At 67.7% G+C, this 49,842-nt stretch carries 39 protein-coding genes and 2 pseudogenes (1 of these 41 only partly in view); 20 read left to right on the forward strand and 21 right to left on the reverse strand.

All coding sequences use genetic code 11. From position 1 onward, the window contains the following. Positions 1–1,192, forward strand: partial view of a transglutaminase family protein gene (locus tag AC5Y7D_RS07270; protein ID WP_499922621.1) — the end only. It extends 2,126 nt beyond the left edge of the window; the window shows 1,192 of its 3,318 coding nt (coding positions 2,127–3,318); its start codon lies beyond the left edge, outside the window; it ends in the stop codon at positions 1,190–1,192. A 26-nt stretch (positions 1,193–1,218) separates the two neighbouring features. After that, positions 1,219–3,897 (forward strand): circularly permuted type 2 ATP-grasp protein, encoded by a 2,679-nt coding sequence (locus tag AC5Y7D_RS07275; RefSeq protein WP_499922622.1) that lies wholly within the window; start codon positions 1,219–1,221, stop codon positions 3,895–3,897. A gap of 25 nt (positions 3,898–3,922) precedes the next feature. On the opposite strand, the gene AC5Y7D_RS07280 is transcribed toward AC5Y7D_RS07275, so the two are convergent. After that, positions 3,923–4,966 carry a zinc-binding metallopeptidase family protein gene (locus AC5Y7D_RS07280; RefSeq protein ID WP_499922623.1) on the reverse strand — a complete coding sequence of 348 codons (1,044 nt, stop codon included), beginning with the start codon at positions 4,964–4,966 and terminating at the stop codon, positions 3,923–3,925. Beyond that, a complete protein-coding gene (locus tag AC5Y7D_RS07285) occupies positions 4,959–5,891 on the reverse strand; it encodes a transglutaminase family protein (RefSeq protein WP_499922719.1) in 933 nt (310 codons plus the stop codon). The genes AC5Y7D_RS07280 and AC5Y7D_RS07285 overlap by 8 nt, the downstream gene beginning before the upstream one ends. A 147-nt stretch (positions 5,892–6,038) precedes the next feature. Between AC5Y7D_RS07285 and AC5Y7D_RS07290 the strand changes: the two genes are divergently transcribed. Beyond that, positions 6,039–7,286 carry an esterase/lipase family protein gene (locus tag AC5Y7D_RS07290; RefSeq protein ID WP_499922624.1) on the forward strand — a complete coding sequence of 416 codons (1,248 nt, stop codon included), beginning with the start codon at positions 6,039–6,041 and terminating at the stop codon, positions 7,284–7,286. A gap of 55 nt (positions 7,287–7,341) precedes the next feature. Next, positions 7,342–7,731, forward strand: a complete 390-nt coding sequence (locus tag AC5Y7D_RS07295) for an MmcQ/YjbR family DNA-binding protein (protein ID WP_499922625.1) — start codon at positions 7,342–7,344, stop codon at positions 7,729–7,731. Between the two features lie 3 nt (positions 7,732–7,734). Here AC5Y7D_RS07295 and AC5Y7D_RS07300 read toward each other — a convergent pair whose 3' ends face one another. The 4 genes from AC5Y7D_RS07300 to aspS all read right to left on the reverse strand — a co-directional run bounded on the left by AC5Y7D_RS07300 (position 7,735) and on the right by aspS (position 12,255). Beyond that, positions 7,735–8,787, reverse strand: coding sequence for an FUSC family protein (locus AC5Y7D_RS07300; protein WP_499922626.1), 1,053 nt, complete (start codon positions 8,785–8,787; stop codon positions 7,735–7,737). 100 nt (positions 8,788–8,887) lie between these two features. Continuing rightward, positions 8,888–9,907 (reverse strand): FUSC family protein, encoded by a 1,020-nt coding sequence (locus tag AC5Y7D_RS07305; RefSeq protein WP_499922627.1) that lies wholly within the window; start codon positions 9,905–9,907, stop codon positions 8,888–8,890. A 71-nt stretch (positions 9,908–9,978) separates the two neighbouring features. Beyond that, complete coding sequence (locus tag AC5Y7D_RS07310) at positions 9,979–10,413, reverse strand: nitroreductase family deazaflavin-dependent oxidoreductase (protein ID WP_499922628.1); 435 nt, start codon at positions 10,411–10,413, stop codon at positions 9,979–9,981. 27 nt (positions 10,414–10,440) lie between these two features. Further along, positions 10,441–12,255 carry an aspartate--tRNA ligase gene (gene aspS / locus AC5Y7D_RS07315; RefSeq protein WP_499922722.1) on the reverse strand — a complete coding sequence of 605 codons (1,815 nt, stop codon included), beginning with the start codon at positions 12,253–12,255 and terminating at the stop codon, positions 10,441–10,443. A 47-nt stretch (positions 12,256–12,302) separates the two neighbouring features. Here aspS and AC5Y7D_RS07320 point away from each other — a divergent pair, with 47 nt between their 5' ends. The 3 genes from AC5Y7D_RS07320 to ypfJ all read left to right on the forward strand — a co-directional run bounded on the left by AC5Y7D_RS07320 (position 12,303) and on the right by ypfJ (position 14,865). Further along, positions 12,303–13,199, forward strand: coding sequence for an oxidoreductase (locus AC5Y7D_RS07320; protein WP_499922724.1), 897 nt, complete (start codon positions 12,303–12,305; stop codon positions 13,197–13,199). 237 nt (positions 13,200–13,436) lie between these two features. Continuing rightward, complete coding sequence (locus AC5Y7D_RS07325) at positions 13,437–13,940, forward strand: SRPBCC family protein (protein ID WP_499922629.1); 504 nt, start codon at positions 13,437–13,439, stop codon at positions 13,938–13,940. A 43-nt stretch (positions 13,941–13,983) separates the two neighbouring features. Next, entirely contained in the window at positions 13,984–14,865 is an 882-nt protein-coding gene (gene ypfJ / locus AC5Y7D_RS07330) for a KPN_02809 family neutral zinc metallopeptidase (RefSeq protein ID WP_499922630.1), read from the forward strand. Between the two features lie 44 nt (positions 14,866–14,909). Here ypfJ and AC5Y7D_RS07335 read toward each other — a convergent pair whose 3' ends face one another. Both AC5Y7D_RS07335 and AC5Y7D_RS07340 read right to left on the reverse strand, forming a co-directional pair. After that, positions 14,910–15,788: a dihydrodipicolinate synthase family protein gene (locus AC5Y7D_RS07335; RefSeq protein WP_499922631.1), complete on the reverse strand. Its 879-nt coding sequence runs from the start codon at positions 15,786–15,788 to the stop codon at positions 14,910–14,912. An 11-nt stretch (positions 15,789–15,799) separates the two neighbouring features. Next, positions 15,800–16,597, reverse strand: coding sequence for an aldolase (locus AC5Y7D_RS07340; RefSeq protein ID WP_499922632.1), 798 nt, complete (start codon positions 16,595–16,597; stop codon positions 15,800–15,802). Between the two features lie 77 nt (positions 16,598–16,674). On the opposite strand from AC5Y7D_RS07340, the gene AC5Y7D_RS07345 reads away from it, so the two are divergent. Together AC5Y7D_RS07345 and AC5Y7D_RS07350 are read left to right on the forward strand one after the other, a co-directional pair. Next, positions 16,675–17,187 carry a helix-turn-helix domain-containing protein gene (locus AC5Y7D_RS07345; RefSeq protein ID WP_499922633.1) on the forward strand — a complete coding sequence of 171 codons (513 nt, stop codon included), beginning with the start codon at positions 16,675–16,677 and terminating at the stop codon, positions 17,185–17,187. A gap of 176 nt (positions 17,188–17,363) precedes the next feature. After that, positions 17,364–17,549: a hypothetical protein gene (locus AC5Y7D_RS07350; protein WP_499922634.1), complete on the forward strand. Its 186-nt coding sequence runs from the start codon at positions 17,364–17,366 to the stop codon at positions 17,547–17,549. Positions 17,550–17,969: 420 nt separating this feature from the next. Here the strand turns inward: AC5Y7D_RS07350 and AC5Y7D_RS07355 are convergent, their stop codons facing one another. Next, on the reverse strand, positions 17,970–18,413 hold the full coding sequence (locus AC5Y7D_RS07355; protein WP_499922635.1) for an Rv2576c family protein: 444 nt from the start codon (positions 18,411–18,413) through the stop codon (positions 17,970–17,972). Positions 18,414–18,475: 62 nt separating this feature from the next. Here AC5Y7D_RS07355 and AC5Y7D_RS07360 point away from each other — a divergent pair, with 62 nt between their 5' ends. After that, positions 18,476–19,321, forward strand: coding sequence for a patatin-like phospholipase family protein (locus AC5Y7D_RS07360; protein ID WP_499922636.1), 846 nt, complete (start codon positions 18,476–18,478; stop codon positions 19,319–19,321). A 56-nt stretch (positions 19,322–19,377) separates the two neighbouring features. Then, the gene (locus AC5Y7D_RS07365; protein ID WP_499922638.1) at positions 19,378–20,952 is read left to right on the forward strand and encodes a purple acid phosphatase family protein; all 1,575 of its coding nucleotides are present in this window, start codon (positions 19,378–19,380) and stop codon (positions 20,950–20,952) included. Here AC5Y7D_RS07365 and AC5Y7D_RS07370 read toward each other — a convergent pair. The 3 genes from AC5Y7D_RS07370 to AC5Y7D_RS07380 form a co-directional block, all read right to left on the reverse strand. Further along, complete coding sequence (locus AC5Y7D_RS07370; protein WP_499922639.1) at positions 20,949–21,974, reverse strand: Rv2578c family radical SAM protein; 1,026 nt, start codon at positions 21,972–21,974, stop codon at positions 20,949–20,951. The genes AC5Y7D_RS07365 and AC5Y7D_RS07370 overlap by 4 nt on opposite strands. A 134-nt stretch (positions 21,975–22,108) precedes the next feature. Continuing rightward, positions 22,109–23,368: a histidine--tRNA ligase gene (gene hisS, locus AC5Y7D_RS07375; protein ID WP_499922641.1), complete on the reverse strand. Its 1,260-nt coding sequence runs from the start codon at positions 23,366–23,368 to the stop codon at positions 22,109–22,111. Beyond that, the gene (locus tag AC5Y7D_RS07380; protein WP_499922643.1) at positions 23,365–24,039 is read right to left on the reverse strand and encodes an MBL fold metallo-hydrolase; all 675 of its coding nucleotides are present in this window, start codon (positions 24,037–24,039) and stop codon (positions 23,365–23,367) included. Before AC5Y7D_RS07380 ends, hisS begins: the two co-directional genes overlap by 4 nt. Positions 24,040–24,082: 43 nt before the next feature. Here AC5Y7D_RS07380 and AC5Y7D_RS07385 point away from each other — a divergent pair, with 43 nt between their 5' ends. The 3 genes and pseudogenes from AC5Y7D_RS07385 (at position 24,083) to AC5Y7D_RS07395 (ending at position 29,759) form a co-directional block, all read left to right on the forward strand. Continuing rightward, positions 24,083–24,985 carry a peptidylprolyl isomerase gene (locus AC5Y7D_RS07385; RefSeq protein WP_499922646.1) on the forward strand — a complete coding sequence of 301 codons (903 nt, stop codon included), beginning with the start codon at positions 24,083–24,085 and terminating at the stop codon, positions 24,983–24,985. Positions 24,986–25,024: 39 nt separating this feature from the next. Then, positions 25,025–26,077 (forward strand): annotated as a pseudogene (locus AC5Y7D_RS07390) (serine/threonine-protein kinase); the annotation flags it as partial. A 334-nt stretch (positions 26,078–26,411) separates the two neighbouring features. Next, the gene (locus AC5Y7D_RS07395) at positions 26,412–29,759 is read left to right on the forward strand and encodes a PE family protein (RefSeq protein ID WP_499922648.1); all 3,348 of its coding nucleotides are present in this window, start codon (positions 26,412–26,414) and stop codon (positions 29,757–29,759) included. Between the two features lie 12 nt (positions 29,760–29,771). On the opposite strand, the gene AC5Y7D_RS07400 is transcribed toward AC5Y7D_RS07395, so the two are convergent. The 8 genes from AC5Y7D_RS07400 to yajC all read right to left on the reverse strand — a co-directional run bounded on the left by AC5Y7D_RS07400 (position 29,772) and on the right by yajC (position 41,069). Next, the gene (locus AC5Y7D_RS07400; protein ID WP_499922651.1) at positions 29,772–32,132 is read right to left on the reverse strand and encodes a RelA/SpoT family protein; all 2,361 of its coding nucleotides are present in this window, start codon (positions 32,130–32,132) and stop codon (positions 29,772–29,774) included. 81 nt (positions 32,133–32,213) lie between these two features. Then, positions 32,214–32,681 carry a hypothetical protein gene (locus AC5Y7D_RS07405; RefSeq protein ID WP_499922653.1) on the reverse strand — a complete coding sequence of 156 codons (468 nt, stop codon included), beginning with the start codon at positions 32,679–32,681 and terminating at the stop codon, positions 32,214–32,216. After that, entirely contained in the window at positions 32,681–34,930 is a 2,250-nt protein-coding gene (locus tag AC5Y7D_RS07410; RefSeq protein WP_499922654.1) for a SpoIIE family protein phosphatase, read from the reverse strand. The genes AC5Y7D_RS07405 and AC5Y7D_RS07410 overlap by 1 nt, the downstream gene beginning before the upstream one ends. A 317-nt stretch (positions 34,931–35,247) precedes the next feature. Beyond that, entirely contained in the window at positions 35,248–35,805 is a 558-nt protein-coding gene (locus AC5Y7D_RS07415; protein ID WP_499922656.1) for an adenine phosphoribosyltransferase, read from the reverse strand. Beyond that, on the reverse strand, positions 35,787–37,409 hold the full coding sequence (locus AC5Y7D_RS07420) for an ABC transporter substrate-binding protein (RefSeq protein WP_499922726.1): 1,623 nt from the start codon (positions 37,407–37,409) through the stop codon (positions 35,787–35,789). Before AC5Y7D_RS07420 ends, AC5Y7D_RS07415 begins: the two co-directional genes overlap by 19 nt. A 35-nt stretch (positions 37,410–37,444) precedes the next feature. Beyond that, entirely contained in the window at positions 37,445–38,719 is a 1,275-nt protein-coding gene (gene secF / locus AC5Y7D_RS07425; protein ID WP_499922658.1) for a protein translocase subunit SecF, read from the reverse strand. A gap of 3 nt (positions 38,720–38,722) precedes the next feature. Then, positions 38,723–40,591: a protein translocase subunit SecD gene (secD, locus tag AC5Y7D_RS07430; RefSeq protein ID WP_499922660.1), complete on the reverse strand. Its 1,869-nt coding sequence runs from the start codon at positions 40,589–40,591 to the stop codon at positions 38,723–38,725. A gap of 118 nt (positions 40,592–40,709) precedes the next feature. Continuing rightward, a complete protein-coding gene (yajC, locus tag AC5Y7D_RS07435; protein WP_499922661.1) occupies positions 40,710–41,069 on the reverse strand; it encodes a preprotein translocase subunit YajC in 360 nt (119 codons plus the stop codon). Between the two features lie 204 nt (positions 41,070–41,273). On the opposite strand from yajC, the gene gabT reads away from it, so the two are divergent. Next, on the forward strand, positions 41,274–42,614 hold the full coding sequence (gabT, locus tag AC5Y7D_RS07440) for a 4-aminobutyrate--2-oxoglutarate transaminase (RefSeq protein WP_499922663.1): 1,341 nt from the start codon (positions 41,274–41,276) through the stop codon (positions 42,612–42,614). A 68-nt stretch (positions 42,615–42,682) separates the two neighbouring features. On the opposite strand, the gene AC5Y7D_RS07445 is transcribed toward gabT, so the two are convergent. Beyond that, complete coding sequence (locus AC5Y7D_RS07445) at positions 42,683–43,516, reverse strand: alpha/beta fold hydrolase (protein WP_499922664.1); 834 nt, start codon at positions 43,514–43,516, stop codon at positions 42,683–42,685. A 59-nt stretch (positions 43,517–43,575) separates the two neighbouring features. Here AC5Y7D_RS07445 and AC5Y7D_RS07450 point away from each other — a divergent pair, with 59 nt between their 5' ends. The 5 genes and pseudogenes from AC5Y7D_RS07450 to AC5Y7D_RS07470 all read left to right on the forward strand — a co-directional run. Next, complete coding sequence (locus AC5Y7D_RS07450; RefSeq protein ID WP_499922666.1) at positions 43,576–44,040, forward strand: MarR family winged helix-turn-helix transcriptional regulator; 465 nt, start codon at positions 43,576–43,578, stop codon at positions 44,038–44,040. A 138-nt stretch (positions 44,041–44,178) separates the two neighbouring features. Then, positions 44,179–47,691, forward strand: coding sequence for a carboxylic acid reductase (car, locus tag AC5Y7D_RS07455; protein ID WP_499922668.1), 3,513 nt, complete (start codon positions 44,179–44,181; stop codon positions 47,689–47,691). 159 nt (positions 47,692–47,850) lie between these two features. Beyond that, a pseudogene (locus tag AC5Y7D_RS07460) lies at positions 47,851–48,033 on the forward strand (ANTAR domain-containing protein); the annotation flags it as partial. A 192-nt stretch (positions 48,034–48,225) separates the two neighbouring features. Then, positions 48,226–48,921: a GAF and ANTAR domain-containing protein gene (locus AC5Y7D_RS07465; protein ID WP_499922728.1), complete on the forward strand. Its 696-nt coding sequence runs from the start codon at positions 48,226–48,228 to the stop codon at positions 48,919–48,921. A 391-nt stretch (positions 48,922–49,312) separates the two neighbouring features. Further along, positions 49,313–49,842 (forward strand): PE family protein (locus tag AC5Y7D_RS07470; protein ID WP_499922669.1); only part of this gene is annotated, 530 nt, incomplete at its 3' end.

Here is a 49,842-nt window from a genome sequence, read left to right on the forward strand (position 1 = left end):
CATCACCCTGGGCGGTGTCACCCCCTCCGATTCGCCACTGCTGCGGCGCCCCGACCTGCTGGTGTCGCTGCTGACCTACTGGCAGCGACATCCGTCGCTGTCCTACCTGTTCGCCGGGCGGTTCATCGGCACCACCTCGCAGGCACCCCGGGTGGACGAGGGCCGCGCCGAGGCGCTCTACGAATTGGAGATCGCCTTCGCCGAGATCGCTCGGCTCGGTGCCGGCGGGGGCGCCAAGCCATGGATCACCGACCGCGCGCTGCGCCATCTGCTGACCGACATCACCGGAAACACCCACCGCGCCGAATTCTGCATCGACAAGCTCTACAGCCCCGAAGGCCCCCGCGGCCGGCTGGGCCTACTGGAGTTGCGCGGCTTCGAGATGCCGCCGCACCTGCGGATGGCGATGGTGCAGTCGTTGCTGGTGCGCTCGCTCGTGGCCTGGTTCTGGGAGCAGCCGCTGCGTGCCCCGCTGATTCGGCACGGCGCCAATCTGCACGGCCGATACCTGTTGCCGCACTTCCTGATCCACGATATCGCCGACGTCGCGGCCGACCTGCGCACCCAGGGCATCGCGTTCGACACCAGCTGGCTGGACCCGTTCACCGAATTCCGCTTCCCACGCATCGGCACCGCGATCTTCGACGGCGTGGAGATCGAATTGCGCGGCGCCATCGAACCGTGGAACACCCTGGGCGAGGAGTCGACCGCCACCGGCACCGCGCGCTACGTCGATTCGTCGGTCGAACGCGTCCAGGTGCGCATCATCGGCGCGGACCGCCACCGATATGCCGTGACCTGCAACGGCTACCCGGTCCCGCTGTTGGCCACCGACAACCCCGACATCCATGTCGGCGGTGTGCGGTTCAAGGCCTGGCAGCCCCCCAGTGCGCTGCACCCGACCATCTCCACCGATGTTCCGCTGCAGTTCGAGCTCATCGACCTGACGGCCGGCACCTCGCGCGGCGGCTGTACCTACCACGTCGCCCATCCGGGCGGGCGGGCCTATGACGAGCCACCCGTCAACGCCGTGGAAGCCGAATCGCGCCGGGCCCGCCGCTTCGAAGCAACCGGTTTCACCCCCGGCAAATTCGACCTGGCCGGCCTGCGGGAACGGCAGGCCCGATTCTTCACCGACATCGGCGCGCCGGGCATCCTCGACCTGCGGCGCGTGCGTACCGTGCAGCAGTAATGGCGCCTCGCAGAATTGGCACAGCGATGACAGCCGACGTGAGTGGTTCGGCGGCGCCGTCGACCCCGGCAGACATCGATCGCCTGCTGGCCGGATACCGAGCCGCACGCGCTCAAGAAGCCCTCTTCGACCTGCGCCAATCCGGTTCCGGGGGACCCGTCGGGGGTTACGACGAGTTCGTCGACGCCGACGGAGACGTGCGCTCCACCTGGAGAGAGCTGGCCGACACGATCTCCGAGGGAGGCAGGGCCGGACTGGACCGGATGCGCTCGGTGGTCCGCAGCCTGATCGACCACGACGGCATCACCTACACCGGCGTGGACCCGACCCGCGAGCCGCCCGCCGCCGGCCACGGGCCGGAGCCGGTGCCGTGGAACCTGGACACGCTGCCGCTGGTGGTTTCCGCGGCCGACTGGGAGGTGCTGGAATCCGGGCTGGTGCAGCGCTCGCGCCTGCTCGATGCGGTACTCGCCGACCTGTACGGGCCGCGCAGCCTGCTCACCGAGGGGCTGCTGCCCGCCCAGTTGGTCTTCGGCCATCCCGGTTACGTGCGGCCCGCCAACGGAATCAAGGTGCCCGGCCATCACCAGCTGTTCATGCACGGCTGCGACCTGAGCCGGTTGCCGGGCGGCGGGTTCCAGGTCAACGCCGACTGGACGCAGGCGCCCTCGGGCGCCGGGTACGCGCTGGCCGACCGGCGGGTGCTGGCGCACGCGATCCCCGACCTGTACGAACGGATCGCCCCCCGGCCGACCACGCCGTTCGTGCAGGCGTTGCGGCTCGCCCTGATCAGCGCAGCGCCCGACGTGGCCCAGGACCCGGTGGTGGTGGTGCTCAGCCCCGGCATCTACTCCGAGACCGCATTCGACCAGGCGTATCTGGCCACGCTGCTGGGTTTTCCGTTGGTGGAGAGTGCTGACCTGGTGGTACGCGACGGCAAACTGTGGATGCGTTCGCTGGGCACGCTCAAGCGTGTCGACGTGGTGCTGCGCCGGGTCGACGCGCTGTTCGCCGATCCGCTGGATCTGCGCGCCGACTCCCGGCTCGGCGTGGTCGGGCTGGTCGAGGCGCTGCACCGCGGGACGGTGAGCGTGGTCAACACCCTGGGCAGCGGCATTCTGGAAAGCCCCGGGCTGCTGCGGTTCCTGCCCGAGATGGCCGAGCGGCTGCTGGGCGAAGACCCCTTGCTGCCCACCGCACCGGTGTACTGGGGCGGCATCCCCGGCGAACTCTCCCATCTGTTGGCCAACCTGTCGTCACTGCTGATCAAACCCACCGACGGCGGGGAAACCCTGGTCGGGCCGACGCTTTCGTCCGCGCAGCTGACCGAGCTGGCGGCGCGCATCGAGGCGGTGCCGTGGCGGTGGGCGGGCCAGGAGCTGCCGACGTTCTCGTGGGCGCCCACCGACCACGCCGGCGTGTTGTCCTCGGCCGGTGCCGGAATGCGGCTGTTCACCGTGGCACAGCGCAGCGGCTATGCACCCATGATCGGCGGCCTGGGCTATGTGGTGGCACCCGAACCGGATGCCTATACGCTGAAAATGGCTGCGGCCAAGGACATTTGGGTGCGCCCGACGGAACGGGCGACCGCCGAGAAGGTGGTCTCGCTGCCGTCGGCGCCGCAACCCGTCAAGAGCGGAGCCGGTACCTGGGCCGTCAGTTCACCCCGGGTGCTGTCCGACCTGTTCTGGATGGGGCGCTACGGCGAGCGGGCGGAGAACATGGCCCGGTTGCTGATCGTGGCCCGCGAGCGTTATCACGTGTACCGCCATCATCAGGACACCGAAGAAAGCGAGTGCGTGCCGGTCCTGATGGCCGCGCTGGGCCAGATCACCGGGACCGACACCGGGGCCACCGAAGGGGGTGACTCGGACAAGGCCGAAATGATCGCCGTGGCGCCCTCGATGCTGTGGTCGATGACGGTGGACCTGGACCGGCCGGGATCGCTGATCCAGTCGGTGGAGGGTCTGGCCTTGTGCGCCCGGGCGGTGCGCGACCAGTTGTCCAACGACACCTGGATGGTGCTGGCCAACGTGGAACGCGCCGTGGCACTGCGTTCTGACCCGCCGCAGTCGCTGGCCGAGGCCGACGCCCTGCTGGCCTCGGCCCAGTCACAGGCCCTGGCCGGCATGCTGACGCTGTCCGGGGTGGCCGGCGAGTCGATGGTGCACGACGTCGGCTGGACGATGATGGACATCGGTAAGCGCATCGAACGGGGTCTGTGGCTGACCGCGTTGCTGGCCGACACCCTGACCGCGGTGCGCGGCACCGTTGCCGAACAGTCCGTCGTGGAGGCGATGCTGGAGGCCTGCGAGTCCTCGGTGATCTACCGGCGGCGCACCCTGGGCAAGGTCAGCATCGCCGCGGTGACCGACCTGATGCTCTTCGATGCGCAGAACCCGCGATCGCTGCTCTTCCAGCTCGAGCGGCTGCGCACCAACCTCAAAGAACTGCCCGGATCGTCGGGGTCCTCGCGCCCGGAACGGTTGATCGACGAGATCAGCACCCGCCTGCGCCGCTCGGATCCGGCCGAGCTGGAAGAGATCACCGACGGGAGCCGCGAGGAGCTGGCGGAGCTGCTGGGCGCGGTGCATGCCGCCCTGCGGGACCTGTCCGACGCGATCACCGCGACACAGCTGGCCCTGCCCGGCGGCATGCAGCCGCTGTGGGGCGGACCCGACGAACGCCGCACGATGCCGGCGTAGGTCGGGGTCTGCGGGGTGACGCGACTCAGCCGGCCGCCTGCAGCTGTGCCGTCACCTCTTCGATCACGGTGTGCACGAACTGCATCTTGTCCAGCACCGCCGGCGGCAGCACGAACGGATACAGGTCGTCATGTCCCATAGACCGGTTCACCATGTTCAGTGACCACGACAGCGGCAGCCACATCTCGATGATGGTCGGAAATGCGCTGGGGCCCAACGGCGGTCGGTCGAAGGTGGCGGCAGCCGGAGCCAGGCCGCAGGACGCCGAGGTGTCCAGGGTGTCCCGGATGTGCAGGTAGTGGGCGAACGTTTCGGCCCAGTCCTCGGCCGGATGCATGGTCGCGTAGGACGAGACGAACGTCTCCTGCCAGCCCTGCGGCGCACCCTCGCTGTAGTGACGATCCAGGGCGGCTTGGTAGTCCGCGTCGGGATCGCCGAACAACTCGTTGAATCGCTGCAGATACTCGGGCGACCTGATCAGCCGATAGAAGTAGTAGTGCCCTACCTCGTGGCGGAAGTGCCCGAGCAGAGTGCGGTACGGCTCTTCCATCTCCACTCGGAGCTGCTCGCGGTGCACATCGTCACCCTCGGCCAAATCCAGTGTGATGACGCCGTTTTCGTGCCCGGTGATCACCTGCTCGTGCGCGCTGGAAAGCAGCCGGAACGCCAGTCCGTAGTCCGGATCCTGGTCGCGTCCGATGATCGGCAGCTTCAGCTCGTTGAGCTCGGCCACCAGTCGCCGCTTGGCCGCCTCGGCGCGGGCGAACTCCGCCAACCCGACGGTGTCGTTGTCGTTGGGCCGTTCGATCGTCAACGCACACGACGCACACAGTCCGCCCGGATGACCGACCGGGACTATCCAGTTGCATTCGGCGACATACAGGTTCGCGCACAGCTGGTATTCGTTGCCGGCTACGGCGCCGGCGTGGTCGCTGTTCTCGTCGCGCTTGGCGATCACCAGCAGCGCCATCTGATCCAGCGAGAACCCCAGCGCGCTGCCGCACGACAGGCACTCGGAGTTCTCGAACGCCAGACGCTGGCCGCAGTTGGGGCAGTGGAAGTCACGCATGCAGAGCATCCCCTTCGAATGGGACGACATCGACGCCGACGTCGATCACACTGCGCTTGGAGTTGGTGTAGATGATGCCGCGCAACGGGGGCACGTCCGCGTAGTCGCGGCCGCGGCCGACCACGATGTAGCGCTGGTCGACCAGTTGATCGTTGGTGGGATCGAGTCCCAGCCATTCGAACTGCCCTGGCTGCTGCGGCGTCCACACCGACGCCCAGGCGTGGGTGGCGTCAATGCCTATCATTCGGTCCTTTCCGGGGGGCGGGTCGGTAGCCAGGTACCCGGACACGTAGCAGGCCGCCAACCCATTGGCGCGCAGGCAGGCGATCGCCAACCGCGCGAAGTCCTGGCATACCCCCTCCCGGGCCGTCAGAACCTCATTGACGCGGGTGGAAACGGTTGTGGACCCCGAACGGTAGGTGAAGTCGCGGAAGATTCGCGATGCCAGGTCTCGCAGCACCTCGACCAGTGGCCGGCCGGGCTCGAAGCTGGGCGCCGCGTACTCCCGCACATCGTCGGTGATCTCCGGCGGTGTCAGGTCGAGCGCGAAGTCGGTGACCAATGCTCCCTGCGCGCCGCTGGGCCGCGCGTTCTCCCACGGTTGCAGCGCCGGCCCGGTGCTGTGGAGCCCGGTCGCCCGGGGCGCGACGTCGACGATCGAGTCGCTGGTGATGGTCAAAGCGCGGTGCGGTTCGGTGACGTGGAAATACGAACTGATGTTGCCGTAGGTGTCGCGGCTGGTGGAGCTGTCGGCCGGCGCCGGGTCGACGATCAGTTCGTGCGCCACGCAGCGCTGTCGCATGGAGTCCCGCGGGGTGAGGAATCCTCGCCCGTACGAACTGGTCACCACGTCGGAATAGCGATATTGGGTGCGATGCGTGACCCGGTAGCGTTTCGCGGCAGGTGGGGCCGACCAGCCGTTCAACTCCTCAGACGGCAACGACGATCCTCCCCTGTCGGCGGGTGGCGGCAAGCCTAACTCACATCACATCGTGACAAGGTTGTACTCCCTGCCCAAACGGGAACCCCGCCTGCCAGCTGCCGTTCTTGCAATCGGAAAAGGGGTTGGCTCGTGCAGGGACACGAAATCAGGTCGCTGGCCGATCTGGCGGGCGAAGGCACCCGGGTGCTGACGACACTGGTCCGCGATATGCACCGCGGCATCGCCAGTCGCGTCTTCACGTCGATCGGCCCGGCGGCCGCCCCCGTGCGGGTGATCCACGACACCACCGCGTCCACCGTCTACAGCCTGGTGGACAACGCGGTCCGGGGGTCCCTGTACGGGGCGGGCGCGCTGGCCGCGCACGCATGGGGCACCGAGGACGACGAGACCGTTGCGGCGCGTCCGCGGGTCGCCGCGGCCCTCGCAGCGCTCAACGGCATTTACGGCGATGAGCTGACCAACCGGGAGAACGGTTTCGCGCTGCGCATGCAGATCCGGCGCAAGGGTCAGCCCGTCGCACTCACCGCGGACGCTATCGCGGAGGCTTTCCCGCAGGCCACCGGGCGGATCGCGGTGTTCGTCCACGGCTGGTGCATGACCGAACGGTCGTGGTGGCGCCCACCGCGCACCGGCCACACGATGCGCCCGTACGGCAAACGACTGCGCAAGGACCTCGGTTTCACCCCGGTCTACCTGCGCTACAACAGCGGCCTGCACATCTCCGAGAACGGCCAGGAACTGGCCGGACTGCTGCACCGACTGCACGCGCTGTGGCCGACGCCGCTGCACGACGTCGTCCTGGTCGGCCATTCCATGGGCGGGCTGGTATCGCGCAGCGCCTGCCATTACGGACGTGAGCTGTCGCATGACTGGACCGGCGCCGTCCGGCATGTGGTGTGCCTGGGCTCCCCACACCTGGGCGCTGACCTGGAAAAGGGTGTCAACATGGCAGCCTGGGCGCTGGCAAAACTGCCTGAAACCCGAGGCCTGGCAACGTTTCTCAACACCCGCAGTGCAGGTGTGAAGGACCTGCGGTTCGGCGCTCTGGTGCACGAGGACTGGCGCGACTGCGACCCCGACGAGTTCCTGCGCGACCGATGCCGGGAGGTCCCCTTTCTGCCCCAGGCGATCTACCACTTCGTCTCCACCACCGCCGCGCCGCGCGCGGTCGGCCTGCTCATGGGCGACCACCTGGTGCGCCCGCACAGCGCGGCAGGACACGGCCGTTCCCGGAAGGTTCCGTTCGACGCCGCCCACGGGCTCACCTTGACCGGCCTCAATCACTTCGACCTGCTCAACCATCCGTCGATCTACGAAAAACTGGTGGCCTGGCTCAACCAGTCCCATGTGCCGGCGCAATCGACATCCGTCGGTTGAGCGCGGCACCTGCGCGACGTAGCAGAACGAGGGCTCCGGAGCGCACAATCGACAGGTGGCCACCTGGGATGACGTGGCCCGCATCGTCGGTGAACTGCCACTGACCACCGAGCAGTCACCGCGCGACTGGCGGGTCGGCAAGAAGTTGATGGCGTGGGAGCGGCCGCTGCGCAAATCCGACATCGAGGCGCTGACCCGCAACGGGGTGGCGCCGCCGGCCGGCGACATCCTGGGTGTCCGGGTGCCCGACGAGGGCGTGAAGCTGGCGCTGATCGCCGACGAGCCGGAGGTGTATTTCACCACGCCGCACTTCGACGGCTACCCCGCGGTGCTGGTCAGACTGGCCGAGATCAGCGTCGGCGACCTTACGGAGCTGATCACCGAGGCGTGGCTGACGCAGGCGCCGAAGCAGTTGGTCAAGGAGTTCCTCGCCAGGTCCCGGTGAGTGTCAGCGGCCGGGACAGTCGATGACCGCCTGCAGGTCCACAATGCAGGTCCGGACGATCTCGGCGAGCACCACCTCGCTTCGGTCCCGGGCGCCCGATTCCAGGGCCGCAACGTGATTACGCGCCACGTCCAGATGCGCGACCGCGGCCGCCACATCCGAGTCGGCGGCGGACATCGCTTGCGCCAGTTCACCGACCGCGGCGTGTAACGGCTCGGCCAGCCAGTCCTCGACGGGCAGCGTGATGGCCCTGGCAAGCTGCAACACGGTACTGGCCAGCAGACCCAGTCGGGCGGCATGGTGGTCGACGTCGGCCAGCGTCTGTCGCATCGCGACCCGCAGCGGCGCCCTGCGCACGATCAGCCGCGCCGTGCTGCGAGCCTCGATGAGCGCGCCCAGTTGGTTGTGCAACCGGTCAACGCAGGCCAACGGCCAGTCCGCATCGGCGTGCCGGGGATCGTCGATCACCAGCGCAATTTGGACGAGGGTGTCGTGCAATGCCGTCAATACGCCGGCGCGGGCACCGACCAGCACCGTCACCGGATTGGCCGGAAAAAGCAGAATGCTGAACACGATGGCCAGTCCGCCACCGATCAGGGCATCGAAGAGCCGCTCGGCCACCAATCCCCCGCTGTGCGCGAAGACCAGCACCAGAATCGCCGAGACGCCCGTCTGGTTGACGAACATCAGACCCTGGCCGATGAAACCTCGTCCAACCAGCACCGCAGAACCCAGCGCGAGGAATACCGCGACGCCGAAGGCCAGCCAGTCGTTGCCCAGCATGGCCTCCACACCGCCGCCGATCACGATGCCCAGCGCGACGCCGATGATCATCTGCGCGGCCCGCCGGGCACGCAACACGTTGGTCGCCGACATGCACACCACCGCGGCGATCGGCGCGAAGAACGGCTGCGGGTGGTGCAACACGTCATGGGTGAGGTACCACGCGACGCCGGCCGCGACCGACGTCTGAATGATCGGCCACAACGCGACGCGCATTCGCTGGGCGGCCTCATGACCGCCGGCTACCGCCCTGTTGCGCAGCGAAGTGCTCATGACGCCCATCTAATCTGACTTCGAAGTCCGGCTCCGGGTAGCCGGTGGACGGCTCAACTACCGGCCCGCTGTTCGAGTTTGCCGGCTACTGCGAGGTCGATCACCTGCAGTACGTCGTCGACGCAGGTCGCCACCGCCTCCGCCAGCACCGCATCGGCCTGGTCGCGCGCGCCGAGGCCATCACCGCAGCGCTGCGCCGGGCAGCTGACGCATGCGCGGCGGCGGCCGCGGGATCGGTGTCGGCCGCGGCTGTCGCCGCGGCAAGCTCGTCGATCGCCGAGTGCAGGCCGGCGGGAAGCCGCTCATCGTCGGCGGCTGCGACCACGCGGGCCAGATGCAGCGCCGACCCGGCGAGCACGGCCACCCGAACCGTCTGCAATTCGGCAGTGTGCGCCCGCTCGCGCACCTTCCACCGCCGCGGCGCCAGCAGGGTCTGACGGGCGGAAATGCGCGCCTGGATGAGCATCCCCTGCAACTGGTTCACCCGATCGAAGTCCGCCAACTGCCACCCCGGCGAGGCCGTGCCGTCGATCACGGCGGCCGTATGCCCGAAGACGTCGCGCACGGCGGACAGCAGGTCGGTGCGGGCGTTGCGCAGCACCTTCAACGGGTTGCCCGGAAAGAGCAGGGCGGCGAAGACGATGGCCAGGCCACCGCCGATCAGGGTGTCTTCCAGGCGCTCGATGACGTCACCGGTGCGAGATACCGCGATGACCAGCGTCGCAGAGACGGTGATCTGGTTGAAGAACATCAGGCCCGCAGCGATGTAGCCGTGCCCGATCAGCACCGCACCGCTGAGCGAGATCAGCACCGCTACGGCGATCGCGATCGGGCCGGTGCCCAGCACCGTCTGCACCGCCGCGCCCAGGCCGATGCCGAACGTGACCCCGACGATCATCTGGACGGCGCGCTGGGTGCGCAGTACGTCGCTGGCCGACAGGCACACCGCCGCGGCGATGGGCGCGAAGAACGGCTGACGATGGCCGACCACCTCGTGCGCCACGAACCACGCGAGCCCGGCGGCTATTGCGGTCTGCGTGATCGGCCACAACACCGAACGCAGCCGCCGCAGCGCGGCGCCGCCGCTTCCGGTGATCTTGGCAAGCAGCACAGCACTCATGACGCTTGCTTACCGCACCACGGCCGCGCGGTGTTATGCAGCCACCTTCCCCGCGCGTCCGCCGGCCCGATTCAGGCGCGCCGCAGCTCGAACAGCGGAATCACTCGGCTGGTCTTGGCCTGGTATTCGGCGAATCCGGGCGCTGCAGCGGCGATCTCGGCGAAGACCTCGTCCCGCTCGGCGCGGTCCAACTCGTGCGCGGTGACGTCGTAAGCGTCGGTACCGATCTCGATGCGTGCGGCCGGATTCGCCCTCAAATTGTGCACCCACGCCGGACTGACGGGCGCACCCGCGAACGAGCCGATGATGATCAGCTTGCCGTCGATGCGGAAATAGGCCAGGGGCGAAATGCGGGGCTGGCCGGATTTGGCGCCGGTGGTGGTGAGCAACAGCAGATCGGCATTGGCGAACTGACCGCCGACCTTGCCACCGTTGGTCCGGAATTCCTCGACGATGCCGTCGTTGAAGGCCTTGATCATCTCGACGTCCGGCATGCCGTCAGTCATGGCGGCGCTCCTCATCGGTACGCGGAATCATGCTCCCTGAACCGTCTTGGGTTTGGCGTCTATTCCCGACTCCTTGCGCTGCTGGGCCGTGATGGGCGCCGGCGCATCGGTGAGCGGGTCGACGCCACCGCCGGTCTTGGGGAAGGCGATCACCTCGCGGATCGAGTCGACGCGGGACAGCAGCGCGTTGATCCGGTCCCAGCCGAAGGCGATCCCACCGTGCGGCGGCGCTCCAAAGGTGAACGCTTCCAATAAGAATCCGAACTTCCGCTCGGCCTCGGCCTGGTCCAACCCCATCACGGCGAACACCCGTTCCTGGATGTCGCGCCGATGGATACGAATCGAGCCGCCGCCGATCTCGTTGCCGTTGCACACGATGTCGTAGGCATCGGCCAGCACGGCGCCGGGGTCGGCTTCGATGCTGTCCACGTGCTCCGGTTTGGGCGAGGTGAAGGCGTGGTGCACCGCCGTCCACGCGCCCGCGCCAACAGCCACGTCACCCGAGGCGGTGGCGTCCTCGGCCGGCTCGAACAACGGCGGGTCGACGATCCAGACGAACGCCCACGCGTCTGGGTCGATCAGCCCAAGCCGGTGCGCAATCTCCGTGCGCGCGGCGCCCAGCAGCGCCCGGGACCCCTTGACCGGGCCCGCCGAGAAGAAGATGCAGTCCCCCCGCTCAGCGCCGACATGGGCGGCCAGGCCGTCGCGTTCGACCTCGGACAGGTTCTTGGCCACCGGGCCACCCAGTGTTCCGTCCTCGCCGACCAGCACGTAGGCCAGCCCCCGATGGCCGCGCTGCTTGGCCCACTCCTGCCAGCCGTCTAGTGTGCGGCGCGGTTGCGAGGCACCGCCCGGCATCACCACAGCACCGACATAGGGTGCCTGGAACACGCGAAATGTGGTGTCTTTGAAGAACTCTGCACATTCGACCAATTCCAGCCCAAACCGCAGATCGGGTTTGTCGGACCCGAACCGGCGCATCGCGTCGGCATAGGTCATCCGCGGGATGGGCGTCGGAATCTGGTAACCGATCAATGCCCACAGGGCGGTCAGGATCTCCTCGGAGACCGCGATGACGTCCTCGACGTCAACGAAACTGAGCTCCATGTCCAGCTGGGTGAACTCGGGCTGGCGGTCGGCGCGGAAATCCTCGTCGCGGTAGCAGCGCGCGATCTGGTAGTACCGCTCCATTCCGGCCACCATCAACAGCTGCTTGAACAGCTGCGGGCTCTGCGGCAGCGCGTAGAACGTTCCCGGATGCAGCCGCGCCGGCACCAGGAAGTCGCGCGCGCCTTCCGGCGTGGAACGGGTGATCGTCGGCGTCTCGATCTCGACGAAGTCGTGCCGCGCCAGCACTTCACGGGCCGCGGCATTGACCTTGGAGCGCAACCGAATCGCCGCGGCCGGGCCGTCACGGCGCAAGTCCAGGTAGCGGTACTTGAGGCGCAACTCCTCGCCCGCGGGCTCGTCGAGCTGGAACGGCAGCGGCGCCGACTCGCCGAGCACGGTCAGCGAGCCGGCGTTGACCTCGATCTCACCGGTGGCGATGTCGGGGTTCGCGTTGCCTTCCGGGCGGATCTCGACGACACCGGTGACCGCGATGCAGAACTCCGAGCGCAAGCGGTGCGCGTGGCCGAGCGCCTGTCCCTCGCCAAGGGCGTCACGGAACACCACCTGGGTCACCCCGGAAGCGTCGCGCAGATCGATGAAGATGACGCCGCCGTGGTCACGACGGCGCGCCACCCACCCCGCCAGGGTCACCTGCTGCCCGGCATCGCCTTCCCGTAGCGAACCCGCGGCGTGGCTGCGCAGCACAAATACTCCTTTACGACGGGTGAGAATGACTGCTCAGTCTAAGTGGGCCGGTTCGGACGCGATACGTTGGCTGCATCTCGAACAACATCGCAGTAGTGGGCCCAGGCGCCGTCGGCACGACTGTCGCCGCGCTGCTCTACGCGGCCGGCCACCGGGTGTTGCTCTGCGGCCACCGGCCCCGCCCGGATTCTCAAGGCGTCGAGCTGCGCCCCGACGACGCCGAGCCCATCACGGTGCCAGGCCCGGTGCACACCGACCCCGAGACGGTCAGCGGCCCGGTGGACGTGTTGATCCTCGCGGTCAAAGCCACCCAGAACGGCGCGGCGCGGGCCTGGCTGGCCCGGTTGTGCGACGAGAACACCGTCGTCGCGGTTCTGCAGAACGGTGTGGAGCAGGTCGAACAGGTTGCGCCCCACTGTCGGTCCCCACATGTCATACCCGGCAGCGTGTGGTTCTCGGCGGAGACCCAGCCGGGCGGGTGGGTGCGGTTACGGGGGGAAGCCGCGCTGGTGGTGCCCACCGGGACCGCGGCCGAATCGCTCGCCGAACTGTTGCGCGGCGCGGGATGCCGGGTGGACTGCGACCCCGACTTCGTCACCGTGAACTGGCGCAAACTGCTGATCAACGCGCTGGCCGGGTTCATGGCGCTGTCCGGACGGCGGTCCGGCATGTTCCGGCGGGACGACGTGGCCGAGTTGGGCCGCCGCTATGTGGCGGAGTGCCTGACAGTGGCGCGGGCCGAGGGTGCCCGACTCGGTGACGAGGTGGTCGAGCACCTGGTCGACTCGTTCCGAGCGGTTCCGGAAGACATGGGCACCTCGATCCTGGCCGACCGGGAAGCGCACCGCGCAATGGAATGGGACCTGCGCAACGGGGTGGTCATCCGCAAAGCCCGTGCGCACGGGCTGGCCACCCCGATCAGCGACGTGCTGGTGCCCCTGCTCGCGGCGGCCAGCGACGGCCCCGGCTGAGATGGGATTCGCCGGACTCCTCACTCGCGCCATCGGCGCTCGCCGTCGTCCGGCTCAGGTTCAATTCGCCGGACTCCTCACTCGCGCCATCGGCGCTCGCCGTCGTCCGGCTCAGGTTCAATTCGCCGGACTCCTCACTCGCGCCGTCGGCGCTCGCCGTCGTCCGGCTCAGGTTCAATTCGCCGGACTCCTCACTCGCGCCGTCGGCGCTCGCCGTCGTCCGGCTATGTTTTCCCCATGCATCCCTGCCAGCGCGTCGACCTCGGGTTCATCGAGACTGCGCCCTACCGCTTTCGCAACAGTGTCGATCTCGCAATCACCCCCGAGCAACTGTTCGAGGTGCTGGCCGACGCCGAATCCTGGCCCCGCTGGGCCAAGGTGATCACCAAGGTCACCTGGACAAGTCCGGAGCCACGCGGAATCGGCACCACGCGGGTGGTCCACATGCGTGGCGGCATCGTCGGCGACGAAGAGTTCATCGCCTGGGAGCCGCTGCGCCACATGGCGTTTCGATTCAATGAATGCTCCACCAGAGCGGTCGCGGCGTTCGCCGAGGACTACCGGGTCGAGGTCATTCCGGGCGGCTGTCGACTCACCTGGACCATGGCTCAGCAGCCGGCCCGCGGTGCCGGTCTGGGGATGGCAGTGTTCGGCCCGCTGCTTAACCTGGCGTTGCGCCGGTTCCTGCGCAACCTGCGCACTTATACCGACACCCGATTTGCCGCCACACAGCAGCGATAGGCTGGGTCGGCGCGGGTGAAACTCTAACTCCGGGGAGCGTTCGATGACCTTCAACGAGGGTATGCAGATCGACACCAGTTCCGCGTCGTCCTCGGGCGGCGGCGGGATGGGCCGGATGGCCATCGGTGGCGGCATCGGCGGGTTGCTGCTCGTGGTGGTGGCCATGCTGCTCGGCGTGGATCCCGGTGGCGTGATCAGCCAGCAACCGCTGGACTCCAGTCAGGACGTGGCACCCGGTTTCGACCTCAGCCGGTGCAAGACCGGGGCCGATGCCAACAAGTATGTGCAGTGCCGTGTGGTCGCCACCAGCAACTCGCTGGACGCCGTGTGGAAGCAACTGATGCCGAAATACACCCGTCCACGCCTGCGACTGTTCAGCGGCCAGGTAAGCACCGGATGCGGGCCGGCCAGCAGCGATGTCGGGCCGTTCTACTGCCCGGTGGACAAGACGGCCTACTTCGACACCGACTTCTTCCAGGTGCTGGTGACCCAATTCGGTTCCAGCGGTGGACCTTTCGCGGAAGAGTACGTGGTAGCCCACGAGTACGGGCACCACGTACAGAACCTGCTCGGGGTGCTCGGGCGCGCCCAGTCGGGGGCGCAGGGCGCCACCGGCAGTGGAGTGCGCACCGAGTTGCAGGCCGACTGTTACGCCGGGGTGTGGGCGCACTACGCGTCCACCGTGAAACAGAACAGCACCGGCGCGCCGTTCCTGCAGCCGCTGACCGACAAGGACATTCAAGATGCGTTGTCGGCGGCGGCGTCGGTGGGCGATGACCGGATCCAGGAGCAGGTGAACGGACGCGTCAATCCGGAATCGTGGACCCACGGCTCGTCCACGCAGCGGCAGAAATGGTTCACGGTCGGATACTCGACCGGCGAACCCAACAAGTGCGACACGTTCAAAACCAACGATCTGGGGTGAAGCTCCACAACGCTGACCGACAGCGCCCGCTACGGCAGCACAGCTCAGGATGCGGACAGCAGGCCCTGCAACTCGGCCCGGCCCTTTTCGTCGAGAGCCAGCAGCGGTGCCCGCGGGTCGCCGACCGGGAAACCCAGTAGCTCCAGACCGGCCTTCACCGTGGTGGGCAGCCCGCCGGCAACGATGAACTGCAAGAGCGGCTTGAGATCGTCGTAGCAGACCTGCGCCGTGTCCATATCCCCCGCGCGCACCGCGTCGTACAGGTCGATACACGGCCGGGCGCGCAGATTCGGTGCGGCCGTGCACCATCCGGATGCCCCGGCCGTCAATGCCTCAAGCACCAAGGGATTGCTGCCGTTGTAGAAGGGCAGTCGGCCGTCGCTGAGTTCGGCGATGCGTTGCATCCGGGTCAGGTCACCGGTGGACTCTTTCACCATCGTCAGGTTGTCGATGCCGTCGAACATGGTGACCAGCAGTTCGGGGGTCATGTCCACACCGCTGGTGGCCGGATTGTTGTAAGCCATGATCGGAATCCCGATCGATTCGCCGATGCTGCGGTAGTGCTGCGCGATCTCGCGGTCGGTGAGCTTCCAGTACGAGACGGGCAGGATCATCACCGCGTCGGCGCCGGCCTGTTGCGCATACTGAGCGCGCCGAATGGTGTTGGCCGTGGTCAGATCGGACACTCCCACCACCACCGGCACCCGGCCGTTCACGGCGGCGATCGTGGTGTCGACGACGGCGCGCACCTCGGCCTCGGTCAGGTAAGCCAGTTCGCCGGTGCTGCCCAGCGGGGCTATCGCGTGCACGCCGGCGGACACCAGGCGGTCGACGAGCGCAGCCAGCCGGTCGGTATCGACACCGGCCGCATCCGCGGTGAACGGGGTGATCGGGTAGGCGATGATGCCGTGGATTTCGGGCACGATTCCTCGAATCAGTCGGCGGGCAATGTGCTCAGTGCGTCAGGGTGACGGGCCAGCGCGCGGCGGGCATAGTAGGCGAAGTTCGCTCGGCTGCGCGAGGGCGTCAGCGTCCAGTCATGAGCCTCGCGGGCCAGTTCGGGGGGCAATTCTTTGACGGTGCCTGCCGCCATGGCCGCAAGTTGCAGCTTCGCGGCACGCTCGATCAGCACCGCCAGTGAGCACGCCTCCTCAACACTGGCGCCGGCCACCACCTGACCGTGGTGCGCTAGCAGCGCCGCCTTCTTGTCACCCAGCGCGGCGGTGATGATCTCCCCTTCCTCGTTTCCAACCGGGACCCCCGGCCAGTCGGCCAGGAAGGCGCAGTCGTTGTAGAGCGGGGTGGTGTCCATATGGGAGACGACCAGCGGCACTTCCAGCATCGACAATGCCGCCACGTGGAAGGGGTGGGTGTGCACAATGCACTGCACGTCCGGCCGCGCGCGGTAGATCCAGCTGTGAAAACGATTGGCCGGGTTGGCCATGCCGGATCCTTCGAGGACGTTCAGATCCTCGTCGACCAGCAGCAGATTGTCCTCGGCGATCTCGTCGAAGCCCAGGCCAAGACGCTGGGTGTAATAGGTTTCCGGCTGCTCGGCGCGAGCAGTGATCTGGCCGGCCAGGCCGGAGTCGTGACCGGCGTCGAAGAGCACGCGGCAGGTCAGCGCGATTTTCTGCCGAACGGTCAACTGTGCGTCGACGTTCTCGGCGTCCAGGCGTTCCTGGGCGCGACGCATCAACTCGCCCTTCGAGTGGGTGAAAGTGTTAGACATCAGCCACTCCCCTCGTCGCGAATGTATGACACAATAGTAGCACTATTGGAAACTTTGTGTCATGAAGAGAGCCGCTGATGACCGCCTTGTTGCGTACTGTGCGCAGGCAGCGGGGCCTCACCCTCGAGCAACTGGCCGACCGAACCGGCCTGACCAAGAGCTACCTGTCCAAGGTTGAGCGCGGCCACAGCACGCCGTCCATCGCGGTGGCCCTCAAGGTGGCGCGGGCACTTGATGTCGATGTCGGCCGGCTTTTCTCCGATGGTGCCGCTGAGCGGCAGATCACCGTCGACCGAGCCGACGCGACGGACGGCCGCTACCGTGCGCTGGCCACGACGCTGCTGGGCAAATCCATGTCACCCTTCGTGGTTCGGCCCACCGCATCGGCCGCGGACGATCCGCACCCGGAACACACCGGGCAGGAATTCCTGTTCGTGCACGCCGGCACCGTCGAATTGACCTACGGCGAGCAGATCATCACATTGTCGTGCGGTGACAGCGCCTACTTCGACTCCTCCGTCGCTCACCGCCTCAGGGCCGTGGGCACCGAGCCGGTTGAGGTCGTCGTTATCACCGGCGCCGGCCATTGACCGGGTGTCCCCAGTTCAGCCGACGTCAACTATCCCCGGCTCGAGCTACGGCACGGCCCGCTGGCCACCACCTCGAGCCGGCCGGTAAGGCTGTCATCCAGTGGCGTCCACCGGGGTGGTTTGCCCATCGACCGGCCGGTTCCTACCAACGCCAGGACGGCCAAACGCTGCAGACGATGACCATCCTGCACAACGACGGGGACGTCGTTCTCGGCGAGTTCACCCTCGATTACGGCGACCAGAGCCTGACGCAGTCTTTTGCAGCGCACCGGGTCGGTGTCGACGCGCTGCGATCACTGCTCGGCGAAATGGAGTCTGCCGAATGGCTCGTGGCCGGTACATCAGCCCGACCCCGAAACTGATCAGATTCGCTCCGGACGGCGCCAAACGCTGTTAGCGTCGGCCCATTAGCGGCAAGGAACGGAGGGACATGTCTCACGAAATTCTGTTCAGCGAAGAGATCGACCCGCGTTCGTCGCGCTGGTTCACCGTCGACGAGATCACGGACTGATCCTTCGCTCCAACCGGGGGACGTCGGCGTACCCCGCTCAGGGGACACCGATTCTGTCCGTTTGTAGGCTATTGCCGCCGTTGCCCGCCCTGCACCATTGGAACTCCGAATACCAATTTGAGCGGAAGGTGGCATCCAATGGCGTACGAGGTTTTGTTCTCCGAAGAAGACACGCCGAACTCGTTTGTCGGCTACTTCGCCGGCGAGATGGCCGACTAGAGGCCGCCGGCGCCGGCGGGACCGCATTCCCCCGCCGGCGCTGATTGCCCTACTACCAGGGCCGCGTCGAACAGGTGACGCCGGTGGTAGCGCTTCGCGTATCGACTACCTGCCCGTCCACCGCAATCTCGCAGCGCAACTCCGGCGTACTTCCCGACCCGCAGTCCGGCCAGTGACAACCGCCGCTGGCGCTGACGAAGGCCCATTGGTTGGGATTCGCGAGACTGACGGTGTACACCAACGGCTGATCGGCGGCAAAAGTGGCCGGCACCGTTGTCAAGAACTGCGACGAGTTGGCGTCGAAAGCCCCTTGACTGGGCGGATCGGTGTTCATGTAGCGGACGTTGCCGGTCAGGTTGCCGGTCGCGGTGATGGTGTAGGTCACCTGATGGCCGGTCGGATCCGCGTGCGAGACGGCGTTCGGAACCACCGCTGCGAAGGCCGCGCCGAGGATTCCCGCGGCCGCCGCACTTGCCATTGTGTGCACGTTCGTCATATCGGAAACGCTACCGGATGCGTTACCTGCCGATTTCGCGCAAACGTCCTTACCATCTACCTGTGCCCACAGCGTTCGTGTTGTCCGGTGGTGCCAGCCTGGGCGCGATCCATGTGGGCATGCTTCGCGCGCTGTTCGACGAAGGGATAACGCCTGACCTCATCGTGGGCACCTCGGTGGGGGCCGTTAACGGCGGCTGGCTGGCTTCGCGGGCGGATGCTTCAGGTATCCGCGGGCTGGGCGAACTGTGGGTGTCGCTGACCCGGCAGCAGGTCTTTCCCACTCACCCGATCGCTGGTGCCCTGGGCATGTTCGGGCGCCGCACGCATCTGGTTCCCAACACAGGTCTGCGGCGCATCCTTGCCGCTAATTTGCAGTTCGCCCGACTCGAGGATGCACCGATACCGCTGCACGTGGTGGCGACTGACGTGATCTCGGGCACCGATGTGTTGCTGTCGTCCGGCGATGCGGTGGACGCGATATCTGCCAGCGCCGCCATCCCGGGCATCTTGCCTCCGGTCAACATCGAGGGCCGCGACCTCATGGACGGCGGTGTGGTGAACAACACGCCGGTATCGCACGCGGTCGCGCTCGGCGCCGACCGGGTGTGGGTGTTGCCGACCGGGTACTCGTGCGACTTGCCCGCCGCGCCGAGATCAGCGGCCAACATGGCTCTGCACGCCATGACGATCGCATTGAACCATCGGCTCGGCGTCGACATCGGACGCTACGAATCCGTCTGCCAATTGCACGTCATCCACCCGCTGTGCCCCGTCGCCATCTCCGGGATGGACTTCTCGCACGCGGCGACACTGATCGAACGTTCACATGCCGCCACCCGGGAGTGGCTGGCGGCAAACCCGCCCACCACCGGCCAGGCGGCGTTGCTGGAGCCGCACCGCCACTAGGCACGTCGGCGCCCCCGTTCTGCCGACGTTCACCCGGTTCCGGTATGAAGCACCCCATGAGCGACGTTCAGGAACACGGCGATCCGCCGGGCTTCAGCCGCCGCGCACTGTTGACGACCGGGGCGGTGGCCGGCGTACTCGGCGCGGGCGCCGGAGTGGGCGGCGCGGCACTGGCGGGACTGCACCGTGGCGGCCCCGACGTCTGGTACCAGCCCACACGGACCGGAGCGCCGCCGATCGGTGGTCTGCACCTGCAATTCGGTCGCAATGCCAGCACCGAGATGGTGGTGTCCTGGCATACCATCGACGCCGTCCGCAATCCACGAGTCATGCTCGGCACACCCACTTCGGGCTTCGGCAGTACGGTGGCGGCCACCACACGAACCTATCGGGATGCGAAGTCCAACAACGAGGTTCGCGTCTACCATGCCCGCCTGACCGGTCTGACACCGGATACCCAATACGTCTACGCCGCAGTGCACGATGGCACCGATGCGCAACCAGGAATTATCACCACCGCGCCGCTCGGCCGAAAGGCATTGCGCTTCACCAGTTTCGGCGACCAATCCACTCCGATGCTGGACCGATCGATCGACGGCCGGTTCATCAGCGACCACATCGGATCGCCCGCGGCCGGTGATATCACGGCTGCGATCGAGCGCCTGGAGCCGCTGTTCAATCTTGTCAACGGCGACCTGTGCTACGCCAACCTGGCGCAGGACCGGATCCGCACCTGGTCGAATTGGTTCACCAACAACAGTCGTTCGGCACGTTACCGGCCCTGGATGCCGGCAGCAGGGAACCACGAGAACGAATTGGGCAATGGACCAATCGGTTACGGCGCATACCAGACTTACTTCGAGTTGCCCGATTCGGGAGCCAGCCCGGAACTGCACGGCTTGTGGTACTCATTCACCGCCGGGTCGGTGCGCGTGATCAGCCTCAACAACGACGATGTGGCGTTGCAGGACGCGGGCAACTCGTACGTGCACGGCTATTCGGGCGGAGAGCAACGGCGTTGGCTGGAAAGGGAACTCGCCGACGCACGACGCGACCCGGACGTTGACTGGTTGATCATCTGTATGCACCAGACGGCGATCTCCACCGCCCGGAAGAACGGTGCAGACCTGGGCATCCGCGAGCAATGGCTGCCGCTCTTCGATCAGTACCGCGTCGATTTGGTGTTATGCGGGCACGAGCATCATTACGAGCGGTCGCACCCGTTGCGCGGCACGCTCGGCAGCGACACCAGGACGCCGATTCCGGTCGATACACGTCGCGACGTCATCGACACCACTCGAGGCACAGTTCATCTCGTCATCGGAGGTGGTGGAACGTCGGCACCGAGCAATCAAGTGCTGTTCCCCGAGTTGCGCTGCCAGGTGATTACCGGAGTTGGTGCCTACGATCCCGCGGTTCGACACCGGCCGTCCATACTTGTCATGGAGGACGCCCCGTGGTCGGCCTTCCGCGACCGCGAAAACCCTTACGGATTCGTGTCGTTCGATGTAGACCCCGGTGCGCCGGGTGGCAATACGTCGATCCGCGCAACGTACTACGTGGTGAACGGGCCGTTCGGCGAGGTCACCGCGGCGGATGAATTCACCTTGACCAAACCGCGCGGTGGCTAGAAGAGGGATTGCTGCAAAGGCTGAGCCGCGACCGCTGCGGCCGCCGGCGCGGACGGTCGAGGATCACTGCCGAGCCGGTACTTGGCTATCAGCGGCCCGGCGCGTTCGCGAAGCATGTCGCGGTAACTCGGCGGCAGATAAGCGCTACGACGATAGAGGTCGCGGTACCGGCCGGTGAGCTCCGGATGCGCCTGGTCCAGCCAGGACATGAACCAGCCGCGGGTGGCGCCGCGCAGATGCAAGCCGAACACGGTGACGCTGGTGGCGCCGGCGGCGGCGATCTGGCCCAGCAATGCGTCGAGGTGCTCCGTCGAATCGGTGAGATGCGGCAGCACCGGTGCGACCATGACATGGCAGTTCAGGTTGGCTTCGCGGATTGCGGTGATGAGCGCCAGACGCGCCTGCGGCGTGGGCGTTCCAGGTTCGACATCCCGGTGCAGCGCCGGGTCGCCGACCGCCAACGAGATCGCCACCGACAGTGGAACCTGTTGAGCCGCATGGGCTATCAGTGGCAGGTCACGGCGCAGCAGGGTGCCCTTGGTCAGAATGGACATGGGCGTGCCGGAGTCCGCGAGTGCGGTGAGAATGCCGGGCATCAGCGCGTAGCGCCCTTCGGCGCGTTGGTAAGGGTCGGTGTTGGTGCCCAGTGCGACGGTCTCGCGTCGCCACGAGGGCCGACGCAGTTCGCGCCGCAGCACCTCGGCAACGTTGGTCTTGACGACGATCTGGGTGTCGAAATCGGCGCCGACGTCGAAGTCCAGGTATTCGTGGGTCGGGCGGGCGAAGCAGTAGCGGCAGGCGTGTGAGCAGCCGCGGTAACCGTTGACCGTGTAGCGGAAAGGCAGGGCGGCCGCGTTGGGCACCTTGTTCAGCGCTGACTTGCACAGCACCTCGTGAAAGGTCATACCCTCGAACTGCGGCACCCGCACGCTCTTGACCAGCCCTAATCGCTGCAGGCCAGGCAGGGCCCCGTCATCGACGGGGATCCCGTTGACCGCAACTGCCTGACCCGCCCACCGCATGCCTCCATTCGAACAATAGTTCGATACGGCGTCAAGAGGTCTCTCCTGCTGTTGCTCCCGCGAGGGCGCCCAAATGCAGGGGGTGCACGGTGTGTCGCCGGCAGCGCGCGGGCACTCGGCACCCGGGCAGACCGTCACCGCAAGCGCGAAAGCACTTCGGTCACAACAGAATCAATCGGCACCGACACCTGCTCCCCCGACGCCAGATCCTTCACGCCCATTGTGCCGGCGTCCAGATCCCGGTCTCCGGCCACCAATGCCACCCGCGCGCCCGAGCGGTCGGCCGCGCGCATCGCACCTTTGAGCCCGCGGGCACCATAGGCCAGGTCAAAGCGCGCACCGGCAGCACGCAGCGCGGCACCCACTACGGCCAACCGCAGCTTGGCCGCCTCGCTCAACGGCACGCCGAACACCTCGCACCGCGCCGCAGACCCCACGCTCTTGCCCTCGGCGCGCAGCGCGAGCAGGGTCCGGTCCACCCCAAGTCCGAATCCGATGCCCGACAAGTCCTGTCCGCCGAGCTCTTTCATCAGGCCGTCGTAGCGTCCGCCGCCCCCGATGCCGGACTGCGCACCCAACCCGTCGTGGACGAACTCGAAGGTGGTCTTGGTGTAGTAGTCCAGGCCACGGACCATGCGCGGATTGATGACGTAGCGAACCCCGAGCGCATCGAGGTGGGCCAACACGGTGTCGAAATGCTGTTTGGCGGCATCGGAGAGGTGATCGAGCAGCACCGGCGCATCGGCCGTCATCGCCTTCACCTCCGGACGCTTGTCGTCGAGCACGCGCAGCGGGTTCAGGCGCGCGCGCTGCCGGGTCTGCTCATCAAGATCAAGCTTGAACAGGAACTCCTGCAACAGTTCCCGATACTGCGGACGGCAACTGTCGTCGCCCAGCGAGGTGATCTCCAGCCGGAAACCATCGAGGCCCAACGACCGGAATCCGGCGTCGGCGACGGCGATCACCTCGGCGTCCAGTGCCGGGTCGTCGACCCCGATGGCTTCGACGCCCACCTGCTGCAACTGGCGATACCGGCCGGCCTGCGGACGCTCGTACCGGAAGAACGGGCCCGCGTAGCAGAGCTTCACCGGCAACGCACCCCGGTCCAGTCCGTGCTCGATTACCGCCCGCACCACCCCGGCGGTTCCCTCGGGCCGGAGCGTCACCGAGCGGTCGCCGCGGTCGGAGAACGTGTACATCTCCTTGGACACCACGTCGGTGGACTCGCCCACGCCGCGGGCGAACAGCGCGGTGTCCTCGAAGATCGGCAACTCGATGTGGCCGTAGCCGGCGCGCCGTGCCGACGAGAGCAGCCCATCGCGCACCGCGACGAACTGCGCAGAATCCGGCGGGATGTAGTCGGGCACCCCTTTGGGAGCGACGAATTCCGTCACGGGCTCAGGCCTTCGATGAACGGGTTGTACCGGCGTTCGGCGCCGATGGTGGTGGAGTTGCCATGTCCGGGTAGTACCACGGTCTTGTCGTCGAGCACCAACAGTTTGTTGACGATCGAACGCAGCAGGTCCCGGCCGCTACCGCCGAACAGGTCCGAGCGGCCGATGGACCGCTCGAACAGGGTGTCGCCGCTGAACACGACGTCGGCATCGTTCTTCGCCGCCTGCAAGACGCGGAAACACACCGATCCCCGGGTGTGCCCAGGCGTGTGGTCGACGTTGACGGAGATGCCGCCGAGATCGATCTTGTCGCCGTCCCGGTCCAGCTCCACGACCTGCTTCGGCTCACGGAAGAACGCGCCGGCGAACACCTGCGCCACCCGGGGTCCCAGGCCGTAGATCGGGTCCTTGAGCATGAAGCGGTCCTCGGGATGGATGTAGGTGGGGCAGCCGAAAGTGTCCGAGACTTTCTGAGCGGACCACATGTGATCGATGTGACCATGCGTGATCAGCACCGCTGCCGGGGTCAACCGGTTCTTGTCCAGGATTTGTCGTAGCTGTCCCATCGCACGCTGGCCGGGGTCGACGATGATGGCGTCGGCGCCTGGCCGCTCGGCCAGTACGTAGCAATTGCACTGCAGCAACCCGGCCGGAAATCCGGTGATCAACACGGTCCCAGTTTCCCATCCCCGGGGCCATGGAAAGATATCGGCCGTGCCGACCAATCAGCAGCGACGTGCGACAGCCAAGCGCAAACTCGAGCGGCAGTTGGAGCGCCGCGCAAAGCAGGCCAAGAGGCGCCGCATCGTGACCATCGCCGGGGGCGCGGGCGCCGCGGTGGCGGTGGTGGCCGCCGTGGTGGTCGCCGTCGTCGTCAGCAAGGACGACAACAAGGGCAACCCCTCGGCGTCGAACACCTCGAGCAGCGCCGCGCCCAGCTCGTCCGCCCCGAACCTGCCTCCGGTGCAACTCGGCAACGCCGTGCCGTTGCCGCAGTTCAAGGCGCCGGCCAACCTGGGCGCCAACTGCCAGTACCCCGCCTCACCGGACAAGGCCGTCAAGCCCGTCAAGCCGCCGCGGACGGGCAAGGTACCCACCGAGCCTGCGCAGGTCAGCGTCAGCATGGTGACCACCCAGGGCAACCTGGGTCTGCTACTGGCCAACAACGAATCACCGTGCACGGTGAACAGTTTCGCCAGCCTGACCAATCAGGGATTCTTCAAGGACACCAAGTGCCACCGGCTGACCACCTCACCGTCGCTGTCGGTGCTGCAGTGCGGCGACCCGAAGGGTGATGGAACCGGCGGCCCTGGCTACCAGTTCGCCAACGAATACCCCACCAACCAGTACCCCGCCAATGACCCGAAGCTCAAAGAGCCGGTGATCTATCCGCGCGGCACCCTGGCCATGGCCAACGCCGGACCCAACACCAACAGCAGCCAGTTCTTTCTGGTCTACCGCGATTCGGCGCTGCCGCCGGAGTACACGGTTTTCGGCAAGATTCAGGACGACGGGCTGGCCACCCTGGACAAAATCGCAGCGGCCGGTGTCGCCGGCGGCGGTGAGGACGGCCCACCCGCCCTCGATGTGACTATCACCTCGATCTTGCTCGACTAACCTGGAACCCCGGGGCGGCGGCTGACGGGGAGGAAATTCGTGGCCGAAAGTTCGTTCGGTCGGTACCAGCTACAGGGGTTGCTGGGACGCGGCGGCATGGGGCAGGTCTATCGCGCCTACGACACCCAGACTGACCGTGTCGTCGCCATCAAGGTGCTCCCGCCGAATCTGGCCGAAGACAAGGAGTTCGAGCACCGCTTCCGCCGCGAGGCACGCACGGCGGCGAGTCTCAACGACCCGCACGTGGTGCCGATCCACAGCTTCGGCGAGATCGACGGCCGGCTCTACGTCGACATGCGCCTGGTGGAGGGCCGCGACCTGGCTCGATTCATCGCCGAGAACGGCGGACGGCTCAGCCCGGCGCAGACGGTCGCGATCATCGAACAGGCGGCGGCGGCGCTGGACAGCGCGCACCGGGCGGGACTGGTGCACCGCGACGTCAAGCCGTCGAACATCCTGGTCGCCAACGCCCGCAACTTCGTCTACCTGATCGACTTCGGCCTGGCCCGCACCACCACCGACACAGCACTCACCGGCACCGGGCTGACCATGGGAACGCTGGCCTATTTGGCTCCCGAACGCTTCAGCGGTACGACGGACTCCCGCGCGGACGTCTATGCGTTGGCGTGCACCCTCTACGAGTGCCTCACCGGTACGCGGCCCTATCCCGGGGACAGCTTCGAGGAGCAGATCTCCGGGCACCTCTATGCTCCGCCGCCGCGGCCGACGGCCATCGCCGGCGACATACCGCCGGGCTTCGACGCGGTGATTGCGCGCGGCATGGCCAAGGATCCCGAAGCCCGGTATCAGACGGTGACCGAGCTCGCCGACGCCGCCCGCGCCGCGCTGGGAGGTGCCGGCATGGCACTGCCTCCACCGCCGCCGGCCGAGGTACACACCGACTTGGCCCCAAGCCCCCAGTCACCGCCCGGCTCCCGACCACCGCCTGAAGCGTCGGCACCGGACAAGGCAAGTCGCACCATGTTGATCGCGACCGTCGCGGGCTCGGGACTGCTGCTGTTGATCGTCGCCGCCTTGATCGCGTTGTTCTCCGGTGGCGACGGCGGCTCGGATGTCCGAACCCCCACGACCACCATGTCGACCACCAGCCGGGCGCCGGAGACAACGACCGAAACCACTGCCGACGTCAACGAGAAGACTGGAACGCAGACGACCGAGACTCTCGACACCACCACCGAGGTGCCGACACCGCCCTAACTCGGCACTCCCCGCGCCGCGTTACTTGCGGCCATAATTGCATTCAAATTTCTGCCGGTACCGGTGAATTCTATGTCGTTAATTTGAAATCCTGCCGGTCTCAGATCGGACGCTTAGACTGCCTTTCTACTTCTCCGAGAAATTCGGATACCGCCATGTGGACATAACCGCTTCGCACGGCGCCAGTCTGGGATTGCAGGTGATCGCCGTGTCATGGGTATTTATCGCGCCGCAGTACTTATCAACTGCTGCAACGGATCTCGCCCGCATCGGGTATACGGTCAGCACGGCAAGTACCGCTGCGGCCATACCGACCATCTCGCTATTGCCGGCTGCCGCTGATGACGTGTCGACGGCAATTGCCGCTTTGTTCGCCACTCATGCCACCGAGTATCAGCAATTGAGCAACCGGGTGGCTGTGCTGCAGGAGCAATTCACGCAATCGGTAAACGCCGCAGCGAACGCCTATGCCCAGACCGAACTGGCAAATGTCCAGCAACAGCTACTGACCGCGGTGAACGCGCAGACGCGGGCACTGCTGGGCCGTCCCCTGATCGGCGACGGCGCCGACGGAACTTTGCCAGGACAGGCCGGTGCAGCCGGCGGGTTGTTGTACGGCAACGGTGGCAACGGCATGGCCGGTACAAATCCAGGGGTGGCGGGCGGCGCCGGCGGCGCGGCTGGCCTGATCGGGGCCGGCGGCAAAGGTGGCACCGGTGGCGCGGGTGCGGCCGGTGGCCCGGGTGGCGCAGGCGGGTGGTTGCTCGGCAACGGCGGCATTGGGGGCGTCGGCGGGACGGCCGGCGGTGCCGGCGGGCTGGGTGGCCGGGCCTGGCTGCTGGGTAACGGGGGCGCCGGTGGTGGCGGCGGCGCGACGGCGACGGGCGGCGCAGGCGGTGTGGGTGGATGGCTGTTCGGCAACGGCGGCGACGGTGGCGGTGGCGGCACAGCGGGCGGGGTCGGAGGGCAAGGCGGTCAGTCCTGGTTGGTTGGTAATGGCGGCAACGGCGGCGCCGGGGGCTCCGGTGGCGCCGCCGCCGGCGGGACCGGGGGACGCGGCGGCTGGCTGATCGGTGACGGCGGCGACGGTGGTGCCGGCGGAGCAGGCTTTGCGACTGGCGAGGCAGGCGGGAGTGGCGGCAGGGGCGGCGCCGCGGGCCTGATCGGTGCCGGCGGGTTCGGCGGAGCGGGCGGCAACGGTTTCGCTGGTGCTGCCGGCGTGTCAGCGACCGTCGCCGGTCAATCCGGTACCGACGGTGGCGCCGGCGGGGCCGGTGGCGACGGCGGTGTGGGCGGTAGCGGCGGGCTGGTATTCGGCAGGGGCGGAGTGGGCGGTGCCGGTGGTTTGGGCGGCGCGGGTGGTGCCGCTGGTGCCGGCGCCATGGGCCTGGACCCTGCCGCGTTCTCTGGCTTGTCGGGCGGTGACGGTGGCGACGGCGGGGCCGGTGGCGCGGGAGGGGCCGGCGGTAATGCCGGGGCCGGCGGCGCTGGCGGCCTGTTCGGCCAGGCAGGCAACACCGGCCTGGGCGGCGCCGGAGGAGCGGGTGGATCCGGCGGCGCTCCCGGTGACGGCGGCAACGGCTCCCAGTCGCCCAATTTCGGCGGAAAGGGCGGCAACGGCGGCAACGGAGGGGACCCCGGCTCGGGCGGAGCCGGTGGAGTCGGCGGCCAAGGCGCTAAAGCGGGGGCGACAGGACTGGCCGGCGACACCCCCACCAGCGGTGGGAACGGCGGTAAGGGTGGGGCTGGGCAGCCGGGCTTATTCTCGGGCCAGGGCGGTGGGGACGGCGGCAACGGCGGCAACGGTGGCCTCGTCGGTAACGGGGGTGCCGGCGGCAACGGTGCCAACGGCGCCCCCGGGAACAGCATTATCATCGGCACGGGTCAGGCGGGCGCGACCGGCAGTGCGGGCGGTGCGGGCGGAGCGGGTGGCTCGGGCGGAGCGCAGGCCGGCAACGGCGGAGCGGGCGGAGCGGGCGGCGCCGGCGGCGATGGCCAAAGCGGTACCGCGGGCAGTAGCGGCGGAGACGGCGGCTTCGGTCAGGCCGGTGGTGACGGTCAGGACGGCGGCGCCGGCGGGGCCGGCGGTAACGGCGGCAGGGGCGGTGATGGCGGCGCCGCAACGGCAGGCCAGGCAGGCGTTCAGGGCGCCGGCGGTGCCGGTGGTAAAGGCGGCACGGGAGCGGCCGGCGGTGACGGCGGCCGAGGCGGCGACGGATTACTCGGTGGTGTCGGCGGCAAAGGCGGCGACGGTGGAGATCCCGGCGCGGCCGGGGCCGGCGGACTCGGTGGTGCCGGGTCCACCAAAGGCGCGGACGGCCTGAGCGGTGGATCAGCATTGAGCGGGGGAAATGGGGGTGCCGGCGGCAGAGGTGGTGACTCCATTGCCACCGGCGGCACGGGGGCGACCGGCGGCAACGGCGGCAACGGCGGGTTGGTCGGCAACGGCGGTATGGGCGGCACCGGAGGCACCGGCGGCACCGGCGCGGCCAACGCGCAGGGCGGCCTCGGCGGCACCGGCGGCGTCGGCGGCAAGGGTGGTTCGTGGGCCGGCGACGGCGGGATGGGCGGAAGCGGAGGCACCGGGGGTACCGGCGGCACCGGCACAACGGGCACTACCGGCAATAACGGGTCGTCGCCTAGCGAAGGCAACGGCGGAAACGGCGTCAATGGCGGCATCGGCAGCCAAGGTGGCACCGGTGGCAACGGCGGCACCGGCGGTGCCGGCGGGACGGCAGTAGCTGGTAAGGCCGGGATTCAAGGGATCGGCGGCGCCGGCGGCACCGGCGGCACGGGCGGCACCGGCGGCACAGGTGGCAATGGCGGTAACGGCGCCGTTCCCACGATCGGTTCGCCGCAGGCCGGCAGTGGCGGTGCCGGCGGCTGGGGTGGGACCGGCGGCGCCGGCGGTACCGGTGGGACCGGCGGTGCCGGGTCCACAGCTGGTGGCAACGGCGCGACCGGCGCCCAAGGTGCTGGTGGCCTCGGCGGCAACGGTGGAAATGGCGCCGCTGGTGACCTCTTCAACCCCACCCCCGGTTTAGGTGGCCGGGGCGGCAACGGCGGCACCGGCGCCACCGGCGGCAACGGTGGCACCGGCGGCACCGGCGGAGAAGCCGGTACCGGCGATGCCGTTGGCGGCCGGGGCGGCAACGGCGGCACCGGCGGCTTCGGCGACGTCGGCGAAGGGGGCAAGGGCGGTACGGGCGGTATCGGCGGCACCGGCGGCGGCGCCAACATCACGGCGTTTGGCAGCAACGGCGGTTCCGGCGGCACCGGCGGCGGCGGTGGCGACGGCAACGGCGGTGGCGGTGACGGTGGTACCGGCGGCGCCGGCGGGAGCGGCGGGGGCGGCGCCGTCGGCCCGTTCGGTGGACCCGGCGGCGATGGCGGCGGCGGTGGGACCGGCGGCAACGGCGGGGGCAGATATATCGAGGGATTGCTCGTTCCCGGCGGCCCAGGCCTCTTCGGCGAACTCGGCAAGCCACCCACCGGGCAAGGAGCCGTCATCGGCGGGACCGGAGGTTCCGGCGGAAAGGGCGGATTCGGCGCCTGACCCTACGACGCCTCAGGAAGCCGACGTCACCCGATACACGTCGTATACGCCCTCAACGTTGCGCACCACGTTGAGCAGGTGCCCCAGATGCTTGGGATCGCCCATCTCGAAGGTGAACCGGCTGATCGCCACCCGGTCACCCGACGTGGTGACCGATGCCGACAGGATGTTCACCTTCTCATCGGCCAGCACCCGGGTGATGTCGGACAGCAGCCGGTGCCGGTCGAGCGCCTCGACCTGGATCGCCACCAGGAACACCGACGACGCCGACGGTGCCCACAGCACCTCGATGATGCGCTCGGCCTGTTGCTGCAGCGACGCGGCGTTGGTGCAGTCGGTGCGGTGCACACTCACGCCGCCACCGCGGGTGACGAACCCCATGATCTGATCACCCGGCACCGGCGTGCAGCACTTGGCCAGCTTGGTCAGCACCCCCGGTGCACCGGGCACCGAAACCCCGACATCCTCGGTGCTGCGGGGACGCCGCAGCATGGTCGTCGGTGTGGAGCGCTCGGCCAGTTCCTCCTCGGCCTGGTCGAGACCGCCGAGTTCGGCCAGCAGCCGCTGCACCACGTGGCGCGCCGAAACATGCCCCTCGCCGATCGCGGTGTACATCGCCGAGACGTCGGCGTAGTGCAGCTCGCGGGCCACTGCCGCCATCGATTCACCATTGACCAAACGCTGCAACGGAAGTCCACCGCGGCGCACCTCGCGGGCCATGACGTCCTTGCCGGCCTCCAGCGCCTCCTCACGGCGCTCCTTGGCGAACCACTGCCGGATCTTCGTCTTGGCCCGCGGCGACACCACGAACTGCTGCCAGTCCCGCGACGGCCCGGCGTTCTGGGCCTTGGACGTGAAAACCTCTACGACTTCGCCGTTTTCCAGCTTGCGCTCGAGCGCCACCAGTCGTCCGTTGACGCGCGCGCCGATGCAGCGGTGGCCCACTTCGGTGTGCACCGCGTAAGCGAAGTCCACCGGGGTGGATCCGGTCGGCAGGGTGAAGACATCCCCCTTCGGCGAGAACACGAAAATCTCTTGTACGGCAAGGTCGTAACGCAACGATTCCAGGAATTCCCCGGGGTCGGCGGCCTCCCGCTGCCAGTCCAGCAGTTGACGCATCCAGGCCATGTCGTCGATCTCGGCGGCGGCGTGGGGATGCGGAACGCCGTTGCGGCCCTTGGCTTCCTTGTAGCGCCAGTGCGCGGCGATGCCGAACTCGGCGGTCTTGTGCATGTCGCGGGTGCGGATCTGCACCTCCAGCGGCTTGCCCTCCGGCCCGACGACGGTGGTGTGCAACGACTGATAGACGCCGTACCGAGGCTGGGCGATGTAGTCCTTGAACCGCCCGGCCATCGGCTGCCACAGTGAATGCACCACGCCCACAGCGGCATAGCAGTCGCGGATCTCGTCGCACAGGATGCGGATGCCGACCAGGTCGTGGATGTCGTCGAAATCGCGGCCCTTGACGATCATCTTCTGGTAGATCGACCAGTAATGCTTGGGGCGGCCCTCTACCGTCGCCTTGATCTTCGATGCGTTCAAAGTCGAGTTGATCTCGGTACGCACCTTGGCCAGATAGGTGTCCCGCGACGGCGCCCGGCCGGCCACCAACCGGACGATCTCCTCGTACTTCTTGGGATGCAGAATCGCGAACGACAGGTCTTCCAGTTCCCATTTGACACTGGCCATCCCCAGCCGATGGGCAAGCGGCGCAATGACTTCCAGTGTTTCGCGGGCCTTGCGGGCCTGCTTCTCCGGCGGCAGGAAGCGCATGGTGCGCATGTTGTGCAGCCGGTCGGCCACCTTGATCACCAGCACCCGGGGGTCGCGGGCCATCGCGGTGATCATCTTGCGGATCGTCTCGCCCTCGGCCGCGCTGCCCAGCACCACGCGGTCCAGCTTGGTGACGCCGTCGACGAGGTGGCCCACCTCGTCGCCGAAGTCCTCGGACAGTTGCTCGAGGGTGTAGCCGGTGTCCTCGACGGTGTCGTGCAACAGCGCGGCCACCAAGGTGGTGGTGTCCATGCCCAACTCGGCGAGGATGTTGGCGACGGCCAGCGGGTGGGTGATGTAGGGGTCGCCGGAGTGCCGCAGCTGGGTGGCGTGCTTCTGGTCGGCGACCTCGTACGCACGCTGCAGCAGGGACAGGTCGGCTTTGGGATAGACCTCGCGGTGCACCGCCACCAACGGCTCGAGCACCGGATTGATGGCGCCGCTGCGGGCCGTCATCCGGCGCGCCAGCCGGGCACGAACCCGACGGGACGCGCTGCTGGTGGTCTTCTGCGGCTCTACCGGCGGCTCGGGGATCTCGGCCACCGGTAGCGGTTCAGTGGGCGGCGCGGCAGCTTGCAGCGTGCTCTGGTCATCCGCCACGTCAGTCACCTCCGCCCTTGAGGATATCTCGGCCTCCGACACCGTCGCCCGGCATCAGGCACTCCCATGGGCACAACACCGTCAAGAATCATTTGGTTCCGCTGCGCCCGCTCCGGGCCGCGCTTCGTGGTGTCGGCGGCCATGCGTACGACGGGATTCCTTCATCTCGGATTCGAAGAGGTGCCGCAGCCCGCCCTGTAGAGCTTCCCGAATCTGACGCTCATGATCGCGCAATACCGACCAGTACCCGTCGTCGAATTCCTCGACGATCTGGAACGTCCACCGTCCCGGCAGCACGTTGCGCCCCACCATCTCGACTTCGAGGCGCCCGGCGACGTCGTCGTGCCCGGCGGCGCGCAATTTATCGCAGGCCTCCCCGAGCATCAGGTCCGCACGTCCCATCAACTGGTGAAACGAATACAGCTGGCCCCGGGCGCGTTCCACCCATTCCAGTGCTTCAGAAACCGCCCCTACCGCCTCGACCGTGGCATCGGTCACCCCGTCCGGCCTGGGGCGGGGGTTCGGCTCATCATCAGCGCCGTGGTTCATCAGGTTGCCCCTCTGCTGCCCACCGGCGGCGTCTCGGCCAGGGCAGTCTCGTCGTGTCGGAATCGGACGGCCATGATGCACGTGTCGTCTTTGCGCTGGGGTGCCGCAAAGCAGGTCGCCAGCTCGCGACACGCTTGATGCAGGGGGATATGCGGCTGCCAGGTTCTGAGGTGATGCTGCACGTCGGTGATGGCGACGTCAAGATCGGGCCCGCGGCGTTCGATCAGACCGTCGGTGTACATGAGCAGAACGGCACCGGAGTCGATGGAGACCGCGGCTTCGGCGTAGGTGACGTTGCGCAAGGGACCGAGCACCGGGCCACGGCCCCCGTTGAGCCGGGACACCTCGCCGCCGGCAGCGGGCAGCAGCAACGGCGGCGGATGGCCGGCCGCGCCATAGCGCAGGGTTCCTGACGCATGGTCGAAGATCGCCACCGACACAGTGGCGAACTGGCCGTGGCTGGTGTGGGCGGTGAAGACGTTGAGTTCGGCCAGCAGCCGGGCCGGTGAGAGCCCCTGGATTGCCAGTGCGCGCGCCGCGGCCCGCAGTTGAGCCATGTCCTCAACAGCGGGCAGGCCGTGACCGACCACGTCGCCGACCGCGAGATAGGTCCGGTTCTTCGGCAGCGCCAGCACATCCCACCAGTCCCCGCCCAGGCCGTGCGTCGCCGCGGCAGGCTCGTACCAGACGCCCACGTCCAGGCCGCCGACCTGGCTGGGCTGGGCCGGCAGCACGGCCGCTTGCAACGTCTCCGCCCGGGTGTGCTCATCGGCGTAGGCGCGAGCCCGTAACCCCGCCTGGGTGACCAGGGTGGCCACCGCCGAGGCGTACGCGCACTGGGCGGCATCGAACGGCTGTGGCTCATTCCACATCAGGCCCAACACCCCGACCGCGCGGCTGCCCACCATCAGCGGCCACGACCCGATCGAGGCGGCTTCCGATTCGGTCATCCACCGCACGGTCTGGGGGTAGCGCTGCTGGTACTCGGCGACGCTGCGGATCAAGACCGGCGTCGCGGTATTAACCGCGTCGCCTGCTGCGCTCGGTTGCAACAGTGATAACCCAGGACCGAACTGGGCCTCGATCGCGGGCGGGTGGCCGGCCATGTGCAACCAGTTCAAGGTGGCGCCGTCTTCGCTGACCAGCCCGAGCACCAGCGCGTCGGCGCCGGCCGCATGACGCACATGGGCTGCGGTTGCCTGGCCGATTTCGTCGGGCGTGGTGGCGGCGGCCAGCGCCTGGCCCAGTTCCGCCAGCGATCTGAGCCGGTCCCTCTCCCGCTGTTCGGCCTGGCGCTGCTTGACCTCTGCCACCCGACTGGATGCCTCTTGGCCGATCAGCACCGCCACGACCATGAGCACCACGATGAAGCACTGGGTGGCCGCCAAGCGCCCCCAGATGGCCACCGGAAGGGTGGCGAACAGCCCGAATCCGGCCGCGGCCAGGTAATCGGCCGCAAACGCCACCACCGCGCCGCACAGCGCTGCACCGATCACCTGCAGGCGAAACGCCGCGTAGGCCAGCAACGGCAACAGCAGCAGCGCAGGCGGCACGGGCAACCGGAAGGCGATCACCGCGACCACAGCAGTCAGCGCCGTGACGAGGAAAACCTCTGGTCGTCGGGCACGAATCAGCTGCCGCTGCCGCGGCCACAGCAGCGCGGGCGCGGCCACCACCAAAGTGCCCACCCCGGCACCGGCCAGCCAGCGCAGCACTCCGGCCGGCCACCAGATTCCGGCGTACTCCACCCCCACCGCCGCACCCAGCAGGCCGCCGGCCAGCGGACCCAGCACGCACGCCCCCGCCACGAACCGGAAAAAGTCGCCGCGGCGCCTCAGATCCGGCGCACCCTGACACCAGGACCGCACCAGTGCAGCGCCCACCAGCGGCGACACCGCGTGTGCGGCCGCCAGACCCGCGGCGGCTGGCAACGTGATTCCGTGGCCGGCATCGACCACAACGGATGCTGCCACGGCCGCGGCGACAATCACCGGCCATCGCCTGCCGCCGCTCAGCAGCAATGCCGCGACCACCACCCCGGCTGACGGAAGAACCGCGACCCCCACCGCGGGGGTGAAGGCCTGCCACGACGCGCTCGCGCCCGCGGCAAATCCCGTCGAAGCCACGCGGGAGGTGTGCCAGGTCAACTCCGAAGCGATTCCATACAGGACAGCCACCGGTAGGAAGGACCACAGCAACGGCCGCAACCATCCCGTCGCAGTTGCCGGGGGCGGCCCCTGTTCACTCATCGCCGGCCGCCCTGGATACGGCCATGAACCGTCCCGAGAAGTCCACGAGCCACCTCACCGCACCAGTACGCCAGAAGATCGGACGTCTGGTAAGCAACTCGTCGGTCACGCCGGAGTCCGAGCAGCCGTACCACAGTCACGTCCGCACATCGAGGTGTCGCGCTACCTGCTGAACGCCTGATTTCGAGAAAGCCGCCGTCGATTGCAGCAAACTACCTTACCGAGCCGATGGCGATTCGCAAAGGGCCGATCGGCTGCGTTGCCACGCCCGCGGCCAGCAAACGCGGAACTGTTGGACGCCCCGGGCCGGCAGCATGCTATGCCCGGCTCAGGCTGTGCACCGGCAGCGGTGCGATCGCATCGCGGCCGCCCAATGCCTCCAGCTCGACAACCACCACCGCACGGGTGATGTTGGCGCCTACCCGTTCGAGCAACCGGGTCGCGGCGCCCAGGGTGCCGCCGGTGGCCAGCACGTCGTCGATCAGCACCACGTTGCGGCCCGCCAGCTCCAGGCTGTCGGCCGGTATCTCCATGGTGGCCGTGCCGTACTCCATCTGGTAGTCCTCGCTGAGGACGGGCGGGGGCAGCTTGCCGCTCTTGCGGATGGACAGTAAGCCGGTGCCCAACCGCGAGGCGAGGGCGGCGGCTACCACGGCGCCCCGCGACTCGATGCCGACCACCAGGTCGGCGCCGGACGCAACGTCGGCCAGGGCATCAATCACCGCCGACATCGCGTCGCTGTCGGCGAACAGCGCGGTGAGGTCTTTGAATTTGATGCCGGGCGTCGGGAAATTCTCCACATCCCGGGTCAGCGATGCGATCACATCGGCCACCGGGGCATTCCCCCTGAGATTCATCACTGCATTAGCGCCCATCGGTCCATGTTCCAGCCCGCCCCCCAGCGGGTCGGGTTCCTGCTCACGGCGTACATCTTTTTCGACATCAACAACGTGCGCTGCTGGCGGTACAACGGCAACGTTGGAATGTCATTCCAGAGTACCGGCGCACTCTCGGACAGCAATCTGACACGCTCGGCGGGGTCGGCGGAGACAGCCAGCGCGCTGATGATCCCGTCGACCTGTGGATTCGCGTAGTTCGACAGGTTGTTTCCGTTGCCGCTGTGCAGGTCATAGGCGTCCACCGACGACGATCCGGTGGATCCGCTGCCGCTGGCTCCACCGGTGCTGGCCAGCAGTACGTCGACCTTTCCGTCCCGCAGCGCCTGCGGACCGGACGTGTCCAACGTCACACTCGAGACGGTGATTCCGGCCGGTGCGCACGATGCCGCGATGGACCCGACAGTGGCCGCCAATCTGGCATTCGGGCCGCGGTAGCCGATCCGCACCGTCAATGCCGCACCGCCCAGGGCCGCGCGGGCGGCATTCGGATCGGCCTTGTTGAACTGGGCCGCCTCGGTCGCGCCCTCGGCCGCGGACAGCGAGTCTTCAGCGGCCGGCGACAGCCGGGAATTGGCGATCGGCACTCCGGCGTCGCGGGCGATGGTGTCCCGTGGCGTGCACAACGCGAACGCATGGCGGGCAGCGCTGGCCGCGAGCGGCCCCTGGGGGGCGAAGATCAGCTGCTCGATGCCGGCTGAGGGCGCATCTGTGCGCTCGTAGTTGTCCGGGGTGGCCAGCGCTCCCGAGGAGCCGGCCGCGACATCGACCACGTCGACGCTGCGGTTGTTCACCCGATCCTGGATGTCACCACCCTGCGGCCACACGGTGATCCGCTTGGTGATCGCCCTGGGACCCCACCAGCGGTCGTTGGCGACCAGCACCACCGCACCGCCGTCCAGCACTCGCTCGATCTTGTACGGCCCGGACGACGGGAAGCGCTTGAGGTCGATTCCCGGCTTGAGGTCCCAGGTGCTGTTCCACACCTTGGCCACCTGTTCGGCCACCGCGCCCTTATTGGTAAGCAGCGCCGTGGTGATGTCGGTGCCCAGGGTGTCGGAGATGACGTGCGACGGCATCATCGACGTCGCGGTGAACAGCTGGGTGTAATCGACGAAGCCGCGGTCCGGGATGAACGACACCCGGGCCTTCTTCTGGCCGGGTGTGCACTCGATGTTGGCGATGTCGACGTACCCGGCCTGGGTGGCGGCGTCGAATCCGCCGAAGCGCCCGGATTGAGCCGCCCAGGCCAACACCAGATCGTCACACGTCACCGGCTTGCCGTCGGAATAGACTGCGTTGTCGGCGATTTGATAATCGAGCACCAGCGGCGCCCCGCCCACCACCGAGATGGTTCCGAAGTCGTGGTCGGCGACGACCTGCCCGTCTGGACCGTGGTAGCCGAACCCGGTGAGGGTGCGGGCGAACGCCTGAGCCCCGGCCGAGGCGGCGCCGATCACGGTATTGGTGTTGTAGGTGGACAGCGGGCCGTCCACGACATAGTCGACCTGCCCCGCGGCACTGCCCGAGCAGGCGGTCACTACGGACGTGACCAGCACCGCAGTCACGCCAGTGGCCAGCATGGCTGTGCGCCAGCGAGACCAGGTGGACATGCGGCCTACCGCTTGCCGGCGTTTCGCTTGCCGGTGGGCCGCCGCGTGCCGGTGGGGCGAACCGGCCGCGCCCCCGGCGCCGGCTTGTTGGTCGGCGCCGGCCTGTTGACGGTGACGGCCTCGGTCACCTCCTGCGCCGCCTTAACGCCGGAATCGGCGTCGTGGGCCTCGTCGGCGTCGGACTCCCCCTTGACCGGCGGCTGCTCGCTGGCCGCGCCGGCATTACGTCGGCGCAGCACCCGCCGGGTGTGGGTGCGCACCAGATCGGTGCGCTCCCGCAGGGTGACCAGCAACGGGGTGGCGAAGAAGATCGACGAGTAGGTACCGACCATGATGCCGATGAGCTGCACCAAAGCCAGGTCCTTCAGCGTGCCGACGCCCAGCAGCCACACCGCCACCACCATCAGTGCCACTACCGGCAAGACCGAGATCAAGCTGGTGTTGATCGAGCGCATGAACGTCTGGTTGACGGCCAGGTTGGCCTGTTCGGCAAAGGTGCGCCGGGTGGTGTGCTGGAAGCCGTGTGTGTTCTCCTCGACCTTATCGAACACGATGACGGTGTCGTAGATCGAGAAGCCGAGGATCGTCAGCAGCCCGATCACGGTCGCAGGGGTGACTTCAAAGCCCACCAGGGCGTAGACGCCGGCGGTGACCGTGATGTCGAAGATCATGGCCGCCAGTGCCGACAGTGTCATGTAGCGCTCGTAACGCACCGTGATGTAGACGGCGACCAGCACCAGGAACACCAACAGCGCGATTACCGCCTTCTTGGTGATCTGACCGCCCCAGGTCTCCGACACCGCCGCGTCGCTGATGGCTTTCTTGCTGGCAGTTCCGTCGGGACCCTTGGGGTGGAAGGCGTCGAACAGTGCGTTGCGCAACTTCTCGGTCTGCTCGTTGGTCAGTGTCTCCGACCGGATCTGCACGGTTGCCGACGAACCCTTGCCGACGGTGACCACCGATTCGGGCTCTTTGCCGATGGCGCTGTGAAAGACGTTCTCGACCTGCTCGACCTGGATCGTGCCTGACGAACCGGCCGACGGCATGGAAACCGTGGTGCCGCCCTTGAAGTCGATACCGAAGGTGAAACCGCGAATCAGGATGGCCAGGACCGCGACCGCCATGATTGTTCCACTGATGCCGTACCAGAGCCTGCGGCGCCCCACCACCTCGAACGCACCGGTGCCGGTGTAGAGGCGGGACAGGAAACTGCGTTGGGGCCCAGTGGATTTGGGCTCATCGTCGGGCTCGATGGCTTCGGTGGCCTTGGTTGACGCCATGGCTTAACCCCGTCCCGTCTTTGCCGCCGAACTCGACGCCCGGCGTTCGCGTGCGACCTGCTGGACTGCGCCCAGACCGTTGTATGCCGGCTTGCCCAGCCTCGGCGACTTGGAAGCCAGGTACACCAGTGGCCAGGTGACCAGGAACACCACCACCAGGTCGAGGATGGTGGTCAGGCCCAGGGTGAACGCGAATCCCTTCACCTGCCCGATGGCCAGGAAGTACAGCACCGCGGCCGCCAGGAAGGTGACGGCGTTACCGGACACGATGGTCTTGCGGGCCCGCGCCCAGCCCCGGGGAACCGCCGACCGGAACGAACGGCCTTCGCGTATCTCGTCTTTGATGCGTTCGAAGAACACGACGAAGGAGTCGGCGGTGGTGCCGATACCGATGATCAGACCCGCGATGCCGGCCAGGTCCAGGGTGTAGTTGATGTACCGGCCCAGCAGCACCAGGATCGCGAAAACCATGGCGCCGGAAGCCACCAGCGACAACGCCGTCAGCAGTCCCAGCACCCGGTAGTAGAGCAGCGAATACAGCAGCACCAGCACCAGACCGATACCACCGGCGATCAGGCCGGCCCGCAGCGACGTCAATCCCAGTGTGGCCGAGACAGTTTGGGCTTCCGACGACTCGAACGACAACGGCAGCGACCCGTACTTCAGGACATTGGCCAGTTGTTTGGCGGTAGCCGCGCTGAACGGTGGGTCACCGCCGCTGATCTGGGTGCGCCCACCGGGGATGGGTTCCCTGATCATCGGCGCGCTGACCACCTGGGAATCCAGCGTGAAGGCCGTCTGGGTGCCGGTATGAGCGGCGGTGTAATCGGCCCAGACGTTGGCGGCGGCACTCTTGAACTGCAGGTCCACCACATAGCCCAGGCTGCTCTGGTTCATTCCGGAGGTGGCGTCCTGAATCTGGTCACCGCTGATGATGGACGGCGCCAGCAGGTATGCGGTCTTGTGGTCGGTCGAGCAGGTGACCAGCGGCAGCTTCGGGTCGTCGTTGCCGGCCAGGATGTCGTCTTTGTCGCAGCGAGTCGCCTGGAACTGCAGTGCGACCATCTGGATGTACTGGCTGGTGTTCTGTCGCCACTTCTTCTCTTGCGCGATGCGCTCGGCAAGATCCTTACGTGGATCCGGGGCGGCCGGCACGTCGGTGGGCGGCGCCTCGGTGGGGGGCGCTGCGCCCGTCGGCGCCGGCGAGGGACCAGGGCCGGGGGCCGGCGAGCTGCCGGGCGGGGGCGTAGGCGAGGGGCTGGGCGCCGGATCCTGCGGATACGGCCTGGGCTGACCGCGCGGCGGCGCCGGCGCGCCCGACTGCGGCGGCGCGGGGACCCCGGCGCCGGGAGCACCGGGAACAGGTGCCGGGGCGCCGGGCGCGGGCGCGCCGGGTGCACCCGGCGCCGGGGCGCCGGGAGCCGGGGCGGGAGCACCGGGCTGGCCGCCGGCCGGCGGCTGACCTGGTTTGGGCTCCTCCGGAGCCTTCTGGGCCGGCATCGAGTTGATCACCGGCCGGATGTAGAGGCGCGCCGTCTGGCCCAGGTCACGAGCCTCGTTCCCGTCGCTGCCGGGCACGGTGATGACCAGGTTGTCACCGTCGACGACGACTTCGGACCCAGAGACGCCGAGCCCGTTGACCCGCGAGCTGATGATCTGCTGGGCCTGCGCCAATGCGTCCCGACTCGGACGGGAACCGTCCGGAGTTCGCGCGGTCAACGTCACCCGGGTTCCACCCTGCAGGTCGATCCCCAGCTTGGGGGTGGCCTTCTTGTCCCCGGTCAGGAACACCAACAAATAGACGCCGACGAACATGAGCAGGAACACCGACAGGTAGCGGGCAGGCTGCACCGGCGCCGAAGACGATGCCACGTTCCTTCTGTCTCCTTGAGAATCGGTCTTTGAGGATAGGTCCGGCCCTGGACAGAGCCTCCGGAAAGACTACGTGCCGCGCCGCGACGGACGTCGCCCGCGCGGCAGTCGGTGTGGGTCAGGAATCCTTGATGACGCGGCCGGACTCGGAGTCGGCGATCTCGTCCTCGCCCAACTCCAATGCGGTGCTCTCGACCTCATAGTCCTCGTCATCGTCGTCGGGCAGGATGCGGTCGCGCACCGCCAGCTTCATCCAGGTCGTCACCACCCCGGGTGCGATCTCGAGTTCGACCGTGTCGTCGGTGAAGCTGACGACCGTCGCCTCCAGCCCCGAGGTGGTGTGGACCCGGTCGCCCGGCTGCAATGACTCGTGCAGGTCGATGGTGGCCTGCATCGCCTTCCGCTGCCGCCGCGAGGCGAAGTACATGAACCCGCCCATGATGAGCAGGAACGGCAGGAACAAGACAAAACTCTCCATCAACACGCCTGTCTTTCGTATCGGTAGTGCTCGAAATTTCCCCACGATCCGGGGACGGTGCCGGGTCTGACCCGGGCTCGCTCACGTCGCTAACGGTCCAGTCTGCCATTACCGCAGGTCGCAAACCGACCGGCACCGTCCAGCCCGTCACCGGCTAGGCTTTTACCCGCGACGTGACCTGCGCGTCCGCGGGAGGAGGAGTCCGTGGCCAGCCTCGAGCAGAGCCGCCATTTGGCCACCGAGATCCCGGGTCCCGCGTCGTTGCGGTTGAACAAGCGCCGCACCGCCGCCGTGTCGCACGGCGTGGGCGTCACCCTGCCGGTGTTCGTGGCCCGCGCCGGTGGCGGCGTCGTGGAGGACGTGGACGGCAACCGGCTCATCGACCTGGGTTCCGGTATCGCGGTGACCACGATCGGCAACGCGGCCCCACCCGTCGTGGAGGCGGTGCGCCGGCAGGTCGACGAGTTCACCCACACCTGCTTCATGGTGACGCCCTACGAGGGTTACGTCGCCGTGGCCGAGGAGCTGAACCGGATCACCCCGGGCGACGGTGAGAAACGTTCGGTGCTGTTCAACTCCGGCGCCGAGGCGGTCGAGAGCTCCATCAAGGTCGCGCGCACCTTCACTCGCAAGTCGGCCGTGGTCGCCTTCGACCACGCCTATCACGGCCGAACCAACCTGACCATGGCGCTGACCGCCAAATCGATGCCCTACAAGAGCGGATTCGGGCCGTTCGCCCCGGAGATCTACCGCGCTCCGATGTCCTACCCGTACCGCGACGCGCTGCTCGACAAGGAGTTGGCCACCGACGGCGAGAAGGCCGCGGCCCGGGCCATCAGCGTCATCGACAAGCAGGTCGGTGCGCAGAATCTGGCGGCGGTCATCATCGAGCCGATTCAGGGCGAGGGCGGTTTCATCGTCCCGGCCGAGGGGTTCCTGCCCGCACTGCTGCGGTGGTGCCGGGAGAACGACGTGGTGTTCATCGCCGACGAGGTGCAAACCGGATTCGCGCGCAGCGGCGACATGTTCGCCTGCGAGCACGAGGGCGTGGCGCCCGACATCATCGTGACGGCCAAAGGCATCGCCGACGGGCTGCCGCTCTCGGCGATCACCGGTCGCGCCGAGGTCATGGACGCCCCGCACGCGGGCGGGCTGGGTGGGACCTTCGGCGGCAATCCCGTCGCGTGCGCGGCGGCACTGGCCACCATCGCCACCATCGAATCCGACGGGCTGATCGAACGGGCACGCGAGATCGAGCGCCTGTTGACCGAACCGCTGCTGCGGCTGCAGGCCGGCGACGACCGCATCGGGGACGTGCGCGGCCGCGGCGCCATGATCGCCATCGAGCTGGTGAAGTCCGGCACCTCGGAGCCCGACCCGGAACTGACGCTGCGGTTGGCCACCGCGGCGCATGCCGCCGGCGTCATCGTGCTGACCTGCGGCATGTTCGGCAACATCATCCGACTGCTGCCACCCCTGGCCATCACCGACGAGCTGCTGACCGAAGGTCTGGAAGTGGTGACGGGGCTGCTCGCCGATCTGTGAATCGCCCACCCTCGGGCGCCCCAGATTGCAGGCACGCACACCCGCGTCGGCGAGTCGTGTGGCTGGTGTCAGTGTCGCGGCGGGGCGGACTCTGCGGCATCCCAGAAGTCGACCAGCGTCCGCGCCACCGCTGGCGCGTCCACCAGCAGCGGCGCCACCCGCCCGCCGCCCATCACCACGTCAGCCCGGGCATTGCGCATGCCGGCGCAGGCGGCCCTGGCCTCGTGCGGCGGCCAGCCTTCGTCGTCGTCGTGCGCGGCCAGCATCAGCGTCGGCGCGCAAACGTGCGGCAGCCGATCGTGCAGATCCGGCCGCTTGAGCATCATCGATCGCGCAGCGTGATACATCCCGGTGCGGTCGGCCTGCCGGAACGCGTCCATCACCGCTGCGGAGCCGTCCGGTCCCAGCAGAGCCATTGACAGCGGATCGCAGACCAGCCGCGTAGGACCGAACAGCCGATACAGCGCCACCAACGGCCACCCTTTCGTGACGCGGAAGCGCGGACTGATCCCGTGCACCGGGGTGCCGACGGTGGCCAGGGAGCGGATCCGCCGCGGCTGGGTCGCCGCCAGCAGAATCCCGATGTGTCCGCCCCACGCGTTGCCGACCCAGTCGACCGGCTCGGAGATGCCCAGCCCGTCCAGCACGTCGGCAGCGGCTTGAACGCACTCGTCGAACGTGAAATCGCGCTTGACCGGCGCGCTGCCGCCGTGCGACGGCCCGTCGACGGCGATCACCGCGCGCTGCGGCGCCCGCACCTCGAGCGCGTCGATCAGCGGTCCCCACGACCGCGAATCGAGGAACAAGCTGTGCCACAGGACGGTGACCGGCCCGCTCCCCCGGCGCAGCACGTGCAACCGGCCCAACTCCGTCTCGACGAACTCGTCCATCAACTTGTTCATGGCCAACCCCATTTACTTCGGAAACCGAAACTTCGGTAACCATAGTATCTTCGAGAACCATGGCGACGTCAAGAGATCTGCCCGCGGATCGGCAGGCGGTCGGACAGCTCCTGGTGCGGTTGACGCGGCGGTTTCGCACCGACCTGGCCGCACCGCACGCCGAGCAGGGTTACGGCGACATCCGCGATCCCCACCTGCAGATCTTCGGCAACATCCGGATGGGCGGCATCCGGCTGACCGAGCTGGCCTCCCGGGCACAGCTGAGCCTCGCGGCGACGTCCGAACTCGTGAACGATCTGGCGACGCTGGGATATCTGACCCGCCGCCCCGACCCGCAGGACGGACGCGCGAAACTCATCGACCTCACCGACCGCGGACGGCGGCTGCTCGCCGACGCCGGCGATCGGGTGGCCGACATCGAGGCCCGATGGTCAGCACTGGTGGGCGCCGAGGACTTCGCGCACATGTGCGCCACGATGCAGCGGCTGCTCGATGCGCTCGACCCGGAAGACTCCCGCGCCTGAGCGGGTGGCGCAACTCACAGCCGACTGGCAGTTCGTGCTCATTGAGGAATATCTTTACTTTAGCTAACGTTCTTTTATCGGGCGCAGCGCCGCGCCACCTAGATTTCATTCTTCCGGTTGATTTCAAAGAGGACTGATATGACGACCACACCAGAAGAGCGGCTCGAACGCCGAGCAGAGCGGCTCGCCGCCACCGACCCGCAGTTCGCGGCCGCCCGGCCGGACCCCGCCGTAGCCGAGGCGCTGGAGAACCCGGCGCTGCGGCTGCCGCAGGTCATCCAGACTGTCGTCGACGGTTACGCCGACCGGCCCGCACTGGGCCACCGGGCCGTGGAGTTCGTCGCGGACCCCAAGACCGGGCGGACCTCGCTGCACCTGCTCCCCCGGTTCGAGACCATCACCTACCGCGAGCTCGGCGACCGGATCGCCGCGTTCGGCCGCGCCCTGAGCGCCGACGGCGTCCAGGCCGGTGACCGCGTGTGCGTTCTCGGCTTCAACAGCGTGGACTACACCACGATCGACATGGCACTCGGCCAGGTCGGTGCGGTGTCGGTGCCCCTGCAGACCAGCGCGGCGATCACCCAGCTGCAGCCGATCGTCGCCGAGACCGAACCCACCCTGATCGCCGCGAGCGTGGACCAGCTGACGGACGCCGTCGAATTGATCCGCGGGGCGGCCGACACGCCCGCAAAGCTGGTGGTGTTCGACTACCACCCGCAGGTCGACGACGAACGGGAGGCCGTTCAACGCGCCGCGGCTGCCCTCGCCGACACTGGTGTGGTGGTCGAGACGCTGGCCGCCGCGCTGCGGCGCGGCGCGGAGCTGCCCGCTCACCGGATCACCGAGGTGAACGACGACGCGCTGGCCCTGCTGATCTACACCTCCGGCAGCACCGGGGCGCCCAAGGGCGCGATGTACCCGCAGCGCAACGTCGGCAAGATGTTCCGCCGGTCGGCCAAGAACTGGTTCGGGCCGACAGTCGCCTCGATCACGCTGAACTTCATGCCGATGAGCCACGTCATGGGGCGCGGCATCCTCTACGGCACGCTCGGCAACGGCGGTACCGCCTACTTCGCCGCCAAGAGCGACCTGTCAACGTTCCTGGAAGACCTGGCCCTGGTACGGCCCACCGAGTTGAACTTCGTCCCGCGCATCTGGGAAACCCTGTACGGCGAATTCCTGCGCGAAGTGGACCGCCGGACGTTGGACGGCACGGCGCGCGCGGCGGTCCAGGCGCAAGTGCTGGTCGAGCAGCGCGAGCAGCTACTGGGTGGACGCTTCATCTTCGCCATGACGGGCTCGGCGCCCACCTCCCCGGAACTGAAGGCCTGGGCCGAGTCGCTGCTGGAGATGCACCTGCTGGACGGCTACGGATCCACCGAAGCCGGAATGGTGCTGTTCGACGGCGAGGTGCAGCGCCCGCCGGTCATCGACTACAAGCTGGTCGACGTGCCGGATCTGGGTTACTTCACCACCGACCGGCCGTACCCGCGAGGCGAGCTGCTGCTCAAGACCGAGAACATGTTCCCCGGCTACTACAAGCGCCCGGAGATCACGGCCGGCGTGTTCGACGAGGACGGCTACTACCGCACCGGCGACGTCGTCGCCGAGATCGCTCCGAACCAGGTTCGCTACGTCGACCGCCGCAATAACGTGCTCAAGCTCGCCCAAGGCGAGTTCGTCACCGTCGCCAAGCTCGAGGCGGTGTTCGGCAACAGCCCGCTGGTGCGCCAGATCTACGTCTACGGCAACAGCGCGCATCCCTACCTGTTGGCAGTGGTAGTGCCGACCGAAGACGCACTGGCCACGCACGGCGTCGAGGCACTCAAGCCGATGATCGCCGACTCGCTGCAGAGCGTCGCGAAAGAGGCCGCCCTGCAGTCCTACGAGGTGCCCCGGGACTTCATCATCGAGACGACCCCGTTCACCCTGGAGAACGGCTTGTTGACCGGCATCCGCAAGCTGGCATGGCCGAAGCTGAAGGCACACTACGGCGACCGGCTGGAACAGCTCTACGCCGACCTGGCCGCGGGGCAGGCCAGCGTGCTGACCGAGCTGCGCCGCAGCGGGGCGGACGGCCCGGTGCTGGACACGGTGAGCCGGGCCGCGGCCGCGCTGCTCGGCACCGCGAGCAGCGACCTGCCGCCCGACGCGCACTTCACCGACCTGGGCGGAGATTCGTTGTCGGCGTTGACATTCGGCAACCTGCTGCGAGAGATCTTCGACATCGACGTGCCGGTGGCGGTCATCGTCAGCCCGGCCAACGATCTGCAGGCGATCGCAACCTACATCGAGGCCGAACGGCAGGGAGCCAAGCGGCCGAGCTTTGCCGCCGTGCACGGTCGCGACGCGGTGGAGGTGCACGCGAGCGACCTGACACTCGACAAGTTCCTCGACGCCGCGACGCTGGACGCCGCGCCGCAGCTGCCCAAGCCGAGCGCCGAGGTGCGTACCGTTTTGTTGACCGGCGCCACCGGGTTCCTCGGGCGCTACCTGGCCCTGGACTGGCTGGAACGAATGGATCTGGTCGATGGCAGGGTGATCGCGCTGGTGCGGGCGAAGTCCGACGAGGAGGCCCGGACCCGCCTGGACCGGACCTTCGATAGCGGCGATCCGGCGCTGCTGGCCCACTACCAGCGGCTGGCCGCCGACCATTTGGAGGTCATTGCCGGGGACAAGGGTGAGGCCGGTCTCGGCCTGGACCCGCAGGTCTGGCAACGGCTGGCGGACACCGTCGACCTGATCGTCGACCCGGCTGCCCTGGTCAACCACGTGCTGCCCTACAGCGAACTGTTCGGCCCCAACGCACTGGGTACCGCCGAGCTGATCAAGCTCGCGCTGACCGGCAGGCAGAAGCCGTACACGTACGTGTCGACGATCGGGGTGGGCGACCAGATCAAGCCGGGACAGTTCACCGAGGACGCCGACATTCGCCGGATCAGCGCTACCCGCGCGATCAACGACAGCTATGCCAACGGTTACGGCAACAGCAAATGGGCCGGCGAAGTCCTGCTGCGTGAGGCCCACGACCTGTGCGGACTGCCGGTGGCCGTGTTCCGCTGCGACATGATCCTGGCCGACACGACCTACGCCGGTCAGCTCAACGTGCCGGACATGTTCACCCGCATGATGCTCAGCCTGGCGGCGACCGGGATTGCGCCGGAATCGTTCTACGAGACCGACGCCGAAGGCAACCGGCAGCGGGCCCACTACGACGGCCTGCCGGTCGAGTTCATCGCCGAGGCCATCTCCACGTTGGGGGCCCAGAACGTCGGCGAGGGGTTCCAGACCTACCACGTCATGAACCCCTACGACGACGGCATCGGCATGGACGAGTTCGTGGACTGGCTCGTCGACCCGGCCGGAGCCGGTTGCGCTATCGCGCGCATCGCCGACTACGGGGAATGGCTGCAGCGGTTCGAGACCTCGCTGCGAGGCCTGCCGGAGAAACAGCGCCAGGCCTCACTGCTGCCGTTGCTGCACAACTACCAGAAGCCCCAGCAGCCGCTACGCGGCTCGCTGGCACCCACGGACCGGTTCCGCGCGGCGGTGCAGGAGGCCAAGATCGGCCCGGACAAGGACATCCCGCATGTCACGCCGGCGATCATCGCCAAATACATCAGCGATCTGCGGCTGCTCCGGCTGCTCTGATGCAGGGCCGGGACGGGCGCTCGGGGTAGTCGACCGAACGCCGGTCCCGGCGTCGTTTGACCAGCGGTACGGCGGGCTAACGTAAGGGTATGTCGCAGCCGGGCAACCTCGACGTGGCGGTGCGCATGGCCGAACTGAGCCGGGCGCCTGCCGCATCTCGTGCTGGCCGCCCACGCGGCCGCGGCGATCATGGCCAGTCGCCACAGCGAAAACCTTCGTTCGGGCATCGTCATGGAGCGCGACGACGTCGACGACGTTCAGGCCTGCGACATGCTGCGCCGGCTGTCCCAAAAGAGCAACACCGCGTTGGTCGACATCGCACAGCGGGTGATCGCCACCCGTCGACACCGTCGTCTGCTGAGCAACATCTCCGACATGCGGGCGAACGCTCGCGCCAATTCTTCAGCTGGGCCGCAATCTGCCGTCACCGGTAGGCAACTCCCCGTGGGCACCCGGTGGCGGACCATGACGGACTACCACCGTCAAAGTGGCCGACGGTTTGACCGCCGTTTAGCGGGTGGCAGACTCGGGTCCATGCCCCAGCCCTCCAACCACGACCTTGCGCTGCGTATGGCCGAGCTGGCGCGCGTAGTCGCGACACCCCGTCGCGTCGAAGACATCTTGACCGAGGTCACCTCCGCCGCGGTGGAGCTGATCGAGGGAGTCGACACCGCCGGCATTCTGCTGATCGGTAAAGGTGGCCGGTTCGATTCGGTTGCCACTACCAACGAGCTGCCGCACGAGCTCGACGAACTGCAACACACCCTCAACGAGGGACCCTGCATCGAGGCAGCCTCGTCCTCCGACTACGACGTGGTGCGCACTGACGACTTCCGCAACGAAACGCGCTGGCCCGCCTATTCGGCGGCCGTTACGAAGCTGGGCGTGCTCAGCGGAATGTCGTTTCGCCTGTACACCCAGGAGCGCACCGCCGGTGCGTTGAACCTGTTCGGCTACCAACCGACGCAGTGGGACGTCGAGCGACAAACGATCGGCACGGTGCTGGCCGCCCACGCCGCCGCGGCGATCATGGCCAGTCGCCACAGCGAGAACCTTCGGTCGGCGGTGGCGAGCAGGGACCGCATCGGTCAGGCCAAGGGCATCATCATGGAGCGCTACGACATCGACGACGTTCGGGCTTTCGACATGCTGCGCCGGCTGTCCCAGGAGAGCAACACCTCGCTGGTCGACGTCGCGCAGCGGGTGATCGCCACCCGCGGCGATCGCTGACCCGCGTATATCTAGAAAAGGCCAAATCAACCCTGGATTGCTGCCCGAAGTCGGTTGATCCGTTCGGGAGGGGTGTTGAAGTGGAATCTTATTCCAGACAGCGGTACTCGCATACCCGGCCCACCGCCTCACTGCAACCTTTTGCGAAGGTTCTGAACCCGAAATTCGTTGTGCGCCAAGACTTTCAATGTAACAAAAGACTTCGGCAGTTTAGGAAGCCGAAATTGTACGCATCTGCGGAAATCGTCGAGTCAAGAATCGCCGTTTTATGAACTTCCCGAAAATGTTGAAGAATTTTTGAGTTTGAATACTGACGATTCTGCGCCCGCGCGATAACGTCTTGGGCGCAGTCATCGCTGATCGCTCAGCGCGAGGTCAAGGAGCACCGGGTATGTCCTCTTTTTTGATCGCATCCCCCGAGGTGTTGGCCCTGGCGGCGGGTGACCTGCGGGGTCTGGGCGAGGTGCTTCGGGCGGCCAATATGGTTGCGGCTCCCTGGACCACCGAGATCGTCCCGCTGGCCGGAGATGAGGTGTCGGCGGCGGTGTCGGGGGTGTTCGGCGCCTTCGGGCAGGATTACCAGAAGCTCAGCATCCAAGTAGCGCAGTTTCATGAAGACTTCATGCGCACGCTGGGCGCCGGCGGCGCGGCATATGCGGCCGCTGAGACCGCAAACTTGTCCCCTTTGCAGATCCTTGAGCGAGACGTACTCGGGTTGATCAACGCACCGACCAATACTTTGCTGGGGCGCCCGCTCATCGGTGACGGTTATAACGGCGCCGCGGGCACCGGGCAGGCAGGTGGGGCAGGCGGGATCCTATGGGGCAACGGCGGCAACGGCGGATCAGGCGCCTCCGGCCAGACCGGCGGACGCGGCGGTGACGCCGGTCTGTTCGGCAACGGCGGGGTCGGCGGAGCCGG

It is taken from the genome of Mycobacterium sp. NGS49, assembly GCF_059812565.1.

Bases quoted from the DNA above. Each gene is read 5' to 3' on its own strand.
- AC5Y7D_RS07445 (WP_499922664.1), bottom strand. From the start codon at position 43,516: ATGAACAAGTTGATGGACGAGTTCGTCGAGACGGAGTTGGGCCGGTTG.
- AC5Y7D_RS07275 (WP_499922622.1), top strand. From the start codon at position 1,219: ATGACAGCCGACGTGAGTGGTTCGGCGGCGCCGTCGACCCCGGCAGAC.
- AC5Y7D_RS07350 (WP_499922634.1), top strand. From the start codon at position 17,364: ATGACCATCCTGCACAACGACGGGGACGTCGTTCTCGGCGAGTTCACC.
- AC5Y7D_RS07450 (WP_499922666.1), top strand. From the start codon at position 43,576: ATGGCGACGTCAAGAGATCTGCCCGCGGATCGGCAGGCGGTCGGACAG.
- AC5Y7D_RS07280 (WP_499922623.1), bottom strand. From the start codon at position 4,966: ATGCGTGACTTCCACTGCCCCAACTGCGGCCAGCGTCTGGCGTTCGAG.
- AC5Y7D_RS07370 (WP_499922639.1), bottom strand. From the start codon at position 21,974: ATGCGGTGGGCGGGTCAGGCAGTTGCGGTCAACGGGATCCCCGTCGAT.
- AC5Y7D_RS07465 (WP_499922728.1), top strand. From the start codon at position 48,226: ATGCCCCAGCCCTCCAACCACGACCTTGCGCTGCGTATGGCCGAGCTG.
- AC5Y7D_RS07300 (WP_499922626.1), bottom strand. From the start codon at position 8,787: ATGAGCACTTCGCTGCGCAACAGGGCGGTAGCCGGCGGTCATGAGGCC.
- yajC (WP_499922661.1), bottom strand. From the start codon at position 41,069: ATGGAGAGTTTTGTCTTGTTCCTGCCGTTCCTGCTCATCATGGGCGGG.
- AC5Y7D_RS07325 (WP_499922629.1), top strand. From the start codon at position 13,437: ATGCATCCCTGCCAGCGCGTCGACCTCGGGTTCATCGAGACTGCGCCC.
- AC5Y7D_RS07355 (WP_499922635.1), bottom strand. From the start codon at position 18,413: ATGACGAACGTGCACACAATGGCAAGTGCGGCGGCCGCGGGAATCCTC.
- AC5Y7D_RS07405 (WP_499922653.1), bottom strand. From the start codon at position 32,681: ATGAACCACGGCGCTGATGATGAGCCGAACCCCCGCCCCAGGCCGGAC.
- car (WP_499922668.1), top strand. From the start codon at position 44,179: ATGACGACCACACCAGAAGAGCGGCTCGAACGCCGAGCAGAGCGGCTC.
- ypfJ (WP_499922630.1), top strand. From the start codon at position 13,984: ATGACCTTCAACGAGGGTATGCAGATCGACACCAGTTCCGCGTCGTCC.
- AC5Y7D_RS07415 (WP_499922656.1), bottom strand. From the start codon at position 35,805: ATGGGCGCTAATGCAGTGATGAATCTCAGGGGGAATGCCCCGGTGGCC.
- AC5Y7D_RS07305 (WP_499922627.1), bottom strand. From the start codon at position 9,907: ATGAGTGCTGTGCTGCTTGCCAAGATCACCGGAAGCGGCGGCGCCGCG.
- AC5Y7D_RS07420 (WP_499922726.1), bottom strand. From the start codon at position 37,409: ATGCTGGCCACTGGCGTGACTGCGGTGCTGGTCACGTCCGTAGTGACC.
- AC5Y7D_RS07345 (WP_499922633.1), top strand. From the start codon at position 16,675: ATGACCGCCTTGTTGCGTACTGTGCGCAGGCAGCGGGGCCTCACCCTC.
- secF (WP_499922658.1), bottom strand. From the start codon at position 38,719: ATGGCGTCAACCAAGGCCACCGAAGCCATCGAGCCCGACGATGAGCCC.
- AC5Y7D_RS07310 (WP_499922628.1), bottom strand. From the start codon at position 10,413: ATGACTGACGGCATGCCGGACGTCGAGATGATCAAGGCCTTCAACGAC.
- AC5Y7D_RS07410 (WP_499922654.1), bottom strand. From the start codon at position 34,930: ATGAGTGAACAGGGGCCGCCCCCGGCAACTGCGACGGGATGGTTGCGG.
- AC5Y7D_RS07365 (WP_499922638.1), top strand. From the start codon at position 19,378: ATGAGCGACGTTCAGGAACACGGCGATCCGCCGGGCTTCAGCCGCCGC.
- AC5Y7D_RS07340 (WP_499922632.1), bottom strand. From the start codon at position 16,597: ATGTCTAACACTTTCACCCACTCGAAGGGCGAGTTGATGCGTCGCGCC.